Raw genomic sequence first — 56870 nt, forward strand, 5'->3', positions numbered from 1 at the left:
GACGCCCGCATGCGCGGGCAACGGACACAGAGAACTCGTGATCATACAAGAAAAACCCAAGCAAATCAAAGGCTAATGCGTTACGGGCGTGCTGCGCCCGCGCAACGCGCCCGCCACGTCAAGCGTGGTGCGCCGGGCCATCGGGCAAACCACCTTGTTGCTCTATAATCTCGCGGTTTTTTGCGCAGCATCGTACGCGCCCAAGTTGACCACCAGCCACACGCTTTTCTGTCGGAATTCGCCTTGACCCAGACCTCCGCCTCCGTCCTGCTCGCCCCTGTCGCTGAAGACATGCGCGCCGTCGATGCCGTGATCCGCCGCCGCCTGGGCTCGGAGGTGGTGCTGATCAATCAGATCGGCGAATACATCATCAGCGCCGGCGGCAAGCGCCTGCGCCCGGTGATCCTGCTGCTGGTAGCAAACGCGCTTGGTTACAAGGGCGAGCATCGGCACGAACTGGCCGCCGTGGTCGAGTTCATCCACACGGCCACACTGCTGCACGACGACGTGGTTGACGAATCCGACCTGCGCCGCGGCCGAAAGACCGCCAACGCCGTGTTCGGCAACGCGGCAAGCGTGCTGGTGGGCGATTTCCTGTATTCGCGCGCCTTCCAGATGATGGTGCAGGCCAACAGCATGCGCATCATGCAGATCCTGGCCGACGCAACCAACATCATTTCTGAAGGCGAGGTCCTGCAACTGCTGAACATGCATGACCCGGACGTGACGGAAGAGCGCTACCTCCAGGTCATTCGCTACAAGACCGCCAAGCTGTTCGAGGCAGCTGCCCAGATCGGCGCCGTGCTCTCGGGCGCGGACGCCGCCACTGAAGAAGCCGCTGCCGAATATGGCCGCCGCATCGGCACCGCGTTCCAGATCGTCGACGACCTGCTCGACTACACCTCCACCGCTGACCAGATGGGCAAGAACGCAGGTGACGACCTGCGCGAAGGCAAGCCGACACTGCCGCTCATCCACCTGCTATCGAACGGCACGGAAGAGCAGCGAGCACTGGTGCGCCAAGCCATCGAGCAAGGCGGCACGGAACATTTCGATGCGATCTTCGCTGCCATTCAGGCTTCCGGCGCGCTGGAGTACACGCGCCAGGCCGCCGAGCGCGAAGCCGCTGCAGCCGAAGCCGCAGCAAACGCATTACCCCCTTCCCTTTTCCGTCAGACGCTGATAGACTTGTGTGCTTTCTCGCTGCAACGTCAGTCCTGACACGCACGAGATCTGCGAAGAAGCATCGGGGTGTAGCTTAGCCTGGTAGAGCGCTACGTTCGGGACGTAGAGGCCGGAGGTTCGAATCCTCTCACCCCGACCAGAAATTCCCTTGTCGATCAAGGACATCAAGCCCAGCAATTGCTGGGCTTTTTTGTTTCTGAATGGCCATCTGATGGGGATCTACGGTTGCGGCACGCGCAACGGGCGCCCGCAACGGCGCGGCAAACCCCTCTGTTATAGTGGGCGCTTCGCCGCCCTTCCCCTCCCGCTTTGGACTCTTGGCCGCTCTGGGCACAAATTGGCGCCGTCGTGCTGCTGTTGTGCTGCTCCGCCTTCTTCTCGATTTCCGAAACCGCGATGATGGCGCTCAACCGCCATCGCCTGCGGCATCTTGCCAAGTCCAACGTATCGGGCGCGCGCAATACGCAGCAGTTGCTCGGTCAGACCGACAAGCTGCTCTCACTCATCCTGATCGGCAACAACCTGATCAACACCGCCGTGCCGGTGCTGATCACCACCCTGGCGATCCACTACTTTGGCAACAACGGAACGACGCTGTCGATCGCCACGGCCATCGTGGCGTTTCTCATCATCGTGTTCGCCGAGATCGCCCCGAAGATCGTGGGCGCGACCTATCCCGAACGCGTTGCGTTTCCCGCCAGCTTCATCATCAAGCCGCTGCTGCAGATTTCGACGCCGCTGGTGGCGGTAGTCAACGCGTTTGCCATGGGTGTGCTCAGATTGGTGCGCATCAACACGCGCAAGGCGCCGGAGCAGCGCATGTCGACCGAGGAACTGCGTACGCTGGTGCTGGAATCGGGCAACTTCATCCCGCACAAGCACCGCAGCATCCTGCTCAACCTGTTCGATCTGGACGCCATCACCGTGGACGACGTGATGACGCCGCGCGCGCGGGTGGAATCGCTCGATCTGTCGCGCCCGATCGAAGAGGTCATCCAGCAGCTCGAGACCTGCTATCACAACAAGCTTCCGGTGTTCGAGCAGGACAGCGATCAGGTGATCGGCATCCTGCATGTGCGCAAGGCGCTGTCACTTCTGGGGCACACCGAACTCACGCACGACGATTTCCGTAGCCTGCTGGCCGAGCCCTATTTCGTACCGAGCGGCACACCCGTTTTCCGCCAGCTACAGTATTTTCAGGAAAACCGCCGCCGCCTCGGGCTGATCGTCAATGAGTACGGCGACATGCTTGGGCTGGTGACGCTCGAAGACATCATCGAAGAGATGATCGGCGAGTTCACCACCACGCTGCCCAACGCCGGCAAGCTGGCGTGGGACAAGGAAGGCACTTATCTTGCGGATGCGGGAATGTCGTTGCGCGATCTGAACCGGCGCCTGGGCCTGAGTCTGCCGACCGACGGCCCGAAAACGCTCAACGGGCTGCTACTGGAAGAGCTGGAAGAGATTCCCGAGGCGACGGTCAGCGTGAAGATCGCGGGCTGCGTGATGGACATCGTTCAGATGGACAGTCAGTCGATCCGCACGGTGCGACTGCATCAGCCGCCGCAGCCAAAGCGTAGTTGACGCCACACCTGAGGCCGAACGCTTCAGTTGGAGCGGTTTTCTGCCGATGTGGCACAAATGCAAGCTGCGCTTTGATGTGCGCTTTACAAATGCAGGGGCGGTCGGCAAACTGCCCCGGTTCCGGGCACCACCCCCCACGAATGGGTGGGGTACCGGCGGCAGAACATAGAACAATCGCCTTGGGGGGCGAGCGCGCGCAGGAGGCGGTGGGGCCCGGCGCGCGCTGAAATGGTCAGCTTCAGCCTGACGGACTGGACTCATGACACTCGGACTTGCTCTAGCGCAGAGCCGGCGGATCGCGCCGACGCTACTTACCCAACTCGAACAGAGCGCGCGTGAAAAACGCACGCAACTGATCGACGAACTGGTGGGCAGCGGGATCATGAGTGCGCACGACCTCGCCGTGTTTGTGGCCGGCAAGTACCAGATGCCGCTGCTCGACCTTGCGCAGTACAAGCTCGACACCGTGCCGGCCGTGCTGTCGGCCAACAAGCACTTTGCCCAGTTGCGCCTGTTGCCGCTGGGGCGTCGCGAGAACCGCCTCATCCTCGCCACGTCCGACCCGAGCGATCCGAAGCCGATCGAAGAGCTGCGTCAGAAGATGAACGTAGCCATCGAAACGGTCATCGTCGAACACGACAAGCTGGTTCGCCAACTCAGCCTCGCCAATGAGGCGCCGGCCGAGATCAAGTCGCTCTTCCCCAAGCAGGAAGCCACGCAGATCGAATACGATGCGGGCGCTGCCGCCGCCACGCGTCGCACCACCCCCGACGGCATCGACGATGCCCCTGTGGTGCGCTTCCTGCAGAAGCTCTTTACCGAAGCCTTGCTGCGCGGCGCATCGGACTTGCATTTCGAGCCCTTTGAAACGTTTTACCGCGTACGTTTCCGCATCGACGGCATCCTCGCGCAGGTCGCGCAGCCGCCGCTGGATATCCGCGACAAGATCGCGACCCGCATCAAGGTGCTCTCGCGCCTGGACATCTCGGAAAAGCGCGTGCCGCAAGACGGCCGCATGAAGCTGCTCATCACCGTCCCGAAAGACCGCAAGGACAAGGACAACAAAGAGACGATCGAGCGCGCCATCGACTTCCGGGTGTCGACGCTGCCGACGCTGTTCGGCGAAAAGATCGTGATCCGGATTCTGGAGTCGTCCACCGAGCGGCTCGATATCGACCAGCTTGGCTATGAGCCGGAGCAAAAGCAGTTGCTGCTCGACGTAATCAAGCGGCCGTACGGCATGGTGCTGGTGACGGGGCCAACCGGATCGGGCAAAACCGTGTCGCTGTACACGTTCCTGAACAGGCTGAACCAGGGCGACATCAATATCTCCACCGCCGAAGACCCAGCGGAAATCCAGTTGCCCGGCATCAACCAGGTCAACGTGAACGACAAGGCTGGGCTGACTTTTGCGGCGGCGCTGAAGTCGTTCCTGCGGCAGGATCCGGACATCATCATGGTGGGCGAAATCCGAGATCTGGAGACGGCCGACATCTCGATCAAGGCTGCGCAGACCGGTCACCTGGTGTTTTCCACGCTGCACACCAACGACGCACCGACCACACTGACCCGCCTGATGAACATGGGGGTGGCGCCGTTCAACATCGCGTCGTCGGTGCTGATGATCACGGCGCAGCGTCTGGGGCGCCGGCTGTGCAAGGATTGCAAGAAGCCGGGTCCGCTGCCCAAGGAAACGCTGCTCGACGCGGGCTTTACCGAAGCGGACCTCGACGGCTCCTGGCAGCCGTATCACCCGGTCGGTTGCGAAACCTGCAACGGCAGCGGCTACAAGGGCCGGGTCGGCATCTACCAGGTCATGCCGATTACCGAGGCGATCCAGGAAATCATTCTCACGCACGGCACGGCGCTGCAGATTGCCGAGCAGGCGCGCAAAGACGGCGTGATGTCGCTACGCGAATCGGGCCTGCGAAAAGTGAAGCAGGGGCTGACTTCCCTCGAGGAAGTGCTGGCCACAACGAACCAATAACTTTCTCGATCAATCGTTCCCATACCGGGGGGTAGGAACCAACCATGGCCACACGAGCACCCGCCGCGAACCGCGCGGCCGCAGCGCCCAATCGCACGACCGGCAAGACCGCCAAGACCAAGGCGCCCACGCAGTACATCTTCGAGTGGGAAGGCAAAGATCGGAAAGGCAAGATCTTCAAGGGCGAGATGCGCGCCGAGAGCATCACCGAGGTGAATGCCATCCTGCGCAAGCAAGGCCTGTCGATCACCAAATCCAAGCGCCGCCGCGCGGCCCGCGGCAAGAAGATCACGCCGAAGGACATCGCCTACTTCACGCGCCAGCTGTCGACCATGCTGAAGGCCGGCGTGCCGCTGCTGCAGTCGATCGATATCATCGCGAAGGGCCACGCCAACCCGAACTTCACGCAACTGCTGACGGAAATCCGCGTCGATATCGAGTCGGGCAGCAGCATGGCGCAAGCCTTCCGCCGTCACCCAAAGTACTTCGACACGCTGTACTGCAACCTGATCGACGCGGGCGAGCAAGGCGGTATTCTGGATGCGCTGCTCGAGCGGCTTTCGCTGTACATGGAAAAGTCCCTCGCACTGAAGGCGCAGATCAAGTCGGCCCTGATCTACCCGATCTCGGTGCTGACGGTGGCCTTCCTGGTGACCGTGGTGCTGATGATCTTTGTGGTGCCGTCGTTCAAGGGCGTTTTCTCCGGTTTCGGTGCCGATTTGCCAGCCCCGACGCTGTTCGTCATTGCGATATCGGATTTCTTCGTCAAGTGGTGGATACCGATCGTGCTGGGCCCCATCGCCGGCATTGCACTGTTTTCGCGCGCATTCAAGCGATCTGAAAACGTCCAGCGTTCGACGCATCGCTTCATCCTGAAGATTCCCATCTTTGGCGACATCATCCGCAAGGCAACCATTGCTCGCTGGACGCGTACGCTGGCTACCATGTTCGCAGCCGGTACGCCGCTCGTGGAGTCGATGGAGTCGGTCGCCGGGGCCGCAGGCAACTGGATCTACCATGATGCGACCCTCGAGGTTCAGCAAGCGGTACGTATCGGCACGAGTCTCACCAACGCCATGCAAGCGACACACGTGTTCGACAACATGGTCCTGCAGATGACGCAGATCGGTGAAGAGTCCGGCGCCCTGGACAACATGCTGCTGAAGGTGGCGGAGTTCTACGAGCGCGAGGTGGACGATGCGGTCGCCAACATCTCGACTCTGATCGAACCCATCATCATCGTCTTCCTCGGCGTGCTAATCGGCGGCATGGTGGTGGCGATGTATTTGCCGATCTTCAAGCTTGGTACGGTGGTCTGACGCAATGCCTGAGATGTTCGTCATCCCCACGTTGGCGCAACTGCCGGCGTGGTTTGTAGTTGCCGCAGGCGGGCTGGTTGGATTGCTGGTCGGCAGCTTCCTGAACGTGGTGATCCACCGTCTGCCGCGCATGATCGAGCGGGAGGAAGCCAACTACATCGCAGAACTGCGTGATGAGCCGTTGCCTCACCCCGACGCATACAACCTGGTCGTGCCGCGCTCGGCGTGCCCGTCGTGTGGTCATCAGATCAAAGCGATCGAGAACATCCCCGTGTTGAGCTGGCTTGCGCTGCACGGCCGGTGCAGTGCCTGCAAGGCGCCCATCTCGTGGCGCTATCCCGCTGTGGAACTGGTCACTGGTCTGCTGACCTCGGCCTGCCTGTGGCACTTCGGCCCGACGTGGGTGGCGGTCGCATCGGCGGTCCTGCTGTGGTTCCTGATCGCCGGCACGATGATCGACGCCGATACGCAACTGTTGCCCGATGCCATCACCCAGCCGCTGCTGTGGCTCGGGCTGGGCGTGAACCTGTTCGGCATGTTTGCGCACTTGCAGGACGCGGTCGTCGGCGCGATGGCCGGTTACCTGTTCCTGTGGTCGATCTATTGGGCCTACAAGCTGCTGCGCGGCCGCGAAGGCATGGGCTACGGCGACTTCAAGCTGATGGCCGCACTCGGCGCGTGGTTCGGCTGGCAGGCGCTGCCGTTGCTGGTGCTGCTCTCGTCGGTCGTGGGGCTGGTGTTTGGGCTCGTGCGCATTGCGCGCGGCGCGACGAGCGAATCGCCGTTCTCGTTCGGACCGTTCATTGCCGGGGCCGGCGTGATCGCATTGCTGGCCGGCCCGCAGCTGCTCATGATGGCAGGCCTCGGCCCGCTCCTTGCGCCATAAGGGCATGATCAGCATGCGCGTGATCGGCCTGACCGGCGGCATCGGCAGCGGCAAGAGCTACGTGGCGGATCGCCTTGCGGAGCGCGGTGCCGCCATCGTCGACACCGACGCCATCGCCCACGAGATCACCGCACCGGGCGGCGCCGCCATCCCCAAGCTGGTCGAGACGTTCGGCGCAGGCATCTTACGCAGTGACGGTGCCATGGACCGCGACGCCATGCGCGCCCTCGCCTTTTCGGACGCTACGGCCAAATCGCGACTGGAGCAGATCACGCATCCCCTCATCCGCGAGATTGCGCTGTCGCGCGGGGCTGCTGCGCAGGCATCGGGCGCGCATCCGTACCTCGTCTACGTCGTACCCCTGTTGGTGGAATCCTTGGCCGGGCATCACAGCTGGCGCTCGCTGGTCGACCGCATTCTGGTGGTCGACTGCCCCGTTGACACGCAGATCGCCCGCGTGATGGCAAGGAACGGGCTGCCGCGCGCGCAAGTGGAAGCCATCATCGCCCGCCAGGCTTCACGCGAAGCCCGCCTCGCCGCCGCCGACGACGTGATCGACAACAGCGGCACGCTGGCCGACCTCCTGCCGCAGATCGACCGTCTGGACCTAACCTACAGGTCGAACTGAAACGATCTGAAAGCGGTCGTCACAGCCCTTTGCATTGTGATGAACGAGGGTCTCGCATAGAATGCGGGCAGATCGAGGCCAAATGGGCTTCGGGGCCGCACATGCCAGCAGGCCAGCACACCGGGCACCCAAGTTTTGATCCTGTACGAATATCCCTTCAACGAACGCATTCGGACGCTGCTGCGCCTCGAAGACCTGTTCGAGCGGCTGGATTTCTTTCTCGTGCAGGAGCACCCGCTGCAACACCACGTGGCACTGACCACGCTGTTCGAAGTGGTCGACGTGGCCGGGCGTGCCGATCTCAAATCCGATCTGCTGAAAGAACTCGATCGCCAGCGCCAGACGCTCACCGCGCTGCGCGCCAATCCGCAGATCGATCAAGACGCGCTTGATGCCGTCATCAGCGAGCTGGAAACCGCCTCGGGCAATCTCACCGCCACACATGGCAAGGCCGGCCAGCTCATCGCCGACAACGAGTGGCTGACGAGCATCCGCAGCCGCGCCATCATCCCCGGTGGTACGTGTGAATTCGATCTGCCGGCGTATTTTGCATGGCAGCATCATCCGGCCGAGCGCCGCCGCGCCGACATCATCAAATGGGCCCAACCGCTCGTGCCGCTGCGCGACGCCACGATGATCGTGCTGCGCCTGCTGCGCGAATCGGGTCAGAGTGGCAAGGTGATTGCTAACGCTGGGAGCTATCAGCAGATGCTGTCGGGCCGCGTGTACCAACTGATGCAGGTGCGCCTGGATGAGTCGGCGCTGGGGTTCATTCCCGAGATCAGCGCCAACAAATACATGCTCTGGGTGCGCTTTACCCAGCAGGATGGCGACCTGCGACCCAAGCCGGTCGACGCGGATATCCCGTTCCAGCTGAAGCTCTGTAATTTCTGAGCCGCACCATGAATGTGAAGACCGTCAAATGCCCCAGCTGCGGCAAGCCCGTGCCTTGGGTGCCTGAGAGCCGCTACCGCCCCTTCTGCTCTGAGCGTTGCAAGCAGATCGACCTGGGCGCGTGGGCAGCCGAGCAGTACACCATCCCCGTGGTCGAAGAAGACGACCTGCCCGACGCACCGGGCAACGATACGAGCGGCAAGCTCAACTAGCCGTCGTTTCCTCGCGCATCCATTCGAACACGGGCAACGTTGCCGGCAGCACCGGATGGACGCTGATCGGCAGCGTCTGCCAAGCGAAATCCTGGCCTTCCAGTGCGCGCAACGTGCCGTCCCAGGCAGTGACCTTGCAGAAGTGCAGGCGCACGTACGCGTGCGGGTAGTCGTGCTCGATGGTGTGCCAGGGAACGCAGGTGCGCAGCGTGACGTCCAGCTCTTCCTTCAACTCACGCATGAGCGCAGCCTCGACCGATTCGCCCGCTTCAAGCTTGCCGCCCGGGAATTCCCAGTAGCCCGCGTAAGGCTTGCCTTCCGGACGCTGGGCTAGCAAGAACTTGCCGTCGGGCTGCACGAGCACGCCAACGGCCACTTCGGTGATCTTGCGGCCGTCCGGCGTGTGCGTCGGTGGCACTTGCCTCAGGTTGTCAGTCGACATGGTGCCGCCCATGCTTGCCACCCCAGTCGCGGGCGAATTGCCATGCCACGCGGCCCGAACGCGAACCGCGCTCCAGCGCCCATACCAGCGCGTCGCCACGGGCGGCGGCGATGTCCTCGTCATTGCAGCCGAAGTACTTCAGCCAGTGGCCGACGATGGTCAGGTATTCGTCCTGCTTGGGCGGGTAGAACGACAGCCACAGCCCAAACCGCTCCGACAGCGAGATCTTCTCTTCCACCACCTCGCCCGGATGGATTTCGCCGTCCGAGGTGTGCTGATAGGTCTCGTTGTCCTTCATGTATTCCGGCAGCAGGTGGCGCCGGTTCGATGTTGCGTAGATCAGCACGTTGTCTGACTGCGTTGCCACCGAGCCGTCCAGCGCAGACTTCAGCGCCTTGTAGCCCGACTCGCCCTCTTCGAACGAAAGGTCATCGCAGAAGATCGCGAAGCGCTCGGGGCGCGCCGAGAGTTGATCGACGATATCGCCCAAGTCAGCCAGATCGTCCTTGTCGACCTCGACCAAGCGCAGGCCTTCCTTCACGAACTCATTCAGGCACGCCTTGATGAGCGACGACTTGCCGGTGCCACGCGCGCCCGTCAGGAGCACGTTGTTGGCCGGCAACTTGCGCACGAACTGGCGCGTGTTGGCGACGATGGCGTCTTTCTGACGCTCGATGTTGTGCAGATCGCTCAGATGGATCGGCGGCAGCTGCCGGATCGGCGCGAGATAGCCGATGTTGCCGAACAGGCTCTGGCGTTTGCGCCAGCGGAAGGCAACGGCCTCGTTCCAGTCAGCTTCGGTCAGTTCAGGCGGCAGCCATTGCTCAAGCCGCCCCAGAAAGCGGTCGAGCCGTGCGGAAAGGTCAGACGACATGGCGGCGGCTCCGGATTACGAACGGTAATCCGCGTTGATCGACACGTAGTCGTGCGAGAAGTCGCACGTCCACACGGTGGCGGTGGCGTCGCCGCGGCCGAGCGCGATGCGTACGGTGATCTCCGCCTGCTTCATTACGCGCTGGCCGTCTTCTTCGCGGTATTCGGGGTTGCGGCCACCGTCACGTGCGACGCATACGTCGTCGAGCCACAGGTTGACGCCGTTCACATCGAGATCCGTCACCCCGGCGTAGCCGACAGCCGCCAGGATGCGCCCCAGGTTGGGGTCCGAAGCGTAGAACGCGGTCTTGACCAGCGGCGAGTGCGCGACCGCATAGGCGATGAGGCGGCACTCTTCGACGTTGCGGCCGCCCTCAACCTGGATGGCCATGAACTTGGTCGCGCCCTCGCCATCGCGCACGATCTTCTGCGCCAGCTCTTGTGCGAGGCCCGTCAGCGCATCGCGCAGCGCAGCGTAGTCGGGGTGCGACTCGGAATCGATGCGCGGCGTGCCAGCCCGGCCCGTCGCGATGACGACGAACGAGTCGTTGGTGGAGGTATCGCCGTCCACCGTCACGCTGTTGAACGAGTGATCGGCGGCGTGGCGCACCAGACCTTGAAGCACGGCTTCATCCACATTGGCATCGGTGGCGATGAAGCCGAGCATCGTCGCCATGTTCGGACGGATCATGCCTGCACCCTTGCTGATGCCGGACATGCGCACGGTTTTGCCCGACAGCGTGCACGTGGCCGACGCTGCCTTGGGTACGGTGTCGGTGGTCATAATCGCCTCGGCGGCAGCCAGCCAGTTGTCCGGCTTGGCGTTCGCCTCAGCAGCGGGCAGTCCGGCGATGATGCGGTCGACCGGCAGCGGCTCCAGAATCACGCCCGTCGAGAACGGCAGCACCTGTTCCGCCGACACGCCCAGCAGCTTGGCCACGGCATCGCAGGTCTGACGCGCATGCGCAAGGCCAGGCGCGCCCGTACCGGCATTCGCGTTACCCGTGTTGACGACGATCGCGCGTGCGCCCTTGCCGCTCGCCAGATGCTCACGGCATACCTGCACAGGCGCCGCGCAGAAACGGTTCTGCGTAAACACACCGGCTACCGTCGAGCCCTCGGCGATACGAACCAGCAGCACGTCCTTGCGATTGGCCTTGCGCACACCGGCCTCGGCCCAGCCGAGGTCCACGCCGTCGATCGGCAACAGGGTATCAGCGGCGGGCGCGACGAGATTCACAGCCATGGAGCACACCTTTCAAAATGAGGATGCCCGCATTGCGGGCATCGTGAATCAACAGAAAACAGGTTCCAGCAGCGTCAGACAAGTTTGCCGTGGCACTGCTTGTACTTCTTGCCCGAACCGCATGGGCACGGATCGTTGCGGCCAACCTTCGGCACTTCGCCAGCCAGTGCGGCAGCAGCGGCCGATGCCGCCGAACGCGGTGCAGCCATGGCCGGCGTTGCGCCATGGATCTCCGCATCACCTGCAGCCACTTCGGCCAGTTCGCTGAACTCGTCGTGCTTGTACTGCAGGTTGGTCAGCGCGGAAAGATCTTCTTCAATCTGCTCGGAGGCTTGCTCCAGCTCTTCCTGCGACTGGATGCGCACCGTGAAGACAATACGCGTGACTTCGTTGCGGATGGTATCGAGCAAGCGGCCGAACAGTTCGAACGACTCGCGCTTGTACTCCTGCTTCGGGTCCTTCTGCGCATAGCCGCGCAGGTGGATACCCTGGCGCAGCATGTCGAGCGCCGCCAGGTGCTCACGCCAGTGCGTGTCGAGGCTTTGCAGCATCACCGAACGCTCGAAGCCGGCGAAGGACTCACGGCCAACCTGCGCCACCTTGCCTTCGTACACCGCCTCGGCGGCGTCCAGCACCATCTTGAGCAGGTCTTCGTCTTCGATCGACTGTGCGTCTTCCAGCGTCTTCACCAGCGGCTGGTCGACACCCCAGTCCTCGCGCAGGGTCTTCTCCAGACCGGCGACATCCCACTGCTCTTCCATGGTCTCGGCCGGCACATACGTGCGGAAGAGCTCCGTGAACACGGATTCACGCAGGTTTTTGACGAGGTCGCCCACGTCCTGCGCTTCGAGAATCTCGTTGCGCAGCTTGTAGAGTTCCTTGCGCTGATCGTTGGAGACGTCGTCGTACTGCAGCAGTTGCTTGCGGATATCGAAGTTGCGGCCTTCAACCTTGCGCTGCGCCGATTCGATCGAGCGCGTGACGATGCCGGCTTCGATCGGTTCGCCTTCGGGCATCTTCAGGCGATCCATGATCGCCCGCACGCGGTCGCCCGCGAAAATGCGCAACAGTTGATCGTCCAGCGACAGATAGAAGCGCGACGAACCCGGATCACCCTGACGGCCGGCACGGCCACGCAACTGGTTGTCGATCCGGCGAGACTCATGGCGCTCGGTGCCGACGATGTGCAGACCGCCCGCAGCCTTCACCTGCTCGTGCAGCGATTGCCATTCGTCCTGCAACGTCTTCACGCGCGAGGCCTTTTCTGCGTCGGAGAGCGACTCGTCGGCCATCACGAAGCCGGACTGCTTCTCCACATTGCCGCCCAGCACAATGTCGGTACCACGGCCCGCCATGTTGGTGGCGATGGTGATCATCTTCGGGCGACCGGCCTGCGCGATGATCTCGGCCTCACGCTCGTGCTGCTTCGCGTTCAGCACCTGGTGCGGCAGCTTGGCCTGGTTCAGCAGGTTCGACAGCAGTTCGGAGTTTTCGATTGACGTCGTGCCCACCAGCACCGGCTGGCCACGCTCGTAGCAATCGCGAATGTCGCGAATGACGGCGTCGTAGCGCTCCTTCGAGGTCTTGTAGATCTGATCCTGCAAGTCCTTGCGCTGCGGGGGGCGGTTGGTCGGGATCACCACGGTTTCCAGCCCGTAGATCTCCTGGAATTCATACGCTTCCGTGTCCGCCGTACCGGTCATGCCCGACAGCTTGTTATACATGCGGAAGTAGTTCTGGAATGTGATGGTCGCCAGCGTCTGGTTTTCCTGCTGGATCTGCACACCTTCCTTGGCTTCCACGGCTTGGTGCAGACCGTCGGACCAACGGCGGCCCGACATCAGGCGGCCGGTGAATTCATCGACGATCACCACTTCACCGTTCTGCACAACGTAGTGCTGATCGCGGAAGAACAGGCTGTGCGCACGCAGGGCGGCGTACAGGTGGTGCATCAGCGTGATGTTCTGCGGCGCGTAGAGCGACTCGCCCTCGCCGATCAAGCCGGCTTGCAGCAGGATCTGCTCAGCCTTCTCGTGACCGGATTCGGTCAGGTAGACCTGGTGCGATTTTTCGTCGACGTAGTAGTCGCCTGGCTTCTCGACACCCGTACCATCCGACTTCTCTTCGCCGATCTGGCGCGTGAGCTGCGCCGGAATGCTGTTCATGCGGCGGTACAGGTCGGTGTGGTCTTCAGCCTGGCCAGAGATGATCAGCGGGGTGCGTGCCTCATCGATCAGGATCGAGTCCACCTCATCGACGATCGCGTAGTTCAGCGGACGCTGCACGCGCTGGCCGGCGTCGTACACCATGTTGTCGCGCAGGTAGTCGAAGCCGAACTCGTTGTTGGTGCCGTAGGTGATGTCCGACGCGTAGGCAGCCTGCTTCTGGTCATGGTCCATGGTGGTCAGGTTGACCCCCACCGACAGGCCCAGCCAGTTATACAGGCGGCCCATCCACTCGGCATCGCGCTGAGCCAGGTAATCGTTGACCGTCACGACGTGCACGCCCTGGCCGGAAATGGCGTTCAGGTATACGGCCAGCGTGGCGGTCAGCGTCTTGCCTTCACCCGTGCGCATTTCGGCGATCTTGCCGTCGTGCAGCACCATGCCACCGATCAGCTGCACGTCGAAGTGCCGCATCTTCATCACACGCTTGCTGGCCTCGCGGCACACAGCGAACGCTTCGGGCAGGAGCGCGTCGAGCGTCTCGCCCTTGCCAAAGCGTTGACGGAATTCTTCGGTCTTGGCCTGCAGCTCGGCATCGGAGAGCGCTTCGAACTTGGGCTCGAGCGCATTGATCTGCGCCACCTTGCGGCGGTACTGTTTGATCAGCCGTTCATTACGGCTGCCGAAAATCTTCTTGAGAAGGCCCGTGATCATCGATGGCTAGGGCTGGTGCGCAACCGGGAAGCGCGTCGAGAGAGACCGCGAAACACAGGCAGCACAACGGCCCAGAAAGGGTTGGCGCAAAGGCGGGAGTTTAGCATGTGCAAAACACCCGCTTGATGGCAGCAGAACCGCCGGATGTGGCGGGAACGCTGCACTTTAGAGCCGCATCGAACGCCGTCCGAGCGGCCACACACTCACGCTGAATTGGGGATGGGCGACCCCGATTGCAACCCGGCCCGGATCAATGGCCGGCAGCCGCCATGCTCTTGCCGATATCGGCCGCCGCAACCTTCGGCGCTGGCGCCTTGTTGGCTGCCATCTTGGGCTGGCCGGCGTTCTCCAGGAAGGCCACCGGATTCTGCGGGACGTCGTTGACGTGCACCTCGAAATGCAGATGGGGGCCGGTAGCACGGCCAGTGCGGCCGATCAGCGCGATGCGCTCGCCCGCCTTCACGATGTCACCGACCTTCACGAACACCTTCGACGCATGGGCATAGCGCGTCTTCAGGCCGTTGCCGTGGTCGATGTCGATCATGTTGCCGTATTCGTGGTGGAATTCGCTGGCCACCACCACGCCGCCAGCAGCCGCGACGATGGGCGTCCCAATAGGGCCAACGAAATCGACGCCGTCATGCTGCGTGCGGCGGCCCGTGAACGGATCGATCCGCGTGCCAAAACCCGACGAATCGTAGCCCGTCGCCACTGGGCGCACGGTGGGCATCATCTTCGCGTGGATTTGGCGGTCCATCAGGGTGCTCTCCAGCACGCTGAGGTAATCGTTGCGCTGGTCAGCCGAGCGCGTCAGGCGATTCAACTCGGATTGGATTTCCGGCATCGACATCGGCCGGGAGAACGCGCCTTCCGGCCCGCCCCGGCTCGGCTGCGATTTGAAATCGAACTCGCGCGGCAGCACACCGGCCAGGCCCGACACGCGGGCCCCCAGCGCGTCCAGGCGCGCGATCTGCGCCTGCATTTCGCCGATGCGCGCAGCCATCAGGTTGAGGTTTTCGCGGGTGACACGCTGGTCTGCGCTGGCAACCGCGGAAGCTGCCGCCCCTGGCAGCAGCCCCTGCTTGGCCGCCAGCCACGTCCCACCGACGGACAGGGCCGCCACGGTCAGCAGCGCCGCGCCAATAGCCACGAAGACGCCGCGTCGCGACAGGTGCATCGCGCCGGCCTTGCGCGGGTGAATCAGGATGATCTGCATCGCTCGTTTTCCGGACAAAAAAGCTGCCCACCGGCACGAAAGCGCGATGAAGCGCCCTACAATGCCGGCATGCGAATCTTTGTTCATCCCGCTCTCAAGACGCCTGTGGCAAAACCCGTCCAGGACTGGCTCTCGGGTGCCGGTTCGGTCGGCCCGCTGATGCAGGCGGCCAGGCAATTGGCGTCATTGGAAGCGGAGGTGTTGTCGCTGTTGCCGCCCGGCTTGGGCGGCGGCGTGGCGATCGGCGGCATCAAGAACGATGCGCGCGACAGCCGAGAAGCGACTCTGGTGTTGCTCGCCGCACATAGTGCGGCTGCGGCGCGCTTACGGCAGGTGGTACCCACCTTGCTAGAGCGTCTGCAGCGCCGGGGATCGCAGATTACCGCAATTCGTGTACGCGTACAACCGCAAGGGGGCAGCGACAGTTTATGGCCACAAGAGACCGAAAAGCCGCCTAAACGCGCCAGGATGACAGCAGTTGGGGTCAACAGCCTGGCGGCACTTGCCAACGAACTGCCCGATTCGCCGCTCCGGAAGGCCTTGGCCGAAATGATCGCACGGCATGTTGCACCTGCGGCCAGGCCCAAATAAAAAGCGCCCCGCAGGGCGCTTTTTTCATGGGTACAAACGCATCAGCCGATCACGAGAATGCCGGTTGCAACTGAGGTAGGAACGCGCGCGGCGCCTCTTCGATTTTGTCGAACGTCACGATCTCGTAGGCCGTTTCATCGGCCAGCAGTGCGCGCAGCAGCGCATTGTTCAGCCCGTGCCCAGACTTGTGTGCCGTATACGCGGCAATCAGCGGGTGACCGACCACATACAGATCGCCGATGGCGTCGAGGATCTTGTGACGGACGAACTCATCGCCGTAGCGCAGTTCGTCGTTGTTGAGCATGCGGTGCTCGTCGAGCACGATGGCATTGTCCAGGCTGCCGCCGCGCGCCAGGCCGACTTCGCGCAGCATTTCGACTTCGTGGGCAAAACCAAACGTACGGGCGCGCGCGATTTCGCGCGTGTAGCTGGTGTCGGCAAAGTCGATCTCGAACGTCTGGCCGGTCTTGTCGACGGCCGGGTGACGGAATTCGATGGTGAACGACAGCTTGAAGCCAAAGTAGGGGTCGAGGCGTGCAAGCTTGTCGCCCTCGCGGATTTCCACCGGCTTGGTCACGCGGATGAACCGCTTGGCCGCGCCCTGCTCTTCGATGCCCGCCGATTGCAGCAGAAACACGAACGAGGCCGCGCTGCCGTCCATGATGGGGATTTCTTCGGCGTCGACGTCGACATAAAGATTGTCGATGCCAAGGCCTGCGCAAGCGGACATCAAATGTTCGACGGTCGACACGCGGGCGCCATCCTTTTGCAGTACGGATGCAAGGCGGGTGTCGCCGATGGCGCTGGCGGTGGCCGGAATCTCGACGGCCGGGTCGAGGTCAACACGCGTGAAGACGATGCCGGTGCCTGCGGCCGCCGGGCGCAACGTCAACGTCACCTTGCGGCCCGAGTGCAACCCGATGCCGACGGTCTTGACGAGGGACTTGATGGTGCGTTGTTTCAACATGGCCGCCCTCAACTCACAGAATTTTTACGATTATTTTTATCTATGCAGTCTGCATAGGTGATAACCCTAAGCATACCATTTTCACGTCCCTGCCTTCAAAACGACTTTTGTATCGGGATGTTAGGAGTGCACACAATCGAGCCAACTACAGTGCACGCAGATTTAGCGCCACGGCCTCATGAGCCTTGAGGTGGGGTGGGATAGCGGGCGGTACTCCGCCATTCGGGGGAGATTGTGACGTGGCGTCAGAGTAGCGCCAGCATCGATTCGGCACTGCTGACGGAGAACTGTCCGGGCGCTTCCACCTGTAGCGCTGTTACCACACCGTCCTTCACGACCATCGCATAGCGCTGCGAACGAATGCCCATACCGCGCTTGGAGAGATCCTGGTCGAGACCGAGTTTGCTCGTGAACTCCGCGCTGCCGTCGCCCAGCATGCGGATTTTGTCGTCGGTGCCCTGCGTGCGGGCCCAGGCCCCCATCACGAAGGCGTCGTTGACGGACACACACCAGATCTCGTCGACACCCTTGGCGCGCAGTGCGTCGAAGTTGGCGAGGTAGCCTGGCACATGCCGCGCGGAGCAGGTCGGCGTGAACGCACCGGGCAGCCCGAAGATGACGATCGTCTTGCCTTCGGCCAGATGCCGCACGGAGAAAGCGTTGGGGCCGAGCGCGCAGCCGTCCTTTTCCACTTCAAAGAACTCGTAGAGCGTTGCGTCGGGCAGCGGTTGACCGGGCTGGATCATGATCGTCAGGAAGCGGTTGCGTGGATATCGCGATCATAGAACCTGCCGAGCGACCGCGCAGCCGGTTCTTAAAACGAGACCGCCCGCGTGAACGAATCACGCGGGCGGTCTTGGGAGACAACACCATCAGGCCGCTTGGGTCGGAACGCAGCGCGCGCGGCACAACGAACGGACACACCCGCCGGGCGGGGTGAACCCTTCCGGGGAGGCGGCCAGAGGCCAACCTGCCCGGCGGCAACGACTGTGTCCGGTTCGTCGAGCGCTGTCGACTGACGAGCGGCGTGCCGTCACACAACGGCGATCACGGGAGGGGAGCCGTGAATCGCGCGCGGCGTGCGGTGCCCCAGGCAGTCGGACGTGCGCGAGCGCTATCGAGCCAACGCGGCCCGGATCAGTCCGCCTGCTTGCGCAGGAATGCCGGAATGTCGTACGTGTCGACGCCCTTCTCTTGCAGTGCTGCCACGTGAGCCGAGGCCGACTCACGCGAGCTGCGCCACACCGCCGGGGTGTCGAAGTTGCTGTAGTCCGGCGCAGCTGCCACCGAATGACCGGAGCCACCCCCGAAAGCCACCGGCTGGTTGTCGGTCCCGGTTTTCAGCAGCGTCATCGTCTGCGGCTGTTGTTGCTTGTTGCGAGCAGCGCGGCCCAGACCCGTGGCAACCACGGTCACGCGCAGTGCGTCGCCCATGGCGTCGTCGTAGACCGTACCGAAGATGACGGTGGCATCTTCCGCGGCATAGCTGCGGATGGTGTTCATCACTTCCTTGGTCTCGGACAGCTTGAGCGAGCGGCTTGCCGTAATGTTGACCAGCACGCCACGCGCGCCCGACAGGTCCACGCCTTCCAGCAGCGGGCTCGCAACGGCTTGCTCAGCCGCCAGACGCGCACGGTCGACGCCGGACACGGTGGCCGTGCCCATCATCGCCTTGCCCTGTTCGCCCATCACTGTCTTCACGTCTTCAAAGTCGACGTTCACCAGACCGTCGACGTTGATGATTTCCGCAATGCCGGCGACCGCGTTGTGCAGCACGTCGTCGGCGCACTGGAAGCACTTGTCCATCTCGGCGTCGTCGCCCATGACTTCGAAGAGCTTTTCGTTGAGCACGACGATCAGCGAATCGACGTTGCCTTCGAGGTCGTTCGCGCCATGCTCGCCAACCTTCGAACGGCGTGCGCCTTCGAAGTCGAACGGCTTGGAGACCACGCCCACGGTCAGGATGCCCATTTCCTTGGCGACCTGTGCGACCACCGGCGCTGCGCCCGTGCCCGTACCGCCGCCCATGCCGGCGGTGATGAAGACCATGTGCGCGCCGCGCAGTGCGTCGGCGATCTGCTCACGGGCTTCCTCCGCGCAATGCTTGCCTACTTCCGGCTTGGCACCGGCGCCGAGGCCCGTGCTGCCGAGCTGCAGCACGCGCGATGCGGTCGAGCGCTTGAGCGCCTGCGCATCGGTGTTCATGCAGATGAATTCCACGCCTTGCACGCCGCGGTTGATCATGTGCTGCACGGCATTACCGCCCGCGCCGCCGACGCCGACCACCTTGATGATGGTGCCGTCCTGCATTTCCGTTTCAATCATGTCGAAGTCCATCATTGCCTCCAGAAGTGATCAGTCCCAGACGATGCAGCCTCCCCGCCGCAACTCCTGGTTCCTGAACAAAAAACATCAAAACAAGAAACTCAACTTGCTCCCCCCGGGGAGCACATCGTCAACACCCGGCACTCGCATGCTCAGAAGTTGCCGATGAACCATTCCTTCATGCGCGTCCAGATCTGCTTGGCCGAGCCGGACTGCACCACGACTTTCCGTCCGCGCACGCGCTGCACGCGACCTTCCTGCAGCAAGCCCATCACCGTGGCGTAGCGCGGGCTCTTCACCACCTCGTGCAGATTGCCGCGGTACTCGGGCACCCCCACGCGCACGGGTTTCAAGAACATGTCTTCCCCCAGCTCGACCATGCCCGGCATCATTGCGGTACCGCCAGTGAGCACCACGCCGCTGGAGAGCAGTTCTTCGTAACCGGATTCGCGCACCACCTGATGCACGAGCGAGAAGAGTTCTTCCACGCGCGGCTCGATCACGGCGGCCAGCGCCTGACGCGAAAGCGTGCGCGGGCCGCGGTCGCCGACGCCCGGCACATCGATCATCTCGTCCGGATCGGCCAGCACCTGCTTGGCGATGCCGTACTGGATCTTGATGTCCTCGGCGTCCGGCGTCGGCGTGCGCAGGGCCATGGCGATGTCGTTGGTGATCTGGTCGCCGGCGATGGGGATCACGGCCGTGTGGCGGATCGCACCTTCGCTGAAGATGGCGATGTCGGTCGTGCCGCTGCCGATGTCGACCAGCACCACGCCGAGTTCCTTTTCGTCTTCGGTCAGCACGGCCAGGCTCGATGCCAGCGGCTGCAGGATCAGGTCGTGCACTTCCAGCCCGCAGCGGCGCACGCACTTGACGATGTTCTGCGCCGCGCTCACGGCGCCCGTCACGATGTGTACCTTCACCTCGAGCCGGATACCGCTCATGCCGATCGGCTCGCGCACGTCTTCCTGACCGTCGATGATGAATTCCTGCGTGAGGATGTGCAGGATCTGCTGATCGGTCGGGATGTTGACGGCCTTGGCGGTCTCGATCACGCGCGCCACATCGGTGGAGGTGACTTCCTTGTCCTTGATCGCCACCATGCCGCTCGAATTGAAGCTGCGGATGTGGCTGCCGGCAATGCCCGTGAAGACCTCGCCGATCTTGCAGTCGGCCATCAGCTCCGCTTCTTCGAGCGCCTTCTGGATCGACTGGACTGTCGCCTCGATATTGACGACTACGCCCTTCTTGAGCCCCTTCGATTCGGTCTGGCCCATGCCGATGACCTCGTAGGCGCCGTCAGGACGCAGCTCGGCCACCACCGCCACCACCTTGGAGGTGCCGATATCCAGCCCGACCAGAAGATCCTTGTATTCCTTGCTCATCGCGTTTTCTCTGTGCTTCGCGTTGCTTTGTTGTTGGCCGCCGGCTTACCCCCCAGCGTGGCTTTCGGCTTTGCAGCACTGCTGGTGCCACTCGTGGTGCCGGGCAACTTGCCCCCCTTGGCCAGCACCGCAGCCTGCGCATCGGTCAGGAAGCGCACACCCGCCGCACGAACTGCAAATCCGTTGGGATACCGCAGGTCGGCGTATTCAATCTGACCGCCCCAGCGCTTGGTCACCTCGGGCCACGCACGCACGAAGCGGCGGGCACGCGCGGCCAGCGCGGTGCGGTCATCGTCATTCAGTTCGCGGCCCAGCTCGATGACCGTGCCGTTGGACAACCGCGCGCGCCAGGCGTAGCGGTCGGTGAGCGTCACGCTCAACGGCTCGACATTCATCGGCTTGAACCACTCGGTCATGGTCTCCAGCTTGTCGACCACATCCTGTTCAGTACCCTCGGGGCCGGCCAGCGCCACCAGGTCAGTGTCGTCCTCGGCTTCGGCCAGGTTGGCCACGAAGACTTCGCCATACGTGTTGACCAGCTTGCCGGACTCATTGCCGCCCCAGGTGCCGAGCGCTTCGTGCTCTTGCACTTCCACCAGCAGCCCGTTGGGCCACACGCGGCGCACGCTCGCGCGCCGCACCCACGGCACCGATTCGAACGCCGCACGCGCATCGTCCAGATTCAGCGAGAAGAAATTGCCGCGCAGCTTGGCCAACGCGTTGGCGCGCAGGCTCGGCACATTCACGTGGCGCAACTCGCTGCCCGCCATCGGCATCACACGCACCTGCTGCAGCTGGAACGTCGGCCGCTGCATCAGCCAGACCGCCCCAACGCCCAACGCGCCAAGCGCGAGCAGCGCATACAGCGCACTCGCGACGGCGTTGAGGAGACGGGTGTTGTGCCACATAACGTTGTGTTGTCCGGTTTCGCTGACGTTGTGTCGATTACTCGGGTTTCCAGTCGGTGCTCGCGTGCAACTCCAGCGACGCACTCGCCGCCAGTTGCAATACGAAATCTTCATAGCTGATGCCGGCCGCGCGGGCGCCCATCGGCACCAACGAATGGCCGGTCATGCCCGGCGACGTGTTCATCTCCAGCAGGAACGGCGCGTTATCGGACTTGCGCAGCATGATGTCGGCGCGGCCCCAGCCACGGCAGCCCAGCCCGCGATATGCCTGCACCACCAGCGCCTGCACGCGCGCGGCCACATCAGCGGGAATCGGTGCCGGGCATTCGTAGCGCGTGTCGTCGGTGAAGTACTTGTTCTGGTAGTCGTAGTTGGCCTGCGGCGCGACGATGCGGATAAGCGGCAATGCCGTAGCGCTCTCCCCTTCGCCGATGATCGGGCAGGTCAGTTCGTCACCTTCGATGAACTGCTCGGCCATCACATCACGATCCAGGCGCGCGGCCTTTTCGTAGGCGGCGGGCAGCTCGGCAACACTCGTGACCTTGGTCAGACCGATCGACGAACCTTCGCGCGCGGGCTTGACGATCAGCGGCAGGCCAAGGCGGTCGGCCACGGCCTGCCAGTCGGCGCCGGCGTGCAGCATCACGAAATCGGGCGTCGGCAGGCCGTGCGTCTGCCATTGGCGCTTGGTGGCTTCCTTGTCCATCGCCAGCGCAGATGCGAGTACGCCGCTGCCGGTGTACGGAATACCGAATTGCTCCAGCAGGCCCTGGATCGTGCCGTCTTCGCCAAAGCGGCCGTGCAGCGAGATCACCACGCGGTCGAACCCTTGCTTGGCCAGATCGGCCACGGGCTGCAGGCCCGGGTCGAACGGGTGCGCATCGACGCCGCGCGCGCGCAGCGCAGCCAGCACGCCGTTGCCGGACATCAGCGAGATTTCGCGCTCGGCCGAACGACCGCCCATGAGCACGCCCACTTTGCCGAGGGACTTCGGATCGATCGTCGGATTGGGAACAAACGGACCGGTCGTCATGCTGCGGCACCTCCGTTCAGGTCCACGACGTTTGCAGTGCGCGCCTGCGCCTGCAACGCAACCACTTGCCCGGGCACCTGCCCGATCGACCCAGCGCCCATGGTGATGACCACGTCGCCGTCCTGCGCCGCATCCAGGATCGCTTGCGGCATGTCTTCGATCTGCTCCACGAATACGGGCTCGATCTTGTTGGCCACGCGCAGCGCACGCGTCAGCGCGCGACCGTCAGCGGCGATGATGGGTGGCTCGCCGGCGGCGTACACCTCGGCCAGCAACAGCGCGTCGACAGTGCCGAGCACTTTCACAAAGTCTTCGAAACAATCGCGCGTGCGCGTGAAGCGGTGCGGCTGGAACGACAGCACGAGGCGGCGATCGGGGAACGCACCGCGCGCAGCAGCCAGCGTTGCCGCCATTTCGACAGGGTGGTGGCCGTAGTCGTCGATGAGCGTGAAGTGGCCCTCACCGTCAGCGGTCGGCACTTCGCCATAACGCTGGAAGCGGCGGCCCACGCCGTTGAACTCGGCCAGCGCCTTGACGATGGCCTCGTCCGGCACTTCCAGTTCGGTGGCGATCGCGATGGCGGCCAGCGCGTTCTGCACGTTGTGCAGGCCCGGCAGGTTGAGCGTGATCGACAGCGGCGGCTCGGCATGGCCGTTGAGCTGGCGGATCACGGTGAATTCCATGCGGCCATCGACAGCGCGCGCATTGACGGCACGCACTTGCGCATCTTCGGCAAACCCGTAGCGCACGACCGGCTTGGAGACGAACGGCAGGATTTCGCGCACGTTCGGGTCGTCCACGCACAGCACGGCAATGCCGTAGAACGGCAGCCGCTGCGTGAACTCGATGAACGCCTGCTTCAGGCGCGCGAAGTCGTGCCCGTAGGTGTCCATGTGATCGGCATCGATATTGGTGATGACCTCGATCACGGGGAACAGGTTGAGGAACGACGCGTCGGATTCGTCGGCCTCGGCGACGATGAAATCGCCCGTGCCGAGGCGCGCGTTGGCGCCTGCGGAGTTGAGACGGCCACCGATGACGAACGTCGGGTCCAGCCCGCCTTCGGCCAGCACGGAGGCGACGAGGCTGGTCGTCGTCGTCTTGCCGTGCGTGCCGGCAATCGCGATGCCCTGCTTCAGGCGCATCAGCTCGGCCAGCATCACCGCACGCGGCACGATGGGGATGCGCTTGGCGCGCGCTGCCAGCACTTCCGGGTTGTCGCCGCGCACGGCGGTGGAGACCACCACGGCATTGGCGCCGATCACATGTTCCGGCGCGTGGCCCTGCTTGATCGTCGCGCCCAGCGTTGCCAGACGCTGCGTGGTCGCGCTGCTGCCCAGATCCGAGCCCGTCACGCGGTAGCCCAGATTCAGCAGCACCTCCGCGATGCCGCTCATGCCGGCGCCGCCGATGCCTACAAAATGGATGTTCTTGACGATGTGCTTCATATCGATTCGTTCCCTATGCCCGTGCCACCGCTACACACACGTCGGCGACACGCTCGGCCGCTTCGGGCCGTGCCTGCTCACGTGCTTTAGCCGCCATATCGGCCAATTGCGCACGCGTCAGGGACGCGAGTGTATCTGCCAGCGATGCCGGACTCAGTTCCTGCTGCGGCACCAACAGCGCCGCTCCGCGTTCGGAAAGGAAGCGCGCATTGGTGGTCTGGTGATCGTCCACGGCATGCGGGAACGGCACGAACAGCGCCGCGACACCCGCCGCAGCCACTTCTGAGACGGTCATGGCGCCCGCGCGGCAGATCACGAGATCGGCGTGCGCATACGCAGCCGCCATGTCGTCGATGAACGGCACAGGCTGCGCGTGGGCATCGTCAATGCCTGCGGCGGCATAGTTGGCGCGCAGCGTATCGATCTGCTTGGCGCCCGCCTGATGGATGACGATGGGACGCGTATCAGCCGGCAGCAACGCCAGCGCCTTGGGCACCACGTCGTTGAGCGCTGCTGCGCCCAGGCTGCCACCCACGACGAGTACGCGCAGCGGGCCGGTTCGCTCGGCGTAGCGCGTTTGCGGCGAAGCCAGCGTGGCGAGGTCAGCGCGGATCGGATTGCCGACCCACTCGGCACCGGCCAGCGCATTCGGAAATGCGCACAGCACGCGATCGGCCACGCGCGCGAGCACGCGGTTGGCGAGCCCCGCAATCGAATTCTGTTCGTGCAGCACCAGCGGGCGACCCTGCAGCACGCTCATCATGCCGCCCGGGAAGGTGATATAGCCGCCCATGCCCAGCACCACGTTCGGGCGCACACGGCGCACCACACCGAGGCTCTGCCAGAAGGCACGCAGCAGGTTGAGCGGCAGCAGAAACTTGGTGACGAGGCCCTTGCCACGCAGACCACCGAACTGCACCGACTCGAGCGGAAAACCGTGCTTGGGCACAAGTTGGCCTTCCATGCCGTTCGCATTACCGAGCCACACCACCTTCCAGCCACGCGCGGCCAGCAGCTTGGCCACCGACAGCGCGGGGAAGATGTGACCGCCCGTGCCGCCGGCCATGACAAGGAGCGTGCGCGGCGCCAGACGGGCCGAATCGCCTGCCGTCATACCTTGCCCCCACGCATCAGCACGCGGTTTTCATAGTCGATACGCAGCAGCACCGCGATCGCGACGCAGTTCATCAGGATGCCGGAGCCGCCGTAGCTGACCAGCGGCAGCGTCAGACCCTTGGTCGGCAGCAGGCCCAGGTTCACGCCCATGTTGATGAAGGCCTGCCACCCGATCCAGATTCCCAGTCCCTTGGCAACGAGGCCGGCGAACGTACGGTCGAGCTGCAGCGCGGTGCGGCCGATCTCGAAGGCGCGGCGCACCATCCAGTAGAACAGCAGGATCACGATCAGCACGCCGACAAAGCCCAGTTCCTCGCCAATGACGGCGAGAATGAAGTCGGTATGCGCTTCAGGCAGGTAGTGCAGCTTCTCGATGCTCCCGCCCAGGCCAACGCCGGTCCACTCGCCACGGCCGAAAGCGATCAGCGAGTGCGTGAGCTGGTATGCCTTGCCCTGCGCGTATTCCTCTTGCCAGGGGTTCAGGTAGGCGAAGATCCGCTCACGCCGCCAGGGCGACGCCACGATCAGCAGCGAGAAGGTGGAAACCGCGGTCAGCACGAGGCCGCCGAACAGCTTGCCGTTCACGCCGCCCAGGAACAGGATGCCCATGGCCACGGCTGCGATCACCAGGAACGCGCCCATGTCCGGCTCCAACAGCAGGAGCGAGCCGACAAACGCCACGGCCACGCCCATGGGCAGGAACCCCTTGCGCACGCTCTGCATCCAGTCCTGCTTGCGCACGGTGTAGTTGGCGGCGTACAGCACCACCGCCAGCTTCATCAGCTCGGACGGCTGGAAATTCATGACGCCCAGCGGCAGCCAGCGGCGCGCGCCATTCACGCCCTTGCCGAGGTGCGGCACGAGCACAATCACCAGCAGGACCAGTGCAATGATGAAGAGCTTCGGAGCGTATTTGTCCCAGAACTTGACCGGAATCTGGAATGCGACGATCGCACCGATCAGCCCGATGACCAGCGAGAAGATGTGGCGGATCAGGAAATGCCCGTTGCTGTAGTTGGCGTACTTGGGCGAATCCGGCAACGCGATCGACGCCGAATACACCATCACCAGCCCGAGGCCGAGCAGCACGATCGCCACCCACATCAGCGGCTGGTCGTACTCCATCATCTTGGAGCGCGTGGGCTTGACGCCCGAAACGGCATCGCGCAGGCCATCCCACGCATTGCCGATGGTCGCGCCGATGAAGCCGCTGCGCTTGATCTGGGTGTCGCTCATAGGAGGACTCCTCGGTCTGCCGCCAATGCGACCACGGCCTCGTGGAACACCTGGGCGCGGTGTTCGTAGTTGCGGAACATGTCGAAGCTTGCGCACGCCGGCGACAACAGCACGGCGTCGCCCGGCTGCGCATGCGCGGCGGCTTGCGGCACGGCGGCTTCCAGCGTCGGCGCATCGATCAGCGCGACACCGGTGTTGGCCAGCGCCTCACGAATCAGCGGTGCATCGCGGCCGATGAGGATCACGGCGCGCGCGTACTGCGCGACCGGCTCGGCCAGGGGCGAGAAGTCCTGGCCCTTGCCATCGCCACCGGCGATCAGCACGACATGCTTGGACAGGCCCGAGAGTGCAGCCACCGTCGCGCCGACGTTGGTGCCCTTGCTGTCGTCGAAGAATTCGATGTCGTCAAACGCAGCGATCAGTTCGACGCGGTGCGGCTCGCCGGCGTAGTCGCGCAGGCCGTGCAGCAGCGCGCTCACTGGCAGGCCGATCGCGCGGCACAGTGCCAGCGCAGCCATCGCGTTGGTCGCGTTGTGCAAGCCACGGATGCGCAGTGCGTCGGCCGGCATCAGACGCTTGAGGCGCACCGGCACCGGCGCGGCCGGCGCGGCGTCGCCCTTCTTGCGGCGCGTAGGCTTGGGCAGATCGTCCTCTTCGACTTCGGCCAACACGATCCAGGGCATGCCGCCATCGCGCAGCAGGCCGAGCGCATCGGGCGTGCCCGGCTCGTCGATGCCGAAGGTGATATCGCCGCCGTTCTTGCTCGCGAATGCCATCACGGCCGTGTCCTGACGGTTCAGCACGCGCACGGTGTTGGCACCGAAGATGCGGCCCTTCGCTGCGGCGTAGGCCTCCATGGTGCCGTGCCAGTCGAGGTGGTCCTGCGTGATGTTCAGTACGGTGGCCGCATCGGCTTCCAGCGAATGCGTGGTTTCGAGCTGGAAGCTGGAAAGCTCGAGCACCCACACGTCAGGCAGCGTGCCTACGTCGACGCATTCGCTCAGCTTGTCGAGTGCAGACGGGCTGATGTTGCCTGCCACGCCGACGGTCTTGCCGGCGCGCTCCACGAGGGCACCCGTGAGCGCCGTGGTGGTCGTCTTGCCGTTCGTCCCGGTGATGGCCAACACGCGCGGCGCGTAGCCTTGCGCGGTCTTGAGACCGGCCAACGCGCGGGCAAACAATTCGATTTCGCCCCACACCGGCACGCTCAGCGCCTTGGCGGCGCTGAGCAGCGCAGCAACGTTGCCATCCAGCGGCGACAGGCCCGGGCTGATCGCGATCAGCGTCACACCGTCCAGCAGCGACACGGCAAACGGGCCGCTCACGAATTCGGCGTCCGGCACATGGGCGCGCAGCGCCGGCAGGTTGGCCGGTGCCTCGCGCGTGTCGGCCACGCGCACGCGCGCGCCATGACGGGCACACCAGCGTGCCATGGCGAGGCCGGATTCGCCGAGGCCGAGCACAAGCACCACCGGCGCTTCGAACTCGCCGAACATGCGCGGCGCCTGTGCGGTTTCAGCGGCGGGCATCGGCTCGGCCGAATCGAGCGTCGCGACAACGGCGTCCACGGCGGCGTCCGGCTGCGTAGCGGCCATGTCGTCGTCCGGCGTGATGGGGTCGTCGGTCATGTCTGTCATGTCCGTGCTCACCGCAGCTTCAGGGTCGACAGGCCGATCAGCACCAGCATCATGGTGATGACCCAGAAGCGCACGACCACTTGCGTTTCCTTCCAGCCGGACAGCTCGAAATGATGGTGCAGCGGCGCCATGCGGAACAGGCGCCGGCCCTCGCCATAACGTTTCTTGGTGAACTTGAACCACGTCACCTGCAGCATCACCGAGACGGTCTCCGCCACGAAGATGCCGCCCATGATGAAAAGCACGATTTCCTGACGCACGATCACGGCGATGGTGCCCAGCGCCCCGCCCAGCGCCAGCGCGCCGACGTCACCCATGAACACCTGTGCCGGATGCGCGTTGAACCACAGGAAGGCAAGCCCCGCACCCGCCATCGCCGAGCAAAAAATCAGCAGCTCGCCTGCGCCCGGAATGTGTGGGAACAGCAGGTATTTGCTGTAGACAGCGCTGCCCATCACGTAGGCGAACACGCCCAGCGCGCTGCCCACCAGCACAACGGGCATGATGACGAGGCCATCGAGGCCGTCGGTCAGGTTCACCGCATTGCTGGAGCCGACGATCACGAGATACGTCAGGATGATGAAACCGAACACGCCGAGCGGGTAGCTGATCTCTTTGAAGAACGGCACGATCAGGTGCGACTTGGCCGGCAGGTTCAGCGACAGGCCGCTGCGCACCCACTCCATGAACAGCTCGAGCACGCGCATGTTGCTGGTCTCGGACACCGAGAACGCCAGATACGCCGCCGCAAACAGGCCGATCACGGTCTGCCAGAAGAACTTCTCGCGCGAAGACATCCCCTTTGGATCGCGGTGCACGACCTTGCGGTAGTCATCGACCCAGCCGATCGCGCCATAGCCGAGCGTGACCAGCAGCACGATCCAGATGAAGCGGTTGCCCCAGTCCGCCCACAGCAGCGTCGACACGGCAATGCCGATGAGCACCAGCACACCGCCCATGGTGGGCGTGCCGGCCTTGACCAGGTGCGTCTGCGGGCCATAGCTGCGCACAGCCTGGCCGACCTTCAGCTCGGTCAGGCGACGGATCACCCACGGCCCGAACCCGAGGCCGATCACCAGCGCCGTGAGCGATGCCATCACGGCGCGGAACGTCAGATAGTTGAAGACGCGCAGGAAGCCGTAGTCGTTCTGCAACCATTGCGCCAATGCCAATAACATGGGTTCTTGCTTCCCTTAATGCTGCTGTTGTGTGCTGGAACCGGTCGGCAAATCCGCCACCGGGTCTTTCAAGACCAGCGCTTCCACAATGCGTTCCATCCGCATGAAGCGCGAGCCCTTCACCAATACCGTCGCGGCCGGCGCAATGGCGGGCACACCGTGTTCAATCAAGTCTTCCGCCGACGCAAAATGCTGTGCGCCCGGGCCGAAGGCATCGACCGTGTGGCGCGCAAGCTCGCCGGTTGCCAGCACTGCGTCGATGCCGCGCGCGCGCGCGTAGGCCCCGATCTCTTCGTGGAATGCCGGCCCCTGAGAGCCCACCTCGCCCATGTCACCCAGCACCAGCCAGCGCGGCGCGGGCAGCGTGACAAGCGCGTCAATCGCGGCGCGCATCGAATCCGGGTTCGCGTTGTACGTGTCGTCGATGACCAGGCCGCCATGCGTGCCCTGCTTGCGCTGCAACCGCCCCTTGACGGGTGCAAAGTTGCCCAGCGCTTGCGCAATCACCTCGGGAGCGACACCGGCTGCCAGCGCGCACGCCGTCGCCGCCAGCGCATTGCGTGCGTTATGCAGGCCCAGCAGCGGCAAGGTGATGACGAAACGCTGGCCCGGAGCCTGCACTTCAATGCGTTGCCCGTCGGCGGTGTCCACCACGGTGCCCGTCACGGCCCCGGCATCCATACCGAAATCGAGCACGCGCCGCGAGCCCGCCGCGGCTTTCCACACCGGCGCATATTCGCCACCGTTGGCCGCATCGCGCGGATACACCGCCACGCCATTGGCCGGCAACGCGGCCAGCACAGCGGCGTGTTCTTCAGCCACCGCTTCCACGCTGACCATGAATTCCTGGTGCTCGCGCTGCGCGTTGTTGATCATCGCGACGGTCGGCTGGGCAATGGCGGCCAATACAGCCGTTTCGCCCGGATGGTTCATGCCGAGTTCAAGCACGGCCAGCTTATGTTGCGCGTTCAGGCGGAACAGCGTGAGCGGCAGGCCGATGTCGTTGTTGAAATTGCCGGCGGTCGCCAGGCGGGCGTCTTCACCCACGGCCTGCGCGAAGATCGCGGAGATCATCTCCTTGACCGTGGTCTTGCCGTTGCTGCCCGTCACGGCGACGACGGGAATCGGGAACTGGCGGCGCCAGCCGGCGGCAAGCTGGCCGAGCCCGAAGCGCGTGTCGGCGACAGTCAGCACGGCCACATTGGTGACATCCAGGGTGGCAGCCGGTGCGCGCGACACCAGCACGGCAGCAGCGCCACGCGCCACCACCTCGGGCAGGAAATCGTGCGCATCGAAACGCTCGCCGATCAGCGCGACGAACAGGTCGCCCGGCTGGACGGCGCGGCTGTCGGTCGTCACGCGCAGGATCGCCGCATCGGGGCCGGCCAGATGGGCGCCGGTCATCCAGGCAGCGGCGTCGGTGGCGCGCATCATCACGGTCGCGGCGCTCATGCATTCACCCCGCGGGCGGCGAGTGCCAGGCGCACGTGTTCCTGATCGGAGAACGGCCGCTTGCGACCGGCAATCTCCTGCGTCGATTCATGCCCCTTGCCGGCCACGACGATCACGTCATGCGCATCGGCATGCCGCACGGCGTGGAGGATGGCAGCCGCGCGGTCCTCGATCTGGGTGGCGGCACGCGGATTGTCCATGCCGTCGGCGATCTCGTCGAGGATGTGCTGCGGATCTTCGCTGCGCGGGTTGTCAGAGGTCAGCACCACGTGCGGCGCCAGGCGCTCGGCGATGGCGCCCATCTGCGGACGCTTGCCGGGGTCGCGGTCGCCGCCGCAGCCGAACACGGCCCACAGCTTGCCGCCGCGCGCTTCGGTGATCGGCGCGAGGGCGCGCAGCGTCTGCTCCAACGCGTCGGGCGTGTGAGCGTAGTCGACCACAACCAACGGGCCGTCTTCGCCTCCAAACCGCTCCATGCGGCCACTCACGGGTTGGAGTTTTTCCAGGCGTGCGATGGCGTCCTGCCACGAAACACCGGCAGCGAGCAGTGCGCCAAGCACAGCCAGGAGATTCGATACGTTGAACAGGCCGACGGTGGACACATGAACGGTCGCCCGGCCAAAGCTGCCGTCTACGTCGAACGTCGTGCCGGTGCGATGTGCGCGCACGTTGGTGGCGCGCAGCCATTGCCTGGCGCCGTGCTGTGCAGCGGCGTCGCCGTCGATGCCGTATTCGATGGTCTCGACATCGGCGCGGGCGTTCTGCAGCAAGCGCACACCGGCCGCGTCGTCGCGGTTGATGACCGCTGCGCGCAAGCCCTGCCAGCCGAACAGTCGCGCCTTGGCGAGTTCGTACTCGGCCATCGTGCCGTGATAGTCGAGGTGATCCTGCGTCAGGTTGGTGAACACCGCGATGTCGAAGCGGGTGCCATCCACCCGGCCTTGCTCCAGGCCATGCGACGACACTTCCATGGCGATGGCGCGAGCGCCCGCGCGGTGCAGATCGGCGAGGCTGCGCTGAAGCTGGATGGCGTCCGGCGTGGTAAAGCCGGTGGTAGCCAGCGCGTCGACAAACCCGGTTCCGAGCGTACCCACCACTGCGCAACGCTCGCCGTGTTTGGTCAGCGCCTGCGCAATCCATTGCGAACACGATGTCTTGCCATTGGTGCCCGTCACACCAATCACACGCAGCGCTTCCGGACCCGGCACGCCATACCACTGCGCGGCCAGCGGTCCGGCCAGTTCAGCCAGGCCGTCAACCGGCAGGATGCGCACGGGCGCGTCGGCGGGCATTGCGTAACCATGGGCTTCGGCCAGCACGGCGGAAGCGCCAGCCTCGATGGCCTGCGGAATATGCGGACGGCCATCGCCACGCTGGCGCGCATTGCCGAGCACGTAGGCCACGAACACATCGCCGGTCTTGAGCTTGCGCGTGTCGCTGGTGAGGTCGGCACGCGCGGGTGCCTGAGCGCGCAACCAATCCACCACCGGCGTGAGGCGGGCATCGATCGTCGGACGATCGGAAGTGGGCTTGGCTGTCATTGCAGGCCTCCCACCGGTTCTTCCGGCACATCCGGGGTCATCACGAGCTGCCGTACCGGCGAATCCGGCGGCACGTTCAACGCGCGCAGGGTACCGCCCACGATTTGGGAGAACACCGGGCCGGCCGCGCCACCGCCATAGCGGTTACCCACCGTAGGCTCGTCCACGCTCACGGCCACGATGATGCGCGGGTTTGACATCGGCGCCAGGCCAATGAACGAGGCACGATACTTGGAGCGGTCATAGCCGCGTCCGGTGTGCTTCCAGGCCGTGCCGGTCTTGCCGCCGACGCGATAGCCCATCACCTGGGCCTGCGGTGCGGTACCGCCGGGGGCCGTCACCGTCTCCAGCATCTGACGGACCTGGCGCGCCACCTCCGGCGAGATTACGCGCTCGCCCTGCGGCGGCTGGCCATCGGTGCGGTACATGGTGATCGGAATCAGCTCGCCATCGTGCGCGAAGATGGTGTACGCGTGCGCAATCTGGAACAGCGACACCGACAGACCGTAGCCGTAAGACATGGTCGCCTGCTCGATGCGGCGCCATTTGTTTGCCGGCCGCAGCCGCCCCGCCACCGCGCCCGGGAAGCCGATCTTCGGCGCCTGCCCCAAGCCAACGCTGGTGAACATATCCCACATTTCCTGCGGCTTGAGCATCATCGCGATCTTGGTCGTACCGATGTTGCTGGAGTGCTGGATCACCTGGGCGACCGTCAGCGTTCCGTAGTTGCCGGTATCCGAAATGGTCGCGCCTTCGAAGCTGTATTTGCCGTTGGTCTGCACCAGCGTGTTGGGCGTCACGCGCTTGAGCTGCAGCGCCAGGCTGATCGTCACCGGCTTCATCATCGAGCCGGGCTCGAAGGTGTCGGTCAGCACGCGGTTGCGCAGTTGCTCGCCCGACAGGCGACTGCGGTCGTTCGGGTTGTAGGTCGGATAGTTCGCGAGCGCCAGCACCTCGCCGGTCTGGGCATCCAGCACGATCGCGCTGGCGGCCTTGGCGTGGGTGCGCTCGATGGCGGCTTTCAGTTCGTTGAAGGTCAGGTACTGGATCTTGGCGTCGATCGACAGGGTCTGGTCATGCCCATTACGCGGGGCCTTGAGCACGCCCACGTCTTCCACCACGCGGCCCAGCCGGTCCTTGATCACCTGACGCTGGCCCGCGGCACCCGCCAGGTCGGACTCGCGCGCCAACTCCATGCCTTCCTGGCCCTTGTCCTCAACGTTGGTGAAACCGACGATGTGCGCCATCGCCTCGCCTTCCGGGTAGAAACGCTTGTACTCTCGCGTCTGATAGATGCCTTCGATCTTCAGCGCTGCAATCTGGTCGGCCACCTCCGGCAGCACTTGACGCTTGAGGTAGACGAAGCCCTTGTCTTCGCCGAGCTTGCCCGAAAGCTCCTTGTTGTTCATGCCCAGCAGCTTGGCGAGCTTCATCATGTCTTCGCCAGGCACGTTGTTGGGCACGTCTTCGGGCACGGCCCAGATGGCCTTCACCGGCAGGCTCGTGGCCAGCACCAGACCATTGCGATCGAGAATCTTGCCGCGCGTGGCCGGCAATTCCAGCGTGCGCTGGAAGCGCTTCTTGCCTTCAGCCTCATAGAAGCGGTTGCCCGGGCCTTGAATCCACAGCGCACGGCCGATCAGTGCCAGGAACGCCGCGAACATCAGGAACACGACCAGCTTGGAGCGCCACATGGGCAGGCGCAGGCCCAGCACCGGGCTGGCGGAAAACTGACCCAGGCGCGCGCGCGCCGTGGTGCCGTTGGATTTGCGTGCGCCGCTCATGGCTGGACTCCGGAAGCCGTGGGCGCGCTCGCCGCCGCCGAGGAAGCCCCGGAGGACATCCCCGCAGCCGGCAAATCGGCAAACCCCTGCAGATACTGCGTGCGACCCGCCTGCGCGGGCGACATCTTCAATTGCCTGCTCGCGATGTCGGCAATGCGAGCGCTCTTGCCCAGCGCGCTCTGCTCATATTGCAGGCGCGACCAGTCCGTGTTGAGTTGCTTCTCTTCCGCCTGCGCGCGATCCAGCGCGACAAACAGTTGCCGCGCCTGATGCTGCGCGTTGACCAGCGACAGCGCGCACAGCACCAGCGCAGTCAGCAGGAACATGTTCAGGCGGTTCATGGGGCGGCCTCGTCGGTCAGCAGCGTTCGGCCACGCGCATGATGGCCGAGCGCGCACGCGGATTGGCCGACACTTCCGCCTCCGACGGCTTCACGCGGCCGAGCAGGCGCAACTGCGGCGCCGGCAGCTCATGCGCACGCAGCGGCGCCCGACGCAGTTCCGGCGCGGCGGATTGCTCCGGGCGCGCCAGCGCCTGCATGAAGCGCTTGACGATGCGGTCTTCCAGCGAATGGAAGCTGATCACGACGAGACGTCCCCCCTGTTCCAGACGGTCAAAGGCGGCCTTCAGACCGGTTTCGAGGTCCGCAAGCTCTTGATTGACGTGAATCCGTAAAGCTTGAAAGGTGCGGGTCGCAGGGTCTTGGCCCTTCTCGCGTGTTTTGACGGCTTGCGCCACGAGCGCGGCAAGCTCGGATGTGCGATCGAGAGGACCTCGATCCCCGGATTGGCCCCGGCGAGCAACAATCGCCTTTGCAATCTGTACAGCAAACCGTTCTTCCCCATAGTCCCGTATCACCCTCGCAATGTCGCGCTCATCAGCTTCGGCCAGCCATTGGGCTGCGGTGATGCCGCGCGTGGTGTCCATCCGCATGTCGAGCGGGCCATCCATCCGGAACGAGAAGCCACGTGCGCCTTCGTCGATCTGCGGCGAACTGATGCCGAGATCAAGCAGCACGCCGGCCACCTGCTCCACGCCACGCGCGTCCAGGCATCGGGCCATCTGCGCGAAGCTGTCATGCTCAATAGCGAAGCGGGCATCCTCTACGGTGCCCGCTTCGGTGATTGCTGCCGGGTCCTTGTCGAAGGCGACAAGTCTGCCGCCAGGCCCCAGCCGTTCCAGGATGCGCCGGCTGTGCCCGCCTCTCCCGAAGGTTCCATCGATATAGATACCGTCGTCGCGCCAGATGAGCGCATCGACCGCTTCGTCTAAGAGCACCGTCTGATGGCGCAGTCCCGTACTGGTTTGGGTTGTCATCGCGCGTCATCAAAAGGAGAAATTCTTGAGGGCGTCGGGCATGCCTTGCGCCATGGCGGCCTGCTCCTTCGCGGTGTACGTGGCGGCGTCCCAGACTTCGAAGTGGCTGCCCATGCCGAGCAGCATCACGTCACGTTCAAGGGAGGCGGCCGCGCGCAGTTCCGGGGTGATGAGGACGCGGCCAGCGGTATCGAGTTCGACATCGGCGGCGCTGCCCAGGAAGATCCGTTTCCACCAGTGGGCTTCCATCGGCAGCGCGGCGATGCGCTCGCGAAAGCGTTCCCACTCGGGGCGCGGAAACAGCATGAGGCAGCCATCCGGGTGCTTGGTCACAGTCACCCGGCCTTCGGCCTGCAGCTGGAGCGCTTCGCGGTGCCGCGACGGAATGGACATCCGCCCTTTGGCATCCAGCGTCAGCGCCGACGCACCCTGGAACACGTTGGTTTCTCTCTCCGTGTGGCGACTCGATCGCCACTCACCTTGCCGTCAACTGGCCCGCAAACGGCCGCTTTAAACCACAAAACTACACTTTCTGACACTGTTTCCCACTTTAGAGGAACGACTTTAGGCGGTCAAGGCTTGCGGAGGCCTGCGAGACGGAAAATTTGCAATCAGAACAATGACTTAGCGCACCCCGCCAGAGGAGCCGAATCACTTTTCCCAATCAAATGAAGGAGATAGCGTGGTTTATGCAGAAACCACGTGAGAGAACGGCGCGCGACAGCGCCCCCCGTGCGAGGGCGAAGTCCATACGCGGTAAAGCTCGGGCAAACGGAGGAGCGTGCGGTATGCCGCCGGCCTGCGAGCGACGCTGCACGCGTCAGATGCGGTACGCGGCAGTCGTCATGACGCGTGACGCGGCACGCATGGCTTGGCGGATCGGCGCTGGCAGATCAATGCCGCCGGCCTGGCGCGCGTTGTCGCCGTGACGGATCTCGTCGTCGCGCATCTGGGCGACGATGGCGCGCGAGCGGGTGTCCTGTTCGGGCAAGGTATCGAGATGGCCATCGAGGTGATGCTCGACCTGGCGCTCGGTCTCAGCGACGAAGCCGAGACTGATCTTGTCGCCGAGGCGTCCGGCCACCGCGCCGATCGCGAAAGCGCCGGCATACCACAGCGGGTTCAGCAAGCTCGGGCGATCGTTCAATTCCTGCAGGCGCTGGGCGCACCAAGCGAGGTGGTCCTCTTCTTCGCGCGCGGCTTCGTCGAGCTGGGTCCGGATGGCCGGGTCCCGGGCAAACAGCGCTTGCCCCTGGTACAAGGCCTGGGCGCAGACCTCGCCGACATGGTTCACGCGCATCAGGCCGGCGGCATGGCGGCGGTCGGCCTCAGAAAGCTTGGTCGCGTTGTCGGCCGTATTTGTGGAGGCGGCGGACGCGATAACGGCATCAGCGGGGTTCGGTCGGCTGGCGCGGGTGACGCCTGCCACAGCGCGCAAGGCGCGGTCGAATTCGGGGATGAAGCGGTCGAGCATGAGTACGGGCACCGCCGGCAATGGCGTGCGGCGCAATTGCCATTGTAAGGCCGACACCGGGCAGGATCTTGCGTCCGATCAGAACCCGGCCGTCCAAACACTACTGTACGGGATAACCCTGTTGGTGCGCGGATCGCATCCAAAACCGCAAGGAATCGAGGGAGCACATCGCCGATCTATTTCAAATTTGGAAACAGCCTGTTGCCGGGATCAGACAGCAAACGCTCGTTTACGAACATTCGTTCGCAAATTTCGACCGAGCCCAGCACCACGTTGTTACATTAGTCAGCGACTTCGTTTGAAAGTCATGGGGCGGGAAGACAAGAACGGAGGGTCTGCCTGCCACTGAACGCAATAAATAAAGATCTGGAGACCGACCGATGAAGAAATCGCTGCTGGCATTGGCAGTACTGGGCACGTTTGCGGGTGTTGCGCAGGCTCAGTCGAGTGTGACCCTGTATGGCGTGGTCGACGCCAACATTGAGTACGTCAACCACGCGCAAGCCGTAACGGCTGCGGGGGTGGTCATCCCGGGCAGCAGCGGCTCGCGCCTGGCGATGCAGGCCGGCGGCCTGTCTTCCAACCGCTGGGGCTTGCGCGGCGTCGAAGACATCGGTGGCGGTCTCAAGAGCCTGTTCGTGCTGGAATCGGGCTTCGCCATGGACACCGGCACGCTGCAGCAGGGCGGACGCCTGTTCGGCCGGCAGGCGTTTGTCGGTTTGCAGGGCAACTGGGGCAAGATCACGCTGGGTCGGCAATACACCACGATCTTCGACATGATGGCGAACTTCTCGCCGACCGGTTACGCCACGCAGTATGAGCCGGTGGTCGGCCAGCTCGGTCCGAACTTCCGCGAAGACAACATGATCAAGTACACCGGCGCATTCGGCCCGGTGACAGTGGAAGGCCACTGGGCGTTCGGCGAACGCGCAGGCAGCCAGACCGCCAACTCGGCGTACGGCGTGGGCGCAAACTACTTTGGCGGCCCGTTCGGCCTGGGTATCGCCTATGACGAAGTGAAGGTGCTGACGGCAGCCGAAGCCCTGGGCGGCCCCGGCAACGAGTACGCCAAGGACAAGCGCGCCGCCATTGCCGCCAGCTATACGATGGGCCCGGTCAAACTCATGGGTGGCTATCGCTACGGCAAGACCGACACGGCCTCATCTGGTGCCACGCTGGCTCTGCTGCCGCACCGCGACGACTACTACTGGGCTGGCGTGAACTACCAGGTGACGCCTGCGCTGGGCCTGACGCTGGCGTACTACTACGACAAGATCAAGGAAGCGACCATCGGCGGGGCAACGGTCAACCCGCGTAATCCGCAGCAGTGGCAGTTCATCGCCGACTACAACTTCTCCAAGCGCACCGACGTGTATCTGAGCGCCGCGTATGCACGCAATGCGTCGCTGAACTGGGATTCGATCGGCTATGTAACGAACCCGGCAACGGGCGCGCAAACGTCGGTGGGCTATCTGCCGGCGGCATCGCAGACGTACTTCATCACGCCGAACTCGGATAACCAGGTCGGTGTGGCGATCGGCTTGCGTCATAAGTTCTGACACGCACTTTGTTGTTGCCCGCCGCCCCTCTCCTTGGCGGGCGCAGGAAGGCACCTTCGGGTGCCTTTTTGCATGGCCGCGCGCTATGCTCTTGCGATCGAGCCCGCCGCTGGATGGCAAGCCGACAGTAAAAGGAACGCGCGGCGCTTCAGAACGACAACAACGCGAACCTTACCGGAGACCCGCATGTCCTCTTCGACCTCTCCAACCATGGCGCCCTCCGCCCCCGGTGCGGCCGCCGACACCAGCCGCTCGCGCATCGTCTTCGCCAGCTTCATCGGCACGGCCATCGAGTTTTACGATTTCTATGTCTATGCGACAGCCGCGGCGCTGGTCATCGGCCCAGTGTTCTTTCCGCATGGGTCCGCCACGGCACAAGCGCTGTCGGCGTTCGTCACGTTTGGCATCGCGTTCATCGCTCGGCCGATCGGCTCGTTTCTGTTCGGCCACTTTGGTGATCGCATCGGGCGCAAGTCGACGCTGGTGGCGTCTCTGCTGGTGATGGGCATTTCGACCACGCTGATCGGACTCGTGCCGGGGTACGACAGCATCGGCACGCTCGCACCGATCCTGCTGTGCATCCTGCGCTTCGGCCAGGGCATCGGGCTGGGTGGTGAATGGGGCGGCGCGGCGCTGCTGGCCACCGAGAACGCACCAGCCGGCAAACGCGCCTGGTTCGGCATGTTTCCGCAGCTCGGCCCGTCGGTGGGTTTCCTGGCTTCGAACGGTCTCTTCTTCGGGCTGGCGATCGCACTGTCCGATGAGCAGTTCCGCAGCTGGGGCTGGCGCGTGCCGTTCCTGGTCAGCGCAGTGCTGGTGGCGCTGGGCTTGTATGTGCGATTGAAGATCGCTGAGACCCCCGCCTTCCAGGCAGCCATCGACCGGCAGGAGCGCGTGAAGGTGCCGGTCGCCACGCTGCTGGCGCACCACTGGTGGCCGACGCTGCTTGGCGCGCTGGCCATGGTCGTCTGCTACACGCTGTTTTATATCTCGACGGTATTTTCGCTGTCGTACGGCGTGGGCACGCTGCATTTCTCGCGCCCGAGCTTCCTGGGTCTGCTGTGCCTCGCCGTGGTGTTCATGGGGCTGGCGACGCCGCTGTCGGCATGGGCGTCCGACCGCTTTGGGCGCAAGCCGGTGCTGATCGTCGGCATCATCGCCGCCATTTTGTCGGGCTTCACGATGGCGCCGCTGCTGGGGAGTGGGCAGACACCGCTGGTGGCCCTGTTCCTCATCATCGAACTGTTCCTGATGGGCGTGACCTTCGCGCCGATGGGCGCGCTGCTGCCCGAGCTGTTCCCGACCAACGTGCGCTATACCGGTGCCGGCGTGTCGTACAACCTGGGCGGCATTCTGGGCGCGTCGATTGCGCCCTACATCGCGCAGAAGCTGGCCGAGCAAGGTGGCCTGAGCTGGGTCGGCATGTATGTATCGGCGGCCGCGGTGGTCAGCCTGATCGGCGTGCTTTGCATGCGCGAGACACGCCATACCCGGCTGATGTAAGGGCCACGCATATCAGCACGCTTAGTCCCAAGAGTGGCGGCCCGAGCGACCACGCTTGACGTCGCCACGCGCGCGCTTGCCTTCCAGGCGGCGCGTCTTGGAAGCGCGCGTGGGCTTGGTGGCGATGCGCGACCTGGGCACCGCAAGCCCCGTCGCGATGAACGCCGCCAGACGTTCGCGGGCATCCTGGCGGTTGCGGTCCTGCGTGCGAAACCGTTGAGCATCAATCACAAACACGCCCTCATCGGTCAAGCGGCGGTCGCGTTTTTCCAACAGACGCGCTCGCAATGCGTCCGGCAACGAGGGCGATTGGGCGATGTCAAAGCGCAACTCCACCGCCGTCGATACCTTGTTGATGTTCTGCCCCCCCGCTCCGCTTGCGCGCACAAAGCGCTCGACCAGCTCGGACTCCGGAATAGACAATTGGGGGGTGATTTTGAGATCGGTGCCGGGCATTGGAGCATTGTAGGGAGAACAGGGTCTTTCTGGAGATCAGCGTATGTATCGCGGAGAACGTTTCAACGGCTTCAGCCACTTGGCCGGGGCCATCCTTGCCGCTACCGGCATGGCTGTGCTCGTGACATCCTCGGCGCTGGACCACGATGCCTGGAAGGTGGTCAGTTCGGTCGTCTACGGCACCACGCTGGTCCTGCTCTACACAATTTCCACGCTGTATCACAGCCTGCGCGGCCCCGCCAAAAGCCTCTTCCAACGGCTGGACTATTGCGCCATCTATCTGCTGATCGCCGGCAGCTACACGCCGTTTGCGCTGGTCACGCTGCGCGGCCCCTGGGGCTGGGCGCTGTTCGGCATCAACTGGGCACTGGCCGCCATTGGCATTGCGCAGGAACTCTGGATCGGCCGCCGCACGCGCCTGTTCTCACTGCTGATCTACGTGGTGATGGGCTGGCTGGTGCTGATTGCCATGGGGCCGCTGGCTACCGCGCTGCCTGCACCCGGCCTGTGCTGGCTGGTAGCCGGTGGCGCGCTTTATACGACGGGCATCGGCTTTTTTCTCTTTGACGAGAAGGTGCGGCACTTCCACGGCATCTGGCACCTGTTCGTGCTGGCGGGCAGTGCGTGTCAGTTCGTCAGCATCCTGCTGTACGTCGGCTGACACACCATGAAAAAAACCGCGATTCCTCGCGGTTTTCTTCTTGCAGCTACGCAGACTCAGGCACGCTTCTTCATCGCCTCATCGCGCAGTTCGCGGCGCAGGATCTTGCCGACGTTGGTCTTCGGCAGCTCGTTGCGGAACTCGATGAACTTGGGGCGTTTGTAACCGGTGAGCTGGTCCTTGCAGAACTCCTGCAGCTTCTGTTCCGTGAGTGTCGGGTCGCGGCGCACCACGAACAGCTTCACCACCTCGCCCGAGTGGACGTCGGGCACGCCCACGGCAGCCACTTCCAGCACGCCCGGGCACATCGCCACGACGCCTTCGATCTCGTTCGGGTACACGTTGAAGCCCGACACCAGGATCATGTCCTTCTTACGATCGACAATCTTGGTGTAACCGCGCTCGTCCATTACGCCCACGTCGCCGGTCTTGAAGAAGCCGTCGGCATACATGACCTTGGCGGTCTCGTCCGGGCGCTTCCAGTAGCCGGCCATGACCTGCGGGCCGCGGATGCAGATTTCGCCCGGCTGGCCGATCGGCTGATCGCGGCCTTCGTCGTCGCGGATGGCGATTTCAGTGCCCGGAATCGGCAGGCCGACGGTGCCCGAAAACTTGTCGGTATCGGTCGGGTTGCAGATGGCCGACGGCGAGGTTTCAGACAGGCCATAGCCCTCGATGATCGGGCACCCCGTCACCTCGAGCCACTTCTTGGCCACGGCTTCCTGCACCGCCATGCCGCCACCGTTGGCCACGCGCAGGTTGGAGCAGTCGACATCCTTGAATTCCGGGTTGTTCAGCAGCGCGTTGTACAGCGTGTTCACGGCCGGGAACATGTGGAAGCGGTACTGCTTGAGCACCTTGATGAAGCCCGGAATGTCACGCGGGTTCGGGATCAGCACGGCCAGCCCGCCCTTGCGCATCGACAGCAGGCAGCACACCGTCAGCGCGAAGATGTGATACAGCGGCAGCGCGGTGATGGTGACGATCTCTTCGTCGGCAGCCAGCATGCGGCCGTCGCGGCCGGGCTTGGTGAGCGCCGGGTTCATCCACGCTTCCGATTGGAGCACGTTGGCGACGATATTTCGATGCAGCAGCGTCGCGCCCTTCGACACGCCCGTCGTGCCGCCCGTGTATTGTAGGAAGGCCACGTCGTCGGGGCCGACCGAGGTGGGCTTGAGCGTCTGCTTGGCGCCCTCTTGCAGCGCCGTATTGAAGCGGATGCAACTGGGAAGCTCCCACGCCGGCACCATCTTCTTGACGCTGCGCACGACAAAATTCACCAGCATGCCCTTAAGGCCGCCGAGCATGTCGCCCATGCTAGCCACCACGATGTGCTTGACCGGCGTATTGGGCAGCACCTGCTGCAGCGTCGTCGCGAAGTTCTCCAGGATGATGATGGCTTCGGCGCCGCTGTCCTTGAGTTGATGCTCAAGCTCGCGCGGGGTGTAGAGCGGATTGACGTTGACGACTACATAGCCTGCACGCAGCACGGCGGCCAGCGCCACCGGGTACTGCAGCACGTTCGGCATCATCAGCGCAACGCGGGCGCCGGGCGCCAGACCGCGCGATTGCAGCCACGCCGCCAGTTGGCGCGACAGCGTATCGAGCTCGCCATAGGTCAGTACCTTGCCCATGCATTCAAACGCATGGCGGTTGCGGTTCTTTTGGAAAGAATCCTCAAGCAGGTGGGCCAGCGATCGATACTGCGATGCATCGATCTCGGCCGGCACCCCGGCGGGGTACTGCTTCAGCCACGGTTTATCCATGGGTGTGTCTCCTGGCGATTGTCGATTTTTTCGAATGGTCGTTCGTTTTTTTTCGGCATCCTACGCGGATGTTTGTGTCAAAACAATAACTTAGACAGTTCCCTCGGCCGGTTGACCTTGCTTGAAACTGGTGCAGAAACCGGTGTTGGCATCACTTTTGTCTGATGTCCTCCGACGCGCCCATCGCCGAAGGCGCCAGTAATCGCAGTGCTGCCTCCCGCTGCGGTTTGGACTCGCGCGCCATGGCCTTGACGTCGTCATAAAAGCGCGCCCAGTCGCCGCCATCACGGTGATACAGCGCCGTGAACGCCGGCACCCATTCCAGGTAGCTCGCGACTGCGCCCAGATGCGCGTTGGACAGCGGCTGCGCAAACCAGCGGTCGTAACCGGTATAACCGCCCCAGCTTGCTTTGAGCTTGGTGTAATCGGCCTGGAGGCTCGCGAAGATGGCGCGTTTTCCGGCGCGCTTCTCGTCGTCCGACACTGGGCTGGCATACAACGCCTCAAGTCGGTTGCGATACTCCAGCAGCAGGGCGCGGAATTGTACGCGCCGGGCGTCGTACGTGGCGTATTCCGCGCGAATTTCCGGGGTGGCGGCATCCGCCAGCCAGCGTTCGACGCCAATGGTTTCCACGGCGGTGGCAAACGATTCGTTGAACGCGGTATCGCCCTTGGCGTAGACGACCTGGTGCGCCAGCTCATGAAAAATCAGCCGCGCCAGCTCACCTTCGGGCAGGCCGACGAAGGTGTTGAGCAGCGGGTCGTCGAAATAACCCAGTGTGGAATACGCAGGAATGCCGGCCACATCCACATCGAGGCCTTGGGCGCGCAAGGTGTCGGCGTAGGCCATGGCGGCGTTGCGGTCGTAGTACCCGCGATACGTCACGCAGCCGACGATGAGGAAACACCACTCCTTGAGCTTGACCGACAACTCCGGGGCGGCAAACACGTTCCACACCGCGAACGGACGCTTTAGATTGGCGTAGACGCGATAGCTGCCGTTGTCGGGCAGGCCCAGCTCGCGCGAGGCATAGATGCGGATGCTGCGTGCGTCTTCCAGCCGTTTGGCCAGCTTGTCGTTGTGAGCCTGCCGGGCGTTGTCGATCACCTGGTCGATCGACTCGCGCTGCGCCATCAGCGAGAGATGTCCGCTGACCGACTGATAGTAATAACCGACGGTGTCGCAGCCAGCCAGCAACGTCGAACCGGCAAGCGACAGCGCAAGACACAGCGCGCGTGCGGCACGCATGACGGCCCCGTCAGGCGGCCTGTGCCAACGGCGCGACCTCGACCAGGCAATCGTAGAAAGTGGGCGCGCGCCCCATGTCGGTCAGGCGCTGGCTGGTCAGCTCGTTGGCGTTGGTGCCGTCGGGCGCGAGCTTCTTCCACCAGATCGACAGGCCGACGACCACGCCGCGCCGCGCACGGTCGGTCACGCGGGCGCGCGCCTGCATGGTGCCGCGATCATTGAAGATGCGGACAAGCTCGCCGTCGACAACGCCGCGTGCATTCGCGTCGTCGGGGTGGATATCGAGATGCGGCTCGCCCTCGGTACTGCGCAGGCTGTCGACGTTGACGAAGGTCGAGTTCAGGAAGTTGCGCGCCGGCGGCGAGATCATCGACAGCGGATAACGCTTCGCCAGCTCAGGCGTGCTGACCGCCGACTCATGCGGCGGCACATAGCCGGGCAGCGGGTCAAGGCCGTCCTTGGCCATCTGCTCGGAATAGAACTCGCAGCGGCCCGACGGCGTGCGATAGCCGCCACGAGCCAGCGGCGCGGCGGGGTGCGCCAGCTTCTGCCAGCCGTCGCGCTTGAGCGTGGCCCAGTCGATGTGCGCGGCGGCCGGGTCGTCACGGCGCACGGCCTGGCTGGCGATATCGTCGTCCGAGTCGGCAAAGCAGGCGTCGTCAAAACCCATGCGCCGGGCAATGCGACGGAAGATCTCCGTGTTCGGCAACGACTGCCCCATCGACGCGATGGCAGCGTTGTTGGCCAGCACGTAGGTGTGACCGTAAGCCTTGTGCACATCGACATGTTCGAGCTGCGTGGTGGCCGGCAGCAGGATGTCGGCGTAGTCGGCCGTGTCGGTCTGGAAGTGCTCCAGCACCACCGTGAAGAGGTCTTCGCGCGCAAAGCCGGCGGCGACCTTGCGCGAGTCCGGCGCCACCGCCACGGGGTTGCTGTTGTAGACAACCACCGCCTCGACCTTTGGGCCAAACGACGCATCGCCCGGATGCAGCAGCGCATCGCCGATGGTGCTCATGTTGATCGTGCGGGGCAGCGCCGGCCAGCTCGGCAGCAGGTCAGGACGCTGCAGCTTCGCATTGTCGATGGGGAAGAAACCGGACGTCGATAGTTGCAGGCCGCCCGCTGCATCCCGCCACGCGCCCACCAGCGACGGCAGGCATGCGACCGCGCGCACGCCCTGCCCGCCGCCATGCGCGCGCTGCATGCCGTAGTTCAGGCGAATGGCCGCCGGCTGCTTGTCGCGCACGACGGTCGTGCCGTACAGCTTGGCGAGCCACTCGACATCCGCCGCGTCCAGCCCACACAGCGTCGCCGCATATTCCGGCGTGTATTGCTGCGCGCGTTCACGGAGCGCCTCGAAACCGAGCGTGTGATTGGCGATGTAGTCGTGGTCGAGCAGGTCATCGCGGATCAACACGTGGATCATCGCCAGCGCCAGCGCCGCATCGGTACCAGGGCGCACCGCCAGATGGCGATGGCACTTCTCGGCCGTCAGCGAGCGATAAGGATCGATGGCGACGAGCGTGGCGCCGCGCCGTTTGGCTTCCTGTGCGCGCGTCCAGAAATGCAGGTTCGATGCGATCGGATTGGCGCCCCAGATCAGGATCAGCTTGGCGTCCTGCACGTGCTCGATATCCATGCCGAGACTCGCGCCATACGTGTAGCGCAGCGCCGTCGCGCCGGCCGATGCGCAGATCGTGCGATCCAGCAGCGACGCGCCCAGCTTGTGGAAAAAACGCGCGGCCATGCTTTCGCCCTGCACCAGGCCCATCGTGCCGGCGTAGCTGTACGGAAGGATGGCCTCCGGGTTGCGCGCAGCAATGTCGCCCAGGCGCGTGGCGATGGTGTCGATGGCCTCGTCCCACGAAATCGGTTCGAACTTGCCCTCGCCCTTGGCGCCCACACGCTTCATCGGCGTCAACAGGCGGTTTGGGTGGTACGTGCGTTCTGCATACCGATTGACCTTGGTGCACAGCACGCCGGCAGTCGTCGGGTGGTCCGGGTCGCCCTGCACGCGGGTGGCGCGGCCGTCCTCGACGGTGACGAGCAAGGCGCAGGTGTCGGGGCAGTCGTGCGGGCAGGCGGCACGGATGACTTGGGTGGACATCAGGGGGCTCCGGAGTGGGTGGCGGCGGGTGCATGTCGGCGTTGTCGCACCGCCGCGAGTATCCGGAAATTGTAATCGCCTGCTAAGTGCTTCGCAGCGGCGTGGAGCCGCGCGTGACGAGCCGCCCCGTGAGCAGCACACGGCGCGTCGGCAAGGTGGGCTGCGCGAGGCGCTCCTGCAGCATCGCCATTGCCATGCGGCCGATGTCGTAGACCGGTTGCTCGATCACGGTGATGCCCGGGCCGGCGAGCTCCGTCCAGGGCTCGTTGTCAAAGCCCGCCACGGCAAGGTCGCGGGGCACGTCCAGCGAAAGCTGCCGCAACGCACGCAGCACGCCGAGCAGCGATTGCGCGTTACTCGCGACCAGCGCGTCGGGGCGATCACGTTCCGCGCCGGACAGCCACGCCAGCGTCTCGGCCTCCGCTGCCTCGGCGGTGGGCAGAATGAATCGCGCCTCGGCGGTGATGCCGCGGCGTGCCAGCGCCGTCGCGAATCCGGCCTGACGCTCAGCGCCCGTGCTGCTCGTCCGCCCGAACAGGCCGCCAATACGCCGGTAACCCTGCGCGGCGAGGTGCTCGGCCAGCGCTTGCGCCGCCTGCTGGTTGTCGAGCACGACGGCATCGGTGCCGCATGTGGGGCCGGCACGATCGATCAGCACGACCGGATAGCCGAGGTCCACGGGTTGCTGGGCTTCGGCAATGCCGCGCGTTGGCGAGAGGATCACGCCGGTCACGCGCTCCTCTTCCATCAGGCGCAGGTACATCGCCTCCTTCTCGGGGTCTTCGTCGGAATTGCACAGGATGACGCGCAAGCCGGCGGCATAGGCCGCGTCTTCCACCGCCCGGCTGACGCTGGTGAAAAACGGGTTGCGGATGTCCGAGACGATCAGCCCGACGGTCTGCGCCTGCTGCGAGCGAAGCCGCCGCGCCGACAGGTTCGGCCGATACCCGGACGCCGCCACCGCCGCATCGACGCGCCGGCGAAGCTCTGCGCTCACGGGCCCGCCAGCGAGTGCGCGCGACACGGTTGCTACCGACACCCCCGCTGCCGCCGCTACGTCCTTGATTCGAACCGTCATGCTGAAATCGTTTCCAAAGAAAGCGTCATCATAGCGAAGGACCGCTCAGCTACCAATGCGCGAAACGCCTAGGGAAAACCCCGTAATTATTGGGATAGACGTCACTTTGTGCCGCGTTGCACATTGACACTCGAACTGTAATCGATTTCAATTCGCGATCATTGACGACACGCATGCCGGGCCTTGGAGCGCGGCAGCCGCAGGAGACCCCGCCGCATGGCTTCCGCCCTGATCTGCGCCGAACGCATCCGTCTGCAGCAACGCGCCACCGACAAGGAAAGCGCCATCCGCGCCGCCGGCCAATTACTGGCCGACGCCGGCTGCATCGATCCGGCCTATATCGACAGCCTCCTGCGCCGCGAAACCGTGGCCAACACGTTTCTCGGCCACGGCGTCGCCATTCCGCACGGCATGGGCGAGGACCGCCACCTGATCCGCCAGACGGGCATTGCGGTGCTGCAGTTTCCCGAAGGGTTGGAGTGGCACCCCGGCCAGACGACGCACCTGGTACTTGCCATCGCCGCGCAGTCGGACGAGCACATCACGCTGCTGCGCCGACTGACGCGGCTGCTGAATGACGACGCGCGCCTACGGCATCTCTTCACCACGCAGAATGCTGAAGAACTTGTTGCCGCGCTCTCCAGCGACGCACCCGCGCCCGCCGCCGACACACCTGGCACCGACCTCGCCGAGCAGCGCGCCTTGACGCTGGAATACCCGAGCGGCCTGCACGCCCGGCCGGCCACGCAGTGGGTCGAAACCGCCCGCCGCTTTGCCGCGCGCGTGCAGGTTCGACATGGCGACGAAACCGCCGACGCGAAGAACCTCGTGGCGTTGCTGCAATTGGGCCTTGCGGTTGGCTCCAAGCTCACGCTCTCTGCGGAAGGCCCCGACGCCGGCGCCGCGCTCGACGCGCTGCTGCAGACCATCCGAGGTCTGACGGCGCAGGAACGTGCCCAGGCGGCGCGCGACACGCAGGCAGCCCGCACCCGACAGACCGCGCACGGCTGGCAAGCCGACGCGGCGTTGCCCACCATCGGCGGCATTGCGGCAAGTCCCGGGCTGGCGATCGGCCCCGTCCACGTGCTCCAGCACGGCGCGTCGACCGTGCCTGATCACCCTGTCGCCCTGACCACCGGCGGCGATCTACTGGACCAGGCGCTGGCGAGCACGCGCGCCGAACTGGAAGCCCTGGCACGCAACACGGCCGCCCGCCTGGGGGAAGCCGAAGCAGGCATCTTTAAGGCGCAAGCCGAACTGCTGGGCGACACCGATCTCATGACGCTGACATGCCAGGCCATGGTCGAGGGCCACGGCGTGGCGTGGTCCTGGCATCAGGCCGTCGAACGCCTGGCCGAGCGGCTGGGCGCGCTCGGCAATCCGCTCCTGGCGGCACGCGCGGCCGACTTGCGCGACGTGGGACGGCGCGTGCTCGGCCATATCGACCCGTCGCTGCGCAGTGCAGCGCAAACGCTGCCCGAGAGCCCTTGCATCCTCGTGGCGGCGGACCTGTCGCCTTCGGATACGGCGGCGCTCGATACGCGACGCATCATCGGCATCGTCACCGCGCAAGGCGGTCCGACGTCGCACACGGCCATCCTGACGCGCACGCTGGGCATCCCGGCCGTCGTGGCCGCCGGCCCGGCCGTGCTTGATGTGGCGACGGGCACGCAAGCCATCATCGACGGGACGGGCGGCCGTCTGGTGCTCGATCCCGACGACGCCAGCATCGCGAGCGCCCGCGCCTGGCTGCAGGAAGACGCCGCACGCACGCAGCGCGAGGAGGCGGAGCGAGGCCTGCCCGCGCGCACGTGCGACGGCCACACGGTGGAGATCGCCGCCAACGTCAACCTGCCCGCACAGGCGGTCGAAGCGCTCTCGCTCGGCGCGGAAGGTGTGGGCCTGATGCGCACCGAATTCCTGTTCCTCGAACGCGATCACGCCCCCGACGAAGACACGCAATACGCGGTCTACACCGACATGCTCAAGGCCCTTGGCGGCCGTCCGCTGATCGTGCGCACGCTGGACATCGGCGGCGACAAGCAGGTCCCGCATCTGAACCTGCCGACGGAAGACAACCCGTTCCTCGGCGTGCGCGGTGCGCGCCTGCTACTGCGCCGCCCCGACCTCATGGAGCCGCAACTGCGTGCGCTCTATCGGGCCGCCCGCGATGCTGGCGAGGCGACTGCCCTGTCGATCATGTTTCCGATGATCACCTCATTGGAGGAGGTGACCGCCCTGCGCGCCGCGTGCGAGCGCATTCGCGCTGAGCTCGACGCGCCGACGGTGCCGCTGGGCATCATGGTGGAAGTACCGGCCGCCGCACTGTTGGCCGATCGCCTGGCCGAGCACGTCGACTTCTTCTCCATCGGAACGAACGACCTCACGCAGTACACGCTGGCGATCGATCGCCAGCATCCCGACCTCGCTGCCGAGGCCGACAGCCTGCACCCAACCGTGCTGCGCCTGATCCAGCACACAGTGCAGGGCGCCGCACGCCGCGGGCGCTGGGTCGGCGTATGCGGCGGCTTGGCGGGAGACCCGTTCGGCGCGCTGCTGCTCACAGGCCTTGGCGTGCATGAGCTGTCGATGAGCCCACGCGATATTGCGCCGGTCAAGGCGCGGCTACGCGAGGCGCACGTCCGTGCGCTGTCGCAACTCGCAGAACGCGCATTGGCCTGCGCTTCCGCCCAGGAGGTGCGCGACCTGGAAACCACGTTGCCGATGCAAGCCGGTGGCAAGGAGATGGCCGCATGAGCACGCAGCCGCGCATCGTCACCGTCACGCTCAACCCGGCCATCGACATGACCATCGGCCTGGAGCGGCTTGAACGTGGCCGCGTCAACATCGGCCGCAGCGTCACGCAACAGGCCGGCGGCAAGGGCGTCAACGTGGCAGCCTGCCTAGCCGATTGGCAGGTACCGGTGATCGCCACGGGCCTCCTCGGCGACGCCAATGCCGAACTGTTCGAAGCGTTGTTTGCGCGCAAGGGCGTGCTCGACGGCTTCTGCCGCGTGCCCGGCACCAATCGCACCAACATCAAAATCAGCGACCAGGCAGACGGACAGACCACCGACATCAATCTGCCCGGCATTGACGCCACGCCCGCCGACTTCGACACGCTGTGCGAACGCATTGACGCGCTCTCCGACATTGCAGGCGCAGCGCTGTGCGGCAGCTTGGCCGGCGGCTTGCAGTCCGATAGCTATGTGGAACTGCTGGCCCGGCTGAACCGCCGCGGCATCCCCACCTTGCTCGATACCAGCGGCGCACCGCTGGCGCAGGTGCTGGCGGCACCGCGCGAAGCCCTGCCGACGGCCATCAAGCCAAACCGGCACGAGCTGGAACTGTGGGCGGGGAGATTGCTGCCCACGTTGGCTGAAACGGTGGACGTGGCGCGCGCCATCCAGGCACGCGGCGTGGCGCAGGTCATCGTGTCGCTGGGCGAGGACGGCGCGCTGTTCGTCACGGCAGAAGGCACGTGGCAAGCGAGCCTGCCACCTGTACGCGCCGCCAGTACCGTCGGCGCGGGTGACGCCATGGTGGCCGGCGTGCTGGCCGGCTGGCATGCCGGAGCGGGCATGGAAGAAACCGTGCGTCTATCGGTGGCCTTCGCCGCGTGCAAGCTCCAGCGCCTGGGCCCGCACCTCCCGCCCCCGGGGCAGGTGCGCGAACGCGCGTCCGCCGTCCAGATGCAGCGCGTGGCCTGACGCCCGACCATCGCATCGCCACACGCTCAACGCATTCAAGGAGCCGATCATGGCAAACCTGCTGGCAATTCTCGGTGCAGACGGCCGCACCACCCGCGCGATGCTCGCCGGCGCAGCCCTGCGCCACGCGGCGCGCGAATCCGGCTGCAAGCTCGACGTCGACGTGCGCGGCCCCGACACCGTCTCGGTCGTCGACACGGCAGCGCTGGCCACCGCCGAGGCCGTCGTCTGGGCGGGCCTCGTGCCGGACGCAGCGGCTCGCCACGCCAATCCGCGCACGCTTGAAGTCACGCTCGACGAAGTACTCGCGGACGCTCGTGCCGTACTGGCCCGCATGATCGGCAACGCCCCGCCCGTTCCCAAAGCCGGCGCGCAAGCTCAACGCATCGTCGCCATCACTTCGTGCCCGACCGGCATTGCGCACACCTTCATGGCCGCCGAGGCGCTCACGCAGGCCGCCGGCGCGCTCGGTCACACGATCCACGTGGAAACGCAGGGTTCGGTGGGCGCACAGAACACGCTGTCGGCCGATGCCATCGCAACCGCAGACCTCGTGCTGATCGCCGCCGACACGCAAGTCGACCTGTCACGCTTTGCCGGCAAGCGCGTCTTCCGCGCCGGCACCAAGGCGGCCATCCACGATGGGCAGGCATTGATCCGCCGGGCCTTCGACGAAGCCTCGCTAGAAGGCGCGGGGACGGCGCAATTGGCGGGCCCCGCGGCCGCCGCGGCAGAACAGCAGCGCACTGGCCCGTACAAGCACCTGATGACTGGCGTGTCGTTCATGCTGCCCTTCGTGGTGACTGGGGGCATCCTGATTGCACTGGCGTTCGCCCTGGGCGGCATCTACGTGACGGACGCCTCGGCCAGCCACACGCTGGGCGGCGTGCTGTTCCAGATCGGAGCCAAGTCGGCGTTTGCCTTGATGGTGCCCGTGCTCGCCGGATACATCGCGTACTCGATCGCCAGCCGGCCCGGTATTGCCCCCGGGATGGTCGGCGGCATGCTGGCCGCCAGCCTGGGCGCCGGCTTTCTTGGCGGCATCGTGGCCGGTTTCGTCGCCGGCTATGGCACCGAGGCGCTCAACCGCTGGCTGAAGCTGCCGCGCAATCTTGAAGGGCTGAAACCGGTATTGATCCTGCCGGTGCTCGGCTGCCTGCTGACAGGCCTGGTGATGCTGTATGTGGTTGGCGCGCCGGTTGCAGCGTTGCTCGCCTCCCTCACGACTTGGCTGCGCGGCATGCAGGGTGCCAACGCGGTACCGCTGGGCGCGCTGCTGGGCGGCATGATGGCCTTCGACATGGGCGGTCCCATCAACAAGGCTGCGTATGCCTTCAGCACGGGGCTGATCGGCGCACAGGTTTACACGCCCATGGCGGCCACCATGGCCGCGGGCATGACGCCGCCGTTGGGCATCGCTCTGGCGGCATGGCTGTTCCCGTCGCGATTTACGCGAGACGAACGCCAGGCGGCGCGCGCCACCGCCGTGCTCGGCCTCGCCTTCATCAGCGAGGGCGCGATCCCGTATGCGGCCCGCGACCCGTTCCGCGTGATTCCCGCGCTCGTGGCGGGTTCGGCCTGCGCGGGCGCCCTTTCGATGCTGTTCGGCGTGGAACTGCGCGTGCCGCACGGCGGGGCGTTCGTGCTGCCGATCCCGAATGCGGTGACGCACCTGGGCGGCTATGTTGCAGCGCTGGTTGCCGGCACCGTCGTCACCGCCGTGCTGCTGGCAGTGATGAAGCGGCGGGTGGCGGAAGCCGCCTGAAACGGCCCCGTGTGAAGGAAAGCCGTGCACATCGCGCGGCTTCTCTGTCTCAAAAACGCTCAAAAGCGACGCAACCGGCCCGATTCTGTTTGCCTCCCCTGCCCGTTTAGCTATGATGCCGAGCAAATCAACTCTCGGGGGAGAGCAATGCAATCTCGTAGAATCACCGCGCTGCTGGCCATGTTCGCAGCGGGCATCGTCGGCATCGCTTCGGGCGGCGCGCACGCCGAGACGGGCGTGACCAACGACGCGATCATCGTCGGCCAATCGGCGCCAATGAGCGGCCCGGCCGCAAAGCTTGGTCAGCAGATGAACCGCGGCGCCCAGTTGTACTTCAACGCCGTCAACGCCGCAGGTGGCATCAACGGACGCAAGATCGAATTGAAGGTGCTCGACGATTTCTACGAGCCCGATGCGACTGCCCGCAACACCAAGACGCTCATCGAAGACACCAAGGTCTTCGCCCTGTTTGGCTATGTCGGTACGCCGACCAGCCTGGCGGCGCTGAAGATCGCCAACCCGGCGGGCGTGCCGTTCTTTGCGCCGTACTCCGGCGCCTCGGCGCTGCGCGAGCCCTTCGCGCGCAATGTGTTCCACGTGCGCGCCAGCTACAACGATGAAACCGCCGCCATCGTCCAGCAGATCCACACCACGGGCCTCAAGCGCATTGCCGTCATCTATAACGACGACGCCTACGGCAAAGCGGGCCTTGACGGTGTACAGCGCGCGCTCAAGCTGCCGGCAAACAAGGGGGTGTCGCTCGTCGCGCAGGCCAGCGTCGTCCGCAACACCACCGACGTGAAGAGCGCGATCACCACAGTGCTCGAGCAGAAGCCGGATGTCGTCGTCGTCATCAGCGCATACCAGACCGTGGCAGCCCTCGTGAAGGGCGCACAAGAACAGGGGTATGCGGGCCAGTTCTACAACGTGTCGTTTGTCGGCACCAAGGCGCTCGCCAACGCACTCGGCAAGGCCGGCGGCGGCGTGATCATCTCTCAGGTGATGCCGTATCCGTATAGCGGCGCGTCACCCGTGGTTCGCGATTACCAGAAGCTGCTCAAATCGGATGGCATTACCGATTTCGACTACGGGAGCATCGAAGGCTACGTCGCTGCGCGCGTCTTTGTTGAAGGCCTCAAGCGTGCGGGCCGCGACCTGACCCGCGAGAAGTTCGTCGGGGCGCTGGAGACGATGGGCAACTACGACGTGGGTGGCTTCAACGTGAACTTCTCGCCCTCCAACCACGTCGGCTCCAAGTTCGTTGAGATGACGATCATCAACTCTAACGGGCAAGTGATCCGCTGAACGCGCATCCCTAAAAAAAAGAAACCGGGCCAGGTGCCCGGTTTTTTTACGTTCAAGCCGGCTGCAACTGCGGCTGCCGTTGTGCGAGCCGCCGCATGAACGCTTCGCACTGCGCGATCTGCGCAAGTTCGATGTACTCGTTAGGCTTGTGCGCCTGCTCGATATTGCCCGGACCACACACCACAGTCGGAATGCCCGCGTGCGTGAACAGTCCCGCTTCGGTCCCGTAGTCGACCTTGCCAACCGCACTCCGGCTATCGGCCAGCGCTTGCGCCAGCGCCACCAGCTCGTGCGAGGGCGCAATCGACAGGCCCGGCGTGTTGGCCTTCATGGCGAAGTTGATGTCAGCGTCGGCAGAAATTTCACGCATCTGCGGCAGCAGCGTCTGCTGCGCATAGCGCTCGACCTCGGCGAACAGCCAATCCGGATCGATGCCCGGCAGGTAGCGGAAATCGAAGGTGAATTCGCAATCGCGCGGCACCACGTTGGTGGCGATACCACCTTTGATCGTGCCTGTATTCAGCGTCGTATGCGGCACGACAAAGGCGGTGTCGCGCGCCTCTTCCGCCGCCAGACGCGCAGCCAGCGAGCGGATATGCGCGATCAGCAGCGCCGCAAACTCGATCGCATTCACGCCCTGCGGCGTCAACGCGGAATGCGCTTCCTTGCCGCGCACGCAGCATCGGTATTCACGCTTACCCTTGTGCGCAATAATGGCGCGCATCGACGTGGGTTCGCCAACGATGCAACCGGCGGGCTGAATGCCGCTCGCCTCGAGATCACGCAGCAGACTGCGCACGCCGACGCAGCCGATCTCTTCATCATACGACAGCGAAAGATGAAAGCTGGCGTCGCCCTCCGCCGCCATGAACGCGGGCACATTCGCGAGCGCCACGGCAATGAAGCTCTTCATGTCGGCGGTGCCGCGCCCGTACAGGCGGCCGTCACGGATCTGCGCATCAAACGGGTTCGTATCCCACGGCTGCCCATCGACGGGCACCACATCGGTATGCCCAGACAACACCAGCCCCGGCTTGCGGCCTGGCGATAGCGTCGCGAACAGATTTGCCTTACCGCCCGTCGCGTCATAGGTCAGACGACAGTCCGCGCCCTGCCCGCGCAAGCGATCGCGCACCCACTCGATCAATCCAAGATTCGAATTGCGGCTAACGGTATCGAATGCCACCAGCGTGCGGATCAATTGCAGAACTTCGTCGGAAGGTTGCGATGCAACAGCGATGGCTTCAGCAGACATGATGGGCTCGGGTCGGTCTCGTGGTGCTCGCGGGAGCGCGACGGGCAACTGACTAGGGCGGCGCGCGGTCAATTGACAGACGTCCAGTGTAGGCGTTTCGGCCGTTCGGCTTCGTCTGTATGTGAGAGCGCACAAGTCACCGCATGACGAATCCATACGGAACTGCATGGGCGGGCCAAGCAATTGGCTGATGGCGGGTCGAAAATCGCCCTTCGGCGTATCATCGAATGCGATTCCGAACTTTCAGCCAGAACGCGAGCATCCTCATGAAGCTGATCCCAGAAATCCAAGCCGCGCAGCCCGAGATCCAGGCGCTGCGCCGCGACATCCACGCACATCCCGAACTCTGTTTCGAAGAACAGCGCACCTCCGATCTGGTCGCCGCCAAGCTCGCCGAGTGGGGTATCGAAGTGCATCGCGGCCTGGGCAAGACTGGCCTAGTCGGTGTTATCCGCAACGGTGAAGGCAAGAGTATCGGCCTACGCGCCGATATGGATGCTCTGCCGCTTGCGGAGGCTAACCAATTCGAGCATCGCTCCAAGCACGACGGCAAGATGCACGCGTGCGGCCACGACGGTCACACCGCAATGCTGCTCGGCGCCGCACATTACCTGTCCAAGCACCGCAATTTCAGCGGCACGGTAAACCTGATCTTCCAACCCGCTGAAGAAGGCGGCGGCGGCGCACGCGAGATGATCAAGGATGGCCTGTTCGATCGATTCCCGAGCGACGCCGTCTTTGGGCTGCACAACTGGCCGGGGGTGCCGGTCGGCGCCTTCGGTACGCGCGCAGGCGCGCTGATGGCATCGAGCAACGAGTTCCGCATCACGATCAAGGGAAAGGGGGCTCACGCCGCGCTGCCGCATAACGGCAACGATCCGGTATTCGTTGGAGCGCAGGTGGTATCGGCGTTGCAAGGCATCATCACGCGCAACAAGCGGCCGATCGACACCGCGGTTCTGTCCGTCACACAGTTCCATGCCGGCGATGCGACCAACATCATTCCGAACGAAGCCTGGATCGGGGGCACGGTACGCACCTTCTCCACCGAAGTCCTCGACTTGATCGAGCGCCGCATGGAAGAGGTCTCTAAGGGCATCGCCGCCGCATACGATTGCACGGTCGACTTCGTCTTCCACCGCAACTATCCCCCCACCGTGAACACGGAACCTGAAACGCAGTTCGCGGCAGCGGTGATGCGTGAGCTCGTCGGGGCAGATAACGTTGACGCTAATATTGATCCGACCATGGGCGCCGAAGATTTCTCGTTCATGCTGATCGAGAAGCCAGGCTGCTTCGCCTTCATCGGCAACGGTGACGGCGACCATCGTGAGCAAGGCCACGGTCTGGGCCCATGCATGCTGCACAACCCAAGCTACGACTTCAATGACGAGTTGCTGCCGCTGGGCGCGACATATTGGGTTCGCCTCGTCGAGAAATTCTTGGCACGTAGCTAGTCAGCCCGCTCGCGAATGCGTAAAAGCCTCCTAACGGAGGCTTTTTGTTTTTTAGGGATCGATTGGGGGAAGCAGAGGAGGGGGTTGCCGGGTCTGGCCGGCGGATCGCTGCGTGTTGCAGCAGTGCATAAAAGCAAACACCCCAGCTCTGTGTAAGAGCTGGGGTGTTGAGGGGAGAGCCTGGCGATGACCTACTTTCACACGGGAATCCGCACTATCATCGGCGCGGAGTCGTTTCACGGTCCTGTTCGGGATG

46 protein-coding genes and 1 tRNA gene are annotated in these 56870 nt (G+C 64.5%); 18 read left to right on the top strand and 29 right to left on the bottom strand.

What is annotated here, in order from left to right:
- The first annotated feature begins 291 nt into the window (after positions 1-291).
- The 9 genes from ispB to CFE42_RS05940 all read left to right on the top strand — a co-directional run bounded on the left by ispB (position 292) and on the right by CFE42_RS05940 (position 8695).
- Entirely contained in the window at positions 292-1221 is a 930-nt protein-coding gene (gene ispB, locus CFE42_RS05900) for an octaprenyl diphosphate synthase (protein ID WP_052035691.1), read from the top strand.
- A 26-nt stretch (positions 1222-1247) separates the two neighbouring features.
- A tRNA-Pro gene (locus CFE42_RS05905) sits at positions 1248-1324 on the top strand.
- A 170-nt stretch (positions 1325-1494) separates the two neighbouring features.
- A complete protein-coding gene (locus tag CFE42_RS05910; protein ID WP_024972081.1) occupies positions 1495-2769 on the top strand; it encodes an HlyC/CorC family transporter in 1275 nt (424 codons plus the stop codon).
- A gap of 259 nt (positions 2770-3028) precedes the next feature.
- On the top strand, positions 3029-4756 hold the full coding sequence (gene pilB, locus CFE42_RS05915) for a type IV-A pilus assembly ATPase PilB (protein WP_004633029.1): 1728 nt from the start codon (positions 3029-3031) through the stop codon (positions 4754-4756).
- Positions 4757-4800: 44 nt separating this feature from the next.
- Positions 4801-6075, top strand: coding sequence for a type II secretion system F family protein (locus CFE42_RS05920; RefSeq protein ID WP_004633031.1), 1275 nt, complete (start codon positions 4801-4803; stop codon positions 6073-6075).
- Positions 6076-6079: 4 nt separating this feature from the next.
- A complete protein-coding gene (locus tag CFE42_RS05925) occupies positions 6080-6961 on the top strand; it encodes an A24 family peptidase (protein WP_004633033.1) in 882 nt (293 codons plus the stop codon).
- A 13-nt stretch (positions 6962-6974) separates the two neighbouring features.
- Positions 6975-7589, top strand: coding sequence for a dephospho-CoA kinase (gene coaE / locus CFE42_RS05930; RefSeq protein WP_004633035.1), 615 nt, complete (start codon positions 6975-6977; stop codon positions 7587-7589).
- A gap of 135 nt (positions 7590-7724) precedes the next feature.
- Positions 7725-8483, top strand: coding sequence for a cell division protein ZapD (gene zapD / locus CFE42_RS05935; RefSeq protein WP_004633038.1), 759 nt, complete (start codon positions 7725-7727; stop codon positions 8481-8483).
- Positions 8484-8491: 8 nt separating this feature from the next.
- Positions 8492-8695, top strand: a complete 204-nt coding sequence (locus CFE42_RS05940) for a DNA gyrase inhibitor YacG (protein WP_004633040.1) — start codon at positions 8492-8494, stop codon at positions 8693-8695.
- Here the strand turns inward: CFE42_RS05940 and CFE42_RS05945 are convergent.
- The 5 genes from CFE42_RS05945 to CFE42_RS05965 form a co-directional block, all read right to left on the bottom strand.
- Positions 8688-9137: an NUDIX domain-containing protein gene (locus CFE42_RS05945; RefSeq protein WP_080633393.1), complete on the bottom strand. Its 450-nt coding sequence runs from the start codon at positions 9135-9137 to the stop codon at positions 8688-8690. The two genes, CFE42_RS05940 and CFE42_RS05945, sit on opposite strands and share 8 nt — an antisense overlap.
- On the bottom strand, positions 9127-10011 hold the full coding sequence (locus CFE42_RS05950) for an ATP-binding protein (RefSeq protein WP_004633043.1): 885 nt from the start codon (positions 10009-10011) through the stop codon (positions 9127-9129). The genes CFE42_RS05945 and CFE42_RS05950 overlap by 11 nt, the downstream gene beginning before the upstream one ends.
- A 15-nt stretch (positions 10012-10026) precedes the next feature.
- Entirely contained in the window at positions 10027-11256 is a 1230-nt protein-coding gene (gene argJ, locus CFE42_RS05955; protein WP_004633044.1) for a bifunctional glutamate N-acetyltransferase/amino-acid acetyltransferase ArgJ, read from the bottom strand.
- A 74-nt stretch (positions 11257-11330) separates the two neighbouring features.
- Positions 11331-14135 carry a preprotein translocase subunit SecA gene (gene secA / locus CFE42_RS05960; protein ID WP_004633047.1) on the bottom strand — a complete coding sequence of 935 codons (2805 nt, stop codon included), beginning with the start codon at positions 14133-14135 and terminating at the stop codon, positions 11331-11333.
- A 250-nt stretch (positions 14136-14385) separates the two neighbouring features.
- Entirely contained in the window at positions 14386-15351 is a 966-nt protein-coding gene (locus CFE42_RS05965; RefSeq protein ID WP_004633050.1) for a M23 family metallopeptidase, read from the bottom strand.
- 69 nt (positions 15352-15420) lie between these two features.
- On the opposite strand from CFE42_RS05965, the gene CFE42_RS05970 reads away from it, so the two are divergent.
- On the top strand, positions 15421-15942 hold the full coding sequence (locus CFE42_RS05970) for a DciA family protein (RefSeq protein ID WP_004633051.1): 522 nt from the start codon (positions 15421-15423) through the stop codon (positions 15940-15942).
- Positions 15943-15991: 49 nt separating this feature from the next.
- Here CFE42_RS05970 and lpxC read toward each other — a convergent pair whose 3' ends face one another.
- The 18 genes from lpxC to coq7 form a co-directional block, all read right to left on the bottom strand.
- Positions 15992-16909 carry a UDP-3-O-acyl-N-acetylglucosamine deacetylase gene (gene lpxC / locus CFE42_RS05975; protein WP_004633054.1) on the bottom strand — a complete coding sequence of 306 codons (918 nt, stop codon included), beginning with the start codon at positions 16907-16909 and terminating at the stop codon, positions 15992-15994.
- Positions 16910-17154: 245 nt separating this feature from the next.
- Entirely contained in the window at positions 17155-17655 is a 501-nt protein-coding gene (locus tag CFE42_RS05980) for a peroxiredoxin (protein WP_004633056.1), read from the bottom strand.
- Between the two features lie 391 nt (positions 17656-18046).
- The gene (ftsZ, locus tag CFE42_RS05985) at positions 18047-19246 is read right to left on the bottom strand and encodes a cell division protein FtsZ (RefSeq protein WP_004633058.1); all 1200 of its coding nucleotides are present in this window, start codon (positions 19244-19246) and stop codon (positions 18047-18049) included.
- Positions 19247-19386: 140 nt separating this feature from the next.
- Positions 19387-20619 (bottom strand): cell division protein FtsA, encoded by a 1233-nt coding sequence (ftsA, locus tag CFE42_RS05990; protein WP_004633059.1) that lies wholly within the window; start codon positions 20617-20619, stop codon positions 19387-19389.
- Positions 20616-21527 (bottom strand): cell division protein FtsQ/DivIB, encoded by a 912-nt coding sequence (locus CFE42_RS05995; protein WP_004633061.1) that lies wholly within the window; start codon positions 21525-21527, stop codon positions 20616-20618. The genes ftsA and CFE42_RS05995 overlap by 4 nt, the downstream gene beginning before the upstream one ends.
- A gap of 37 nt (positions 21528-21564) precedes the next feature.
- Positions 21565-22560, bottom strand: a complete 996-nt coding sequence (locus tag CFE42_RS06000; protein ID WP_004633064.1) for a D-alanine--D-alanine ligase — start codon at positions 22558-22560, stop codon at positions 21565-21567.
- Positions 22557-24008, bottom strand: coding sequence for a UDP-N-acetylmuramate--L-alanine ligase (gene murC / locus CFE42_RS06005; RefSeq protein WP_004633067.1), 1452 nt, complete (start codon positions 24006-24008; stop codon positions 22557-22559). The genes CFE42_RS06000 and murC overlap by 4 nt, the downstream gene beginning before the upstream one ends.
- Positions 24009-24021: 13 nt before the next feature.
- Positions 24022-25122: an undecaprenyldiphospho-muramoylpentapeptide beta-N-acetylglucosaminyltransferase gene (gene murG / locus CFE42_RS06010; protein ID WP_004633069.1), complete on the bottom strand. Its 1101-nt coding sequence runs from the start codon at positions 25120-25122 to the stop codon at positions 24022-24024.
- Positions 25119-26360, bottom strand: coding sequence for a putative lipid II flippase FtsW (gene ftsW / locus CFE42_RS06015; protein WP_004633071.1), 1242 nt, complete (start codon positions 26358-26360; stop codon positions 25119-25121). The genes murG and ftsW overlap by 4 nt, the downstream gene beginning before the upstream one ends.
- Complete coding sequence (gene murD, locus CFE42_RS06020) at positions 26357-27856, bottom strand: UDP-N-acetylmuramoyl-L-alanine--D-glutamate ligase (protein ID WP_193747935.1); 1500 nt, start codon at positions 27854-27856, stop codon at positions 26357-26359. The genes ftsW and murD overlap by 4 nt, the downstream gene beginning before the upstream one ends.
- 149 nt (positions 27857-28005) lie before the next feature.
- Positions 28006-29175 (bottom strand): phospho-N-acetylmuramoyl-pentapeptide-transferase, encoded by a 1170-nt coding sequence (gene mraY, locus CFE42_RS06025; RefSeq protein WP_004633075.1) that lies wholly within the window; start codon positions 29173-29175, stop codon positions 28006-28008.
- Between the two features lie 15 nt (positions 29176-29190).
- A complete protein-coding gene (gene murF, locus CFE42_RS06030; RefSeq protein ID WP_004633077.1) occupies positions 29191-30627 on the bottom strand; it encodes a UDP-N-acetylmuramoyl-tripeptide--D-alanyl-D-alanine ligase in 1437 nt (478 codons plus the stop codon).
- A complete protein-coding gene (locus CFE42_RS06035) occupies positions 30624-32168 on the bottom strand; it encodes a UDP-N-acetylmuramoyl-L-alanyl-D-glutamate--2,6-diaminopimelate ligase (RefSeq protein ID WP_004633078.1) in 1545 nt (514 codons plus the stop codon). Before CFE42_RS06035 ends, murF begins: the two co-directional genes overlap by 4 nt.
- On the bottom strand, positions 32165-33952 hold the full coding sequence (locus CFE42_RS06040; protein WP_004633081.1) for a penicillin-binding protein 2: 1788 nt from the start codon (positions 33950-33952) through the stop codon (positions 32165-32167). The genes CFE42_RS06035 and CFE42_RS06040 overlap by 4 nt, the downstream gene beginning before the upstream one ends.
- Positions 33949-34293 carry a cell division protein FtsL gene (gene ftsL / locus CFE42_RS06045; protein WP_004633083.1) on the bottom strand — a complete coding sequence of 115 codons (345 nt, stop codon included), beginning with the start codon at positions 34291-34293 and terminating at the stop codon, positions 33949-33951. The genes CFE42_RS06040 and ftsL overlap by 4 nt, the downstream gene beginning before the upstream one ends.
- 16 nt (positions 34294-34309) lie before the next feature.
- Positions 34310-35269 carry a 16S rRNA (cytosine(1402)-N(4))-methyltransferase RsmH gene (gene rsmH / locus CFE42_RS06050; protein WP_004633086.1) on the bottom strand — a complete coding sequence of 320 codons (960 nt, stop codon included), beginning with the start codon at positions 35267-35269 and terminating at the stop codon, positions 34310-34312.
- 9 nt (positions 35270-35278) lie between these two features.
- Complete coding sequence (gene mraZ, locus CFE42_RS06055; RefSeq protein WP_004633088.1) at positions 35279-35707, bottom strand: division/cell wall cluster transcriptional repressor MraZ; 429 nt, start codon at positions 35705-35707, stop codon at positions 35279-35281.
- Positions 35708-36089: 382 nt separating this feature from the next.
- Positions 36090-36743 carry a 2-polyprenyl-3-methyl-6-methoxy-1,4-benzoquinone monooxygenase gene (gene coq7 / locus CFE42_RS06060; RefSeq protein WP_004633089.1) on the bottom strand — a complete coding sequence of 218 codons (654 nt, stop codon included), beginning with the start codon at positions 36741-36743 and terminating at the stop codon, positions 36090-36092.
- Positions 36744-37123: 380 nt separating this feature from the next.
- On the opposite strand from coq7, the gene CFE42_RS06065 reads away from it, so the two are divergent.
- Positions 37124-38302 carry a porin gene (locus CFE42_RS06065; protein WP_004633091.1) on the top strand — a complete coding sequence of 393 codons (1179 nt, stop codon included), beginning with the start codon at positions 37124-37126 and terminating at the stop codon, positions 38300-38302.
- Positions 38303-38488: 186 nt separating this feature from the next.
- Positions 38489-39805 (top strand): MFS transporter, encoded by a 1317-nt coding sequence (locus CFE42_RS06070; protein WP_004633092.1) that lies wholly within the window; start codon positions 38489-38491, stop codon positions 39803-39805.
- A 21-nt stretch (positions 39806-39826) separates the two neighbouring features.
- Here CFE42_RS06070 and arfB read toward each other — a convergent pair whose 3' ends face one another.
- Complete coding sequence (arfB, locus tag CFE42_RS06075) at positions 39827-40261, bottom strand: alternative ribosome rescue aminoacyl-tRNA hydrolase ArfB (protein ID WP_004633094.1); 435 nt, start codon at positions 40259-40261, stop codon at positions 39827-39829.
- A 43-nt stretch (positions 40262-40304) separates the two neighbouring features.
- Here arfB and CFE42_RS06080 point away from each other — a divergent pair, with 43 nt between their 5' ends.
- On the top strand, positions 40305-40922 hold the full coding sequence (locus CFE42_RS06080; protein WP_004633097.1) for a hemolysin III family protein: 618 nt from the start codon (positions 40305-40307) through the stop codon (positions 40920-40922).
- 56 nt (positions 40923-40978) lie between these two features.
- Here CFE42_RS06080 and CFE42_RS06085 read toward each other — a convergent pair whose 3' ends face one another.
- From CFE42_RS06085 to CFE42_RS06100, 4 genes are all read right to left on the bottom strand, one after another.
- A complete protein-coding gene (locus CFE42_RS06085) occupies positions 40979-42688 on the bottom strand; it encodes a long-chain fatty acid--CoA ligase (protein ID WP_004633099.1) in 1710 nt (569 codons plus the stop codon).
- Between the two features lie 151 nt (positions 42689-42839).
- On the bottom strand, positions 42840-43937 hold the full coding sequence (locus CFE42_RS06090) for an aminopeptidase (RefSeq protein WP_004633100.1): 1098 nt from the start codon (positions 43935-43937) through the stop codon (positions 42840-42842).
- Between the two features lie 10 nt (positions 43938-43947).
- Positions 43948-46044, bottom strand: coding sequence for a molybdopterin oxidoreductase family protein (locus CFE42_RS06095; RefSeq protein WP_004633102.1), 2097 nt, complete (start codon positions 46042-46044; stop codon positions 43948-43950).
- An 82-nt stretch (positions 46045-46126) separates the two neighbouring features.
- Positions 46127-47122 carry a LacI family DNA-binding transcriptional regulator gene (locus CFE42_RS06100; protein WP_004633104.1) on the bottom strand — a complete coding sequence of 332 codons (996 nt, stop codon included), beginning with the start codon at positions 47120-47122 and terminating at the stop codon, positions 46127-46129.
- Between the two features lie 216 nt (positions 47123-47338).
- Between CFE42_RS06100 and ptsP the strand changes: the two genes are divergently transcribed.
- The 4 genes from ptsP (at position 47339) to CFE42_RS06120 (ending at position 53902) form a co-directional block, all read left to right on the top strand.
- Entirely contained in the window at positions 47339-49879 is a 2541-nt protein-coding gene (ptsP, locus tag CFE42_RS06105) for a phosphoenolpyruvate--protein phosphotransferase (protein WP_004633105.1), read from the top strand.
- Complete coding sequence (pfkB, locus tag CFE42_RS06110) at positions 49876-50832, top strand: 1-phosphofructokinase (RefSeq protein WP_004633107.1); 957 nt, start codon at positions 49876-49878, stop codon at positions 50830-50832. The genes ptsP and pfkB overlap by 4 nt, the downstream gene beginning before the upstream one ends.
- A gap of 49 nt (positions 50833-50881) precedes the next feature.
- Positions 50882-52597 carry a fructose-specific PTS transporter subunit EIIC gene (locus CFE42_RS06115; protein ID WP_004633109.1) on the top strand — a complete coding sequence of 572 codons (1716 nt, stop codon included), beginning with the start codon at positions 50882-50884 and terminating at the stop codon, positions 52595-52597.
- A gap of 147 nt (positions 52598-52744) precedes the next feature.
- The gene (locus CFE42_RS06120; RefSeq protein WP_004633112.1) at positions 52745-53902 is read left to right on the top strand and encodes an ABC transporter substrate-binding protein; all 1158 of its coding nucleotides are present in this window, start codon (positions 52745-52747) and stop codon (positions 53900-53902) included.
- 52 nt (positions 53903-53954) lie between these two features.
- On the opposite strand, the gene argE is transcribed toward CFE42_RS06120, so the two are convergent.
- On the bottom strand, positions 53955-55157 hold the full coding sequence (gene argE / locus CFE42_RS06125) for an acetylornithine deacetylase (protein ID WP_004633113.1): 1203 nt from the start codon (positions 55155-55157) through the stop codon (positions 53955-53957).
- Positions 55158-55423: 266 nt separating this feature from the next.
- Here argE and CFE42_RS06130 point away from each other — a divergent pair, with 266 nt between their 5' ends.
- Positions 55424-56614 carry a M20 aminoacylase family protein gene (locus tag CFE42_RS06130; RefSeq protein WP_004633115.1) on the top strand — a complete coding sequence of 397 codons (1191 nt, stop codon included), beginning with the start codon at positions 55424-55426 and terminating at the stop codon, positions 56612-56614.
- Positions 56615-56870: the final 256 nt, after the last annotated feature.

Source organism: Ralstonia sp. PBBBR1, assembly GCF_002256165.1.
In the GTDB taxonomy this organism is placed as follows: domain Bacteria; phylum Pseudomonadota; class Gammaproteobacteria; order Burkholderiales; family Burkholderiaceae; genus Ralstonia; species Ralstonia thomasii.

Excerpts from the sequence above, each read along its gene's own strand:
- lpxC (WP_004633054.1), bottom strand. The coding sequence starts at position 16,909 with ATGTTGAAACAACGCACCATCAAGTCCCTCGTCAAGACCGTCGGCATC.
- secA (WP_004633047.1), bottom strand. The coding sequence starts at position 14,135 with ATGATCACGGGCCTTCTCAAGAAGATTTTCGGCAGCCGTAATGAACGG.
- CFE42_RS06085 (WP_004633099.1), bottom strand. The coding sequence starts at position 42,688 with ATGGATAAACCGTGGCTGAAGCAGTACCCCGCCGGGGTGCCGGCCGAG.
- rsmH (WP_004633086.1), bottom strand. The coding sequence starts at position 35,269 with ATGACAACCCAAACCAGTACGGGACTGCGCCATCAGACGGTGCTCTTA.
- CFE42_RS06100 (WP_004633104.1), bottom strand. The coding sequence starts at position 47,122 with ATGACGGTTCGAATCAAGGACGTAGCGGCGGCAGCGGGGGTGTCGGTA.
- ptsP (WP_004633105.1), top strand. The coding sequence starts at position 47,339 with ATGGCTTCCGCCCTGATCTGCGCCGAACGCATCCGTCTGCAGCAACGC.
- ispB (WP_052035691.1), top strand. The coding sequence starts at position 292 with ATGCGCGCCGTCGATGCCGTGATCCGCCGCCGCCTGGGCTCGGAGGTG.
- CFE42_RS05950 (WP_004633043.1), bottom strand. The coding sequence starts at position 10,011 with ATGTCGTCTGACCTTTCCGCACGGCTCGACCGCTTTCTGGGGCGGCTT.
- murF (WP_004633077.1), bottom strand. The coding sequence starts at position 30,627 with ATGAGCGCCGCGACCGTGATGATGCGCGCCACCGACGCCGCTGCCTGG.
- CFE42_RS06115 (WP_004633109.1), top strand. The coding sequence starts at position 50,882 with ATGGCAAACCTGCTGGCAATTCTCGGTGCAGACGGCCGCACCACCCGC.
- CFE42_RS05925 (WP_004633033.1), top strand. The coding sequence starts at position 6,080 with ATGCCTGAGATGTTCGTCATCCCCACGTTGGCGCAACTGCCGGCGTGG.
- CFE42_RS05965 (WP_004633050.1), bottom strand. The coding sequence starts at position 15,351 with ATGCAGATCATCCTGATTCACCCGCGCAAGGCCGGCGCGATGCACCTG.
- CFE42_RS06095 (WP_004633102.1), bottom strand. The coding sequence starts at position 46,044 with ATGTCCACCCAAGTCATCCGTGCCGCCTGCCCGCACGACTGCCCCGAC.
- CFE42_RS06065 (WP_004633091.1), top strand. The coding sequence starts at position 37,124 with ATGAAGAAATCGCTGCTGGCATTGGCAGTACTGGGCACGTTTGCGGGT.
- coq7 (WP_004633089.1), bottom strand. The coding sequence starts at position 36,743 with ATGCTCGACCGCTTCATCCCCGAATTCGACCGCGCCTTGCGCGCTGTG.
- murC (WP_004633067.1), bottom strand. The coding sequence starts at position 24,008 with ATGAAGCACATCGTCAAGAACATCCATTTTGTAGGCATCGGCGGCGCC.
- pilB (WP_004633029.1), top strand. The coding sequence starts at position 3,029 with ATGACACTCGGACTTGCTCTAGCGCAGAGCCGGCGGATCGCGCCGACG.
- pfkB (WP_004633107.1), top strand. The coding sequence starts at position 49,876 with ATGAGCACGCAGCCGCGCATCGTCACCGTCACGCTCAACCCGGCCATC.
- argE (WP_004633113.1), bottom strand. The coding sequence starts at position 55,157 with ATGTCTGCTGAAGCCATCGCTGTTGCATCGCAACCTTCCGACGAAGTT.
- CFE42_RS05920 (WP_004633031.1), top strand. The coding sequence starts at position 4,801 with ATGGCCACACGAGCACCCGCCGCGAACCGCGCGGCCGCAGCGCCCAAT.
- ftsL (WP_004633083.1), bottom strand. The coding sequence starts at position 34,293 with ATGAACCGCCTGAACATGTTCCTGCTGACTGCGCTGGTGCTGTGCGCG.
- CFE42_RS05980 (WP_004633056.1), bottom strand. The coding sequence starts at position 17,655 with ATGATCCAGCCCGGTCAACCGCTGCCCGACGCAACGCTCTACGAGTTC.
- CFE42_RS05940 (WP_004633040.1), top strand. The coding sequence starts at position 8,492 with ATGAATGTGAAGACCGTCAAATGCCCCAGCTGCGGCAAGCCCGTGCCT.
- arfB (WP_004633094.1), bottom strand. The coding sequence starts at position 40,261 with ATGCCCGGCACCGATCTCAAAATCACCCCCCAATTGTCTATTCCGGAG.
- CFE42_RS06040 (WP_004633081.1), bottom strand. The coding sequence starts at position 33,952 with ATGAGCGGCGCACGCAAATCCAACGGCACCACGGCGCGCGCGCGCCTG.
- CFE42_RS06090 (WP_004633100.1), bottom strand. The coding sequence starts at position 43,937 with ATGCGTGCCGCACGCGCGCTGTGTCTTGCGCTGTCGCTTGCCGGTTCG.
- CFE42_RS06035 (WP_004633078.1), bottom strand. The coding sequence starts at position 32,168 with ATGACAGCCAAGCCCACTTCCGATCGTCCGACGATCGATGCCCGCCTC.
- mraY (WP_004633075.1), bottom strand. The coding sequence starts at position 29,175 with ATGTTATTGGCATTGGCGCAATGGTTGCAGAACGACTACGGCTTCCTG.
- argJ (WP_004633044.1), bottom strand. The coding sequence starts at position 11,256 with ATGGCTGTGAATCTCGTCGCGCCCGCCGCTGATACCCTGTTGCCGATC.
- murD (WP_193747935.1), bottom strand. The coding sequence starts at position 27,856 with ATGTTCGGCGAGTTCGAAGCGCCGGTGGTGCTTGTGCTCGGCCTCGGC.
- ftsA (WP_004633059.1), bottom strand. The coding sequence starts at position 20,619 with ATGAGCAAGGAATACAAGGATCTTCTGGTCGGGCTGGATATCGGCACC.
- ftsW (WP_004633071.1), bottom strand. The coding sequence starts at position 26,360 with ATGAGCGACACCCAGATCAAGCGCAGCGGCTTCATCGGCGCGACCATC.
- CFE42_RS06000 (WP_004633064.1), bottom strand. The coding sequence starts at position 22,560 with ATGACGACCGGTCCGTTTGTTCCCAATCCGACGATCGATCCGAAGTCC.
- CFE42_RS06080 (WP_004633097.1), top strand. The coding sequence starts at position 40,305 with ATGTATCGCGGAGAACGTTTCAACGGCTTCAGCCACTTGGCCGGGGCC.
- ftsZ (WP_004633058.1), bottom strand. The coding sequence starts at position 19,246 with ATGGACTTCGACATGATTGAAACGGAAATGCAGGACGGCACCATCATC.
- CFE42_RS06120 (WP_004633112.1), top strand. The coding sequence starts at position 52,745 with ATGCAATCTCGTAGAATCACCGCGCTGCTGGCCATGTTCGCAGCGGGC.
- CFE42_RS06130 (WP_004633115.1), top strand. The coding sequence starts at position 55,424 with ATGAAGCTGATCCCAGAAATCCAAGCCGCGCAGCCCGAGATCCAGGCG.
- CFE42_RS05970 (WP_004633051.1), top strand. The coding sequence starts at position 15,421 with ATGCGAATCTTTGTTCATCCCGCTCTCAAGACGCCTGTGGCAAAACCC.
- murG (WP_004633069.1), bottom strand. The coding sequence starts at position 25,122 with ATGACGGCAGGCGATTCGGCCCGTCTGGCGCCGCGCACGCTCCTTGTC.
- CFE42_RS06070 (WP_004633092.1), top strand. The coding sequence starts at position 38,489 with ATGTCCTCTTCGACCTCTCCAACCATGGCGCCCTCCGCCCCCGGTGCG.
- coaE (WP_004633035.1), top strand. The coding sequence starts at position 6,975 with ATGCGCGTGATCGGCCTGACCGGCGGCATCGGCAGCGGCAAGAGCTAC.
- CFE42_RS05995 (WP_004633061.1), bottom strand. The coding sequence starts at position 21,527 with ATGTGGCACAACACCCGTCTCCTCAACGCCGTCGCGAGTGCGCTGTAT.
- CFE42_RS05945 (WP_080633393.1), bottom strand. The coding sequence starts at position 9,137 with ATGTCGACTGACAACCTGAGGCAAGTGCCACCGACGCACACGCCGGAC.